Below are 55,763 nucleotides of genomic sequence, written 5' to 3' on the forward strand. Positions count from 1 at the left end.
TTGCCTAAATACATAAACGACTGGTTATATCCGAAGATGCGCCCGGTCACCTGATCGCTGGAATATTTGATCAGCAGGGTTTGCACCGCAGGCAGCATCGCGCCATCGGCAAAGCCCAGCAGGAAGCGCAGGACCCCAAGCTGGAACGGGGTGGTGACAAAAGACATGGCAAAGAACAGCACCACCGCCACCACCAGCGTGGCCATCAGGATACGCCCGGTGCCAATCCGATCCCCGAGCTTGCCCAGCCGTGGAGCAGACATCAGAGCAGACACCCCCGGCACGGCGGCAATCATCCCGCTGAGGAAAGCAACATTGCTGCTCTCTGGCGTCATCGACTGGATAAACAGCGCCAGAATCGGCCCCACTGAACCGTTGCACAGCTGGATAACCATCGTCGTGACAAACAGGCTGATCACCAGTCCCGGATAAGGCAACGAGGCAAAAACGGCCTTGCCGCTCAGGCGCTGGGCCTTGCTTACGCTCGGGCGCGCGCCCTCCTTAATTAAAAAGAAGGTCACCAGGAAACTTACCATCAGCAGGAAGGCGGTAATAAAGAACACCGCGCGCAGGCCAACGTGATCGGCCAGGAAGCCACCCATCAGCGGGCCGCCAATCACGCCGCTGATCTGCGCGGTCGACAGGGTGCTGATTGCCCAGCCGCTGCGCTCCCGGGGAACCTGCGAGGCCACCAGCGCCATTGCATTGGGAATATAGCCGGAGGTCAGCCCCATCAGCGCGCGCAGCAAAAAGAGCTGCCAGACGTTGGTGGCAAACGCCTGCAGCAGGATCGCAACGGCCATCCCGAGCGAAGCGCGCAGCAGCATCAGCTTGCGCCCTTTGCGGTCCGCCAGGCTGCCCCACATCGGTGACACAATGGCCGACACCAGGAAGGTGACGCTAAACGTCAGGCCGGACCACATCGACAGCGCCTCGTGCGACGAGACGCCAAGCTGAGCCACGTACAGCGGCAAAAAGGGTAAAATCTGGCTGATGGCCAGGCCGGTGAAAAAACACCCAAACCAGACCGAGATGAGGTTAACCTTCCAGGATTCCATAAGCTGATACTGTCTTTATTTTGCGTGAATTCGCCACCAGATTAGCAAGTTACGTTATGCCGTATGGCGTCAGAGATGCCACCGGGATGACTTCGGCATTTTATCTCCCCAGTCATCATATCTGTGAAACATGTCACATATTTTTGCCTTTCGGCTGGTGATTTATGCTCTACGGACAGTAGCCAAATCCGCGCATCCCCAGATGAAAATGGTTAGCGTGGGCCGCGTTATAGTCCGGGCCAAGAGCGTTACCAAAGTAGCCGCAGCTGGCGCTCAGCAACGCCCGCAGCCACGGCTCTGTTTTGGCATTCTGCCAGCCGCGCAGAACGCTCACCCGCTGGCCGTTATCCAGCGTAAAGCCGCTGATATCCAGCGCCTGCGCGCTGGCATGCTCGCTGCGTCGGGCATCGGGGCGGTGATAGATATTGCGGCAGGCAAAGCTGCCAAGATGGTCAATGCGCGTCAGGCTGCTGCCCATCAGGGTGCGGGTCAGCGGCTGGGCCTGCTGGCTGACGAACAGCGCCGAACTGAGCGCCAGCGGGCAGCTGGCGAGAAAACTGCTGCTGAGGCTGACGGGGCCAAAATTGCGCACCCGCACCACGTTACTCAGCGGGCACTCTCCCCCGGTCTCCGCAACCGACTGGGTGCGGATCAACTGGCGCGCGTTGGCCTGCGCCAGCAGCGTTTCGCAATGTTCAGGGGTCAGGCGCCTGAGCTTAAACTGGGTCAGCGTGCCGGGGGGATCGTCCAACTGGAGCGGCGCAAAGGGGTTGTAGTGCGACGGCAGCCAGCGGTAGCCCGCCGTCATCGCAGCGATAATCACAAGACAGATAATCAGACCTTTTCCCTTCACTCTCCCCCCTCGATGATGTGCCACAACATTATGGCAGAAGGCGGCGAATCCCGCCGGGCATCGTGATATGGTAAGGACTTTGAGTCAGACAGGATGAGTGGACGTGATGGCGAAGTTGCGGGTAGGTATTGTCTTTGGGGGTAAATCAGCGGAGCACGAAGTGTCTCTCCAGTCGGCCAAAAATATCGTTAACGCGATTGATAAGAGCCGATTTGAGGTCGTGCTGCTGGGGATTGATAAACAGGGCCAGTGGCATGTTAACGACGAAACCGGCTATTTGCTCAATGCCGACGACCCGGCGCACATCGCCCTGAACCCGTCAGAAATCAGCGTGGCCGCCGTGCCAGGCGTGATGCAGGGCCAACTAATCGATGCCCGTAGTGGGCAGGCGCTTGCGCAAATCGACGTTATTTTCCCGATTGTTCACGGAACGCTGGGCGAAGACGGCTCCCTACAGGGGATGCTGCGGATGGCGAATCTGCCGTTCGTCGGCTCCGACGTGCTCGGTTCCGCCGCCTGCATGGATAAAGACGTCACCAAGCGCCTGCTGCGCGATGCCGGGCTGAATGTGGCGCCGTTTGTCACCCTGACCCGTGCCAACCGCGAGCAGCACACATTTGCCGATCTCAGCGCCCGCTTCGGCCTGCCGCTGTTCGTCAAACCGGCGAACCAGGGCTCCTCCGTCGGCGTCAGCAAAGTGAACAGCGAAGCGCAGTTCAACGATGCGGTGCGACTGGCGTTTACCTTCGATCATAAAGTGGTAGTCGAGCAGGGCATTAAAGGACGTGAGATTGAGTGCGCGGTGCTGGGCAATGACTTCCCGCAGGCCAGTACCTGTGGCGAAGTGGTGCTGAACAGCGATTTCTACTCTTACGATACCAAGTACATCGATGACCAGGGCGCGCAGGTGGTGGTTCCCGCCGCGCTGGACGCCGAGGTTAACGACCGGATCCGCGCCATCGCCATTGAGGCGTATCAGGCGCTGGGCTGTCGCGGCATGGCCCGCGTCGACGTCTTCTTAACGGAAGATAACCGGGTAGTAATCAATGAAATCAACACCCTGCCCGGCTTTACCAACATCAGCATGTACCCGAAACTGTGGCAGGCCAGCGGTATCAGCTACCCTGAACTGATCACCCGCCTGATTGAACTGGCGCTGGAACGCTACGCCGCCGACAGCGCGCTGCAGCTCTCGGTCAACGGTTAATCGGCTTCGTTCGCCGTCGGCTCTTCCGGGCGACGGCGAATGATAAACCCTGCCAGCCAGAAGCTCACTACCCACGTCACCAGCCCGACCGCATAGGTTTGCCAGCCCTTCGCTTCAAAGCCCAGCAGCCCCACTACCCCATTCAGAATAAAGATCAGCCCAATAGCAAAGGCGTAGTAATGCCAGTCACGGCGGATTTTGGCAGGCAGTTTCATGGTCGCTCCAGAAGAAAAAATCTATCCTCGCACAGTTTTGCCATCAGGTCTGTGGCGGATGCGGAAAATCTGAAATGAGAATGAATTTTACTTAAGGTGACGATTTTGTGATGACAAGCGGAAATCACTCATCCAGGAGAATTCACCAGGCCAATTTACCACGATTCTGATATTGACATCCGCGATGTGGTGTCAAACTCAGCAGGAACAACAGGCACCAGGCCAGGCAGATAATTCCGGAGGCAGTTATGGCAGACTTCAGCATGTCGAAGCCGATTTTTAGCACTAAGCAACCCAAAACCTCCACGCCAGGTAATATCGCTTATGCCGTGTTTGTCCTGTTCTGTTTCTGGGCAGGCTCACAGCTGCTCAACATCCTCGTCCATGCGCCAGGGGTGTACGAGCACCTGATGCAGGTTGAGGATAGCGTTCGTCCGCGCGTTGAGATTGGACTCGGCGTCGGGACCATTTTTGGTTTGATCCCGTTCCTGCTGGGCTGTGCGGTATTCGGCGTTATCGCCCTGGTGCTGCGCTGGCGTCGTTACCACTAATTCAGCGCCATGCAGCGCGCCCGGCGGTCGTCCACGCGCTGGGCAAACCACGCGGTGGTCAGGTTACGGGTGATTTTCGGACTCTCCAGCTGGATCCCCGGTAACATCTCTCTCGGCAGTTTCTTCCCGGCTTTCTGCTCCGCCAGCTTATACACCTGCAGATACAAATCGGTCTTCTCAAACGCCAGACTGTCGCCTTTTTCAAGCTGACGGCGGATCTCGCTGTCGCTCATCCCCAGCTTGCCGGCGAGCTTACGCACCGTCAGTTCGGTTTTACCGGCATTGCTGCTGCCGTAGGCAATCAAATCCCCGTCCAGCGCCAGCTTCACGCCGCTGGCGCGGCTGACGGCGTTCTGGAATGCGGCGTTGCGGCTGGCGTACCAGCCCGCGTTAAAGTCAGCAAAGCGGTAGAGTGGCGCGGTGTAGCTGGCGGGATAATTCAGCAGATGGTAGGTGCCAAACCACAGGCCGCCGCGCAGGGAGAAGACCTCCTGACGGACCGTATTCTCGATTTTCCACGGGTAGCCGTTGGTGTGTTTCTCGGCAAAGGCGATGCTGACCTGCATCGGCCCGCCGGTATGCACCGGGTTGAGGGAGCCAAACAGCGTCTGCCCCATCGGCACCATGCCGATCATGTCATCGAAAATCGCGCTCAGCTGCTTCTCGGTTTTCACCGTATCCAGCCGCTCGCTGTAGCTCTTGCCGTTCGGCGAATTGATTTTTAACGCCGTATGCACCAGGAACGCCGGGATGTGCAGTTTTTCCGCCCGTCGGTCTATCTCCTTCCAGGCAATCTTGTTCAGGCCAGGCACCGCCGGGTCGGACTGATACATCGACTCCTGCTGCGCCACGGCCAGCACCGAGCAGATATTCTCCTCGGTGGGGGCAATTTTTTGGCTCTCGAAGGTTTTCGCCAGCGCCGAGGCCCACTGGTCACGATCTTTTACCGTGGCGGGCATTTTTTGCCGCACCACGCTTGCCACATCGACGGGCTTTTCGCCCTTTTTCAGCGGGGCAGCGTCCTGCCCGGCACACCCGGCCAGCACCAGCACAGCCAGCAGCGATAACGGTAACGCACGCGGTACGGCAAAAGACATAACAACTCCCTGTATTAACTCAATGTATGGGTGACTTCCTGTACCGGCTGGCCATCCAGCTCACGCTCAAAGCTGCGCAGACGCTTATAGATGGACATCAGCTCGACCAGCGTGGTCCAGGAGCTGATCAGATACTGGAACGATCCGCGTACCTGGCCGAAAACGTTAGTAATTTGGGTCATCAGACCGAGCGTAATCGTACCGGCCACAATCGACGGGAACAGCAGGAATAAGCCGAAAACGTTGTCCACCTGCAGGTATAAAATACGGGCGATGTTGAAATACATGTAGTGGAAATAAAGACGAAAATAGTTGCGACGCACCGCGCCAAACAGTTCGCGTACGGTTGGCGGTGATGCGCGGCTGGCATCGTCTTCGCCGTACACCAGCTCTTTACGGTAGGCGGCCTCAACGCGCTGGTTTTTGAACTCCAGCCCCGGCAGCTTGATTCCCACCACTGCCAGCAGGCCGGTGCCGATCAGCGACCAGACAATCGCGGCGATCACCAGGCCATACGGCAGGTGGCCGACAATCGGCAGCTCCGGCACGTGCGCGGAAAGGGTCACCAGCACCGGCAGGAAGGCGATCAGGGTCATAATGGCGTTAATAAAGCTGACCCCCATATCCTCAAGGGTCGAGGCGAAGCGCATGGTGTCTTCCTGCACACGCTGGGCCGCCCCTTCGATATGACGCAGTTGCTGCCAGTGCGCCATGTAGTATTCGTTCATCGCGGTACGCCAGCGGAACACGTAGTGGCTGACAAAAAAGTTATTCATCACGCCAATGATAACGGCGATGAGCGCAATCCCGAGGAAGATCCCCACCTCGTGATAGAACTGATTAATGGTGACTTTATGCGGCGAGCTAAGCGCCGTCTGGATCAGGTCATAGAACGGGGCATACCAGGCGTTGACCGCCACGCCCACTTCCACCAGAAACCAGGTGACAAAGATGATCAGCGCCGTACCAAGAATCGACCAGTACTGCCAGCGGTGCGGCGAGTAGATCACCCAGAACAGGGTAAACACCCCGACGCACAGGGCGTAGTACGCGTAAAACAGCAGATAGCTCAGGGACCAGAAACGCGCCGCGCTGATGGGCACATCACCGGTCGCGCCCGTCAGGCGCTCAAGCCAGGCACCCCCGCCCGCCTGCCAGAAAATTACGGCGACCAGGGCCCAAATAAAGGCCGAAAGAAAAAAGGGTCCCGGTTTGGGGAAAAACGACTTGAACATAATGCTTCCTTCTTTTTTTGTTATAAACACTGCTGTAGACGACGGATTATCAGACCTGTCAGCCTGGCATTAGTTCGCCCCTGAGGCCTCTCCCGGCGCGAAAAGGCGGACTCAATGCGCGCCTATCATAAGCGCAATGTCACAAAACGGGAGATCGTCTGTCACGAAATTGTTCGTATTTACCCGCGGTTACGTTTTTCTCGCTATGGTTAGCCTGTTCAGGCCTTTGCAAACTGCGGTTTAATAGTATAAATACGCATACTTTTTCATTCACTTCATGGATGCTTTCGTTGAAACGTTGTCTGTTACTTTCTGCCGTGTTGTACGCCGCCAGCCTCACCAGCGTACAAGCTGCCCAGCCTATTGCCGATCCGGCTTTCGCATCCGATGTTGTTGATCGTTACGCGAATCTTATTTTTTATGGCAGCGGCGCAACCGGGATGGCACTGGTGGCAATTGACGGTAACCAGCGTGTATTCCGCAGCTTTGGTGAAACGCGTCCGGGCAATAACATCCACCCGCAGCTTGATTCCGTGGTGCGCATCGCCTCCCTGACCAAATTAATGACCAGCGAGATGCTGGTGAAAATGCTCGACCAGGGCGTAGTGAAACTGAACGATCCGCTCAGCAAATATGCGCCACCGGGGGCCCATGTGCCAACGTACCAGGGCGCACCTATCACGCTGGTCAACCTGGCGACCCACACCAGCGCCCTGCCGCGCGAACAGCCGGGCGGCGCCGCACACCGTCCGGTCTTCGTCTGGCCAACCCGCGATCAGCGCTGGAACTGGCTGTCGACTGCCAGCCTGAAATCGGCCCCGGGCTCGCAGGCCGCCTACTCCAACCTGGCGTTTGATCTGCTGGCCGATGCGCTGGCCACCGCCACCGGTAAACCTTACAGCCAGCTGTTTGACGAGCAAATTGCCCGTCCGCTGGGGATGAAAGACACCACCTTTACCCCCTCCCCCGATCAGTGCAAGCGCCTGATGGTGGCAGAGAAAGGGGCCAGCCCGTGTAACAACACCCTTGCTGCCGTGGGCAGCGGCGGCGTTTACTCCACGCCGGGGGACATGATGCGCTGGATGCAGCAGTTCCTCTCCTCCGATTTCTATTCGCGCAGCAATCAGGCCGACAGAATGCAAACCCTGATCTATCAGCGCAGCCAGCTGACGCGGGTGATTGGCATGGATGTTCCGGGCCGTGCTGACGCGCTGGGCCTGGGCTGGGTCTATCTGGCACCGAAGAACGGGCGTCCGGGGATTATTCAGAAAACCGGCGGCGGCGGCGGATTTATCACCTATATGGCGATGATCCCGCAGTCTAACGTGGGTGTATTTGTGGTGGTAACGCGTTCGCCGCAGACGCGCTTCGTCAATATGAGCGACGGCGTTAATCAGCTGGTAGTCGAAATGAGCGAGAACAAACCGCGGGTGATTCCGGCCTCCTGATAATCATTATTCAGCAAACAAACGCTCCCCCGGACGCTTATTTAACGTGAAAGCGCTCCGGGGTGAGGTATATACGCAGCGGCAATGCTTGAGAAATAAACGACAATTTTCGTAAAACAGACAGATTTTATTTCAGTTACACTAGCCTTCCTTGTTCCACAAACCTCAGGCATCTCATGACCGATTTAATTGCTCGTCCCCGTCGTCTGCGCAAATCCCCCGCCCTGCGCGCCATGTTTGAAGAGACATCCCTGACCTTAAACGATCTGGTGTTGCCGATTTTTGTTGAAGAAGAGATCGATGACTATAAAGCCATCGAGGCCATGCCGGGCGTGATGCGCATTCCCGAGAAGCACCTGGCGCGCGAAATTGAGCGCATTGCCAATGCCGGTATCCGCTCGATCATGACCTTCGGCATTTCGCACCATACCGATGCCACCGGCAGCGATGCGCTGAAGGAAGACGGTCTGGTGGCGCGTATGTCGCGCATTGCCAAACAAACCGTGCCGGAGATGATTGTCATGTCCGACACCTGTTTCTGCGAATACACGTCGCATGGCCACTGCGGCGTGCTGTGCGATCACGGCGTCGATAACGACGCGACCCTGATCAATCTGGGCAAGCAGGCGGTGATTGCCGCCGCCGCTGGCGCTGACTTCATTGCCCCGTCGGCCGCGATGGACGGCCAGGTGCAGGCCATTCGCCAGGCGCTTGACGCGGCGGGCTTTACCGATACGGCGATCATGTCCTACTCCACCAAATTCGCCTCGTCGTTCTACGGCCCGTTCCGTGAAGCAGCCGGTACCGCACTGAAAGGCGATCGCAAAACCTACCAGATGAACCCGCTCAACCGCCGGGAAGCGATTCGTGAATCGCTGCTCGACGAAGCCCAGGGTGCCGATTGCCTGATGGTGAAACCGGCTGGCGCATACCTTGATATCCTGCGCGATATCCGCGAACGCACCGAGCTGCCGCTGGGCGCCTACCAGGTGAGCGGTGAGTACGCGATGATCAAATTCGCCGCTCAGGCGGGGGCGATCGACGAAGAGAAAGTGATCCTCGAAAGCCTGGGCGCGATCAAACGCGCGGGCGCGGATCTGATCTTCAGCTACTTCGCGCTGGATCTGGCCGAGAAGAAAATTCTGCGTTAATCCGCTTTGCCCGGTGGCGTAGCGCTACCGGGCCTTCCACACAATCTTCACCCCTCTGCAATGCAAACGACATCTGGCTATTCTACTGTCCGGGAAAGACAGCAGGAGGAGCTACCATGTTTAGTCTCGACAGCGTTCTCGACGATCTTTGGCCGCAGGCGAGGCCTGCACCCTGGCAAAAAAGGCTGTTAAGCAAGGTATTACACGAAGAGGAGTTCCAGCAGTTCGCCGCCGACCACCCCCACCTGAAAGGACTCGATATGGTGGAACAGGTTCTGGAACATCTTGATATTCTCTGCACTATCTCATCCCGCGATCTCGAACAAATCCCCGAACATGGCCCGCTGGTCATCATCTCAAATCATCCTACGGGCACCCTCGACGGGCTGGCGCTGATGTACGTCGTTTCCCGCGTGCGGCGTGATGTCAAAGTCGTGACTAACCGCCTGCTGACCCATCTTGAACCGCTCAGCTCGCTGTTTATTCCGGTGGATAATCTGGGCGGCAAAACCGCCAAAACATCGCTCGTGCAGATGGAACAGCATCTGCAAAACGCGGGCGTACTGATTTTCTTCCCGGCGGGCGAAGTCTCGCGCCCGACGCGCCACGGTATCCGCGATAAAAAATGGCACTCCGGCTTTATTAAGATGGCGAGCAAGCTGCGCGTCCCGCTGCTGCCGGTGCATATTCATGCGCACAATAGCCTGCTGTTTTATGCCAGCACGCTGATTTCCCCCACGCTGTCGATGCTGCTTCTGATGCAGCAGATGTTCCGCCGTCAGCACAGTCGACTGCCGATTAAAATTGGTCAGCAGATCCCCTGGAGCCACTGGTTCAGCGCCACGCTCTCCCCGCGTGAGATGGCTGAACAGTGCCGTCAGCATGTGATACGTCTTGGCAAGGGACTGCCGGGCAGGTTCAAAACACAATCCGCCATTGCCCGGCCCGAGGACCGAGCCACGCTCAAGCGCGCGCTGGCCCAGACAGAATGTCTGGGGAAAACCGGCGATGGCAAAACCATCTATCTGTGGCAGCGCAACGGTCAGGAAGATGTGCCGATATTGCGTGAGCTGGGGCGTTTGCGTGAAGTGGCGTTTCGCGCGGTGGGTGAAGGCAGCGGCAAACGTCGGGATACCGACAGCTATGACGACGACTATCTGCATCTGATTTTGTGGGATAACGAGGATCTGGAGATCGTCGGGGCGTATCGTTTTATGCCCACCGCTCAACAGGTCGAAAACCGTGGGCTTGGGGGGCTGTACAGCTACAGCCTGTTTCATTACGACGACAAAATGGAAGACGTGCTGGCGCACGGCATTGAGCTTGGGCGCAGCTTTATTCAGCCGCGCTACTGGGGCCGCCGTGGGCTGGACTATTTATGGTCTGGAATTGGCGCTTATCTGGCGCGTTATCCGCACTATCGCTACCTGTTCGGCCCGGTTTCGATCTCGGGTGGATTACCGCCCGCGGCGCGGGATCTGCTGGTGGCATTTTACCGGCTGTGGTTCCCGGCCAGCCATCCTCTGGCCGTATCGCGCCAGCCTTATCCGGCTTCGCTGCCCGACGTGCTGGCGCAGTTTGCGGGTGTCGATTACGTCGAAGATCTGACCCGCCTGAAATCACTGCTCGGCAATCTGGGCTGCGGCATCCCGCCGCTTTATAAACAGTATTCCGAACTCTGCGAGCCCGGCGGGGTACAGTTTATCGAGTTTGGCAGCGACCCGGCGTTCAACAACTGCGTTGATGGGCTGGTGCTGGTGGACTTGTGCTACCTGAAGGCCAGCCGCTATCAGCGCTATATCGAAGCACATTTAGCACCCTCACCTTAACCCTCTCCCTGGAAGGGAGAGGGGACAGTCAGGTGCCGTGTGTGAAGATGAGCACGTATAGCTTTTCTCCCTCGCCCCTTTGGGGAGAGGGCCGGGGTGAGGGGATCAGCCCGCACGGAAGAAAGGTTTATCCCCCAAAATCGTCGCACGCTGCATGATGCGTCGCTGCGGCAGGTAATCCGCATTGGCGTAGTGCTGGGTCACCCGGTTATCCCAGATCGCCAGATCGTTTTCCTGCCAGCGCCAGCGCACCTGGAACTCCGGCCTGGTGATATGGGCAAACAGGAACCCTAACAGCGCCGCGCTCTCTTTCTCACTCACATCAACAATTCGGGTGGTAAAGCCCTCGTTGACGAACAGCGCCTGCTTGCCGCTGACCGGATGGGTACGCACCACCGGATGCAGCAGCGGCGGATGTTTCGCCACCGCCTCCAGCCAGCGCTGATGCTCTTCTTCTGTCTTGCGGTACTTATATTCCTGGAACGATTTCTTAAAATCGTGCTCGGCACGCAGTCCGCTCAACAGCTGTTTAAACGGTTCGGACAGCGCCTCATACGCCGCAATCCCGCTGGTCCACAGCGTGTCACCGCCCGTTTCCGGCAGCAGCTTCGCCGCCAGAATCGCCCCGGCTGGCGGGGTCTCAATAAAGGTCACGTCGGTGTGCCAGTTGTCGTTATCCGGCGGGTTATCGTTATGAGTATCCAGCACGATAATTTCTTCAACGCCTTCCGCATGCGGATAGACCGGGTGAATGTGCAGATCGCCAAAGCGCAGGGCCAGCGCGCGCTGCTGCTGCGGGGTCACCGCCTGCTCGCGCAGGAACACCACCTGATGGCGCAGCACCGCGTGATACAGCTGCTCAAACTGGTTATCGCTTAACGGCCGGGTCACATCCAGACCCGAAATCTGCGCACCAATGTACGGCCCCAGCGGGGTAATGGTCAGACGTTCACTCATTGTATCTCTCCATGCCAGGGCGTCAGACGGCGCTGTAGCGCGCGCAGCCCCAGTTCTAAACCAAAGGCGATCACGGCGATCACCATGATCCCGGCCAGTACCACGTCGGTCGCCAGGAATTCCCCCGCCGACTGCACCATAAACCCTAACCCACGCGTCGCGGCAATAAGCTCCGCCGCCACCAGTGTCGACCAGCCCACGCCTAACCCAATGCGCAGTCCGGTTAAAATCTCCGGCAGCGCGCCGGGTAAAATCACAAACCACAGTACCTGCGCGCGGCTCGCCCCCAGCGACTGTGCCGCCCGGAGCCGCACCTGCTGGGCACTTTTGACCCCCGCGACTGCCGACATCGCCACCGGGGCGAAAATCGCCAGATAGATCAGCAGGATCTTCGAGGTTTCACCGATGCCAAACCAGATCACCATCAGCGGCAGATAGGCCAGCGGCGGCACCGGTCGATAAAGTTCGATCAACGGATCGAGGATCCCGCGCACCGTCGGGCTGAGCCCCATCGCGATCCCCACCGGGATACCAATAATCACCGCCGCCAGCAGCGCCACCAGAATGCGCCCGAGACTCGCCGCCAGGTGTTGCCACAGGGTGGCATCCATAAACCCTTGCGGACCGGCAATCGAGAATAATTTTGTCAGGACCTGCCCTGGCGCGGGCAGGAACAGCGGGCTCACCCACTGCTGGGCCGCCACCGCCCACCACACTGTCAGCAGGACCAGCAGCGTGCTGATGCTCAGCGTCAGCTGGCGCGACAAAGGCCAGCGTAGCGACAGGCGCTTTTGCGCCGTTTTGTCATTCACCACAATGCTCATGAGAAGGCCTCCCGCTGGTCAAACACCCGGCTCAGCACATACTCGCGCTGGGCGATAAAGTCCGGATCGGATTTAATGCTGCGCACCGGTTCGCCGGCGACAAAACGGCGGGCAAAATTGAGCGCCAGGCGCTCCCGCACCCTCCCCGGCCCCGGCGACAGCAGCACCAGTTCGGTCGCCATAAACACCGCTTCCTCGATGTCATGGGTGATCAGCAGTACCTGCTTGCCGGTCTCATGCCACAGGCGCAGCAGCAGGGTTTGCATCTGTTCCCGGGTAAACGCATCCAGCGCCCCGAAGGGTTCATCCAGCAGCAACAGCTGCGGATTGGCCGCCAGCGCCCGGGCGATCCCGACGCGCTGACGTTGACCGCCGGAGAGCTGCCAGATAAAGCGTTTTTCCGCCCCCTCCAGCCCGACCTTTTTCAGCATTTCCCGGGCGATATTCAGCCGTGCTTCCCGCGCGGTGCCTGCCAGTTGCAGGCCAAAGGCGACGTTTTCCTGCACGTTACGCCACGGCAGCAGCCCTTCGTTCTGGAATACCACGCCGCGCTCTGCTCCCGGCCCTTCCACCCGCTTGCCCGCCAGCTGAATACTGCCGCGCTGATAAGGCACAAACCCGGCCACCAGATTGAGCAAGGTGGTCTTGCCGCAGCCCGAAGGTCCCAGCACCACCAGCAGCTCGCCGCTGTCCAGCGTCAGGTTGATATCTTCGAGCGCCGGTTTACCGTGGTAATCGGCGTAAAGGTTGGAAATATGCAGCATCGCGGCCTCCGGTTATTTCACGAAACGATCGGTCACGTACTGGCTGTAATCGGTCGCCACGGCGGGCACTTTGCCCTGCTCTTTCAGGAATCCGGCGGTGTCGATAATCGCTTTATTGACCGGACCTGCCAGCTGCTGCAGCTGCTGGGCAGGGGTCAGGTAGGTATTCCCTTTCACCAGTCCCGGCACGTCGGCCTCGGGCACGCCGCTCAGACGGGCGAGTTTTTCGAGATTGGCAGGCTGTTTCAGCCACTCGTCCGGGTTAGAAATGTAGGGCTGCTGCGCGTCGATGGCACTTTTGGCGAAGGCCTTCACGATCTCCGGGTGCTTCTCAGCGAAGTCTTTGCGCACCACCCACACGTCGAGGGTTGGCGCTCCCCACTGCCCCACCTGGGCGGAGTCGGTCAGCACGCTGCCGTCTTTCTCCAGCTCGTTCACCGCTGGCGACCAGACGTAGGCCCCGTCGATGTCGCCCCGCTGCCAGGCGGCGATGATCGCTGGCGGCTGCAGGTTGATGATCTCGACCTGGCCCGGCTTGATCCCCCAGTGTTTCAGGGCGGCGAGCAGGCTGTAATGGGTGGTAGAGATAAACGGCACCGCGATGCGTTTACCGATCAGGTCTTCGGGTTTGGTGATGTTTTTCTTCACCACCAGCGCTTCGGAATTCCCGAGCTGGGAGGCGAGCAGGAACACTTCGATGGGCACCTGCTGACTGGCAGCGACCGCCAGCGGACTGGAGCCGAGGTTGCCAATCTGCACGTCGCCGGAGGCCAGCGCCCGCACAATGCTGGCACCGCTGTCGAACTTACGCCAGTCCACTTTCGCGCCGCTGGCTTTCTCGAATGTGTTGTCCGCCTGGGCCACTTTGGCGGGCTCAGCCGAGGTTTGATAGGCGACGGTGACATCCACCGCTTGCGCCTGGAATGCCCACAGCGCCAGGGCGCCAAGTAAGGTGATACGCGATGAAATTGCCATAATGTCTGCTCCCCTCTGTTGTTATGGAGGCAGTATTTCTGGCGGCGGAATTTTGATAAAGGAATTAAAAAGCATCGTTAATGCCGAATCGTTTTTAGAAAAAAAGTGGCAATAGATAGTTAATTTTGGGGAGAAGGCTGGCACGAGGAAATATGAACCACCACCGCTGCCAATCCCCACTTCCAGAGCCAAAACGATCCATTTATTGCAATTATGTTACATCCGTTACATAACCACAGGCACAGGATTGCCACCCCTGCCCTGACAGGCATCATAGGCAAACTATTCATCAAAGGTATCGGACATGATCAAAGTGGTGCTGGTGGATGACCATGTAGTGGTTCGCTCCGGGTTCGCCCAGCTGTTAAATCTGGAAGAGGATCTGGTGGTCGAAGGCCAGTACAGCAACGCCGCTGAGGCCTGGCCCGCGCTGACCCGCGACGCCATCGACGTCGCCGTGCTCGACGTCGCCATGCCGGATGAAAACGGTCTTAGCCTGCTCAAACGCCTGCGCCAGCAGCGCCCGACGTTTCGCGCCATTATTCTGAGCATCTATGATACGCCAGCCTTTGTACAAAGTGCGCTGGATGCCGGTGCCAGCGGGTATCTCACCAAACGCTGCGGCCCGGAGGAGCTGGTGCAGGCGGTGCGCTCGGTCGGGATGGGCGGTCATTATCTGTGTGCCGATGCGGTCAAAGCCCTGCGCGGCGGGGAGCCGACGTCCCAGGCGCTGGCCGCCCTGACCCCGCGCGAGAAAGAGGTGTTCGAGCTGCTGGTCAACGGCGACAGCGTGAAGGAGATTGCCTTCAGGCTCGAGCTCAGCCACAAAACCGTGCACGTCCATCGCGCCAACGTGCTGGGCAAACTGCAGTGCAGCAGCACCATTGAACTGGTGCATTTTGCCCTCGATAACCAGCTACTGAACGGCCACTGATGCGGCGCTCCCTGCGGCACATTATCCTCTCGCTGTTCATTATGCTGGCCTGGGGCACCGGCTGGCTGATGCTGTGGACGCTCAGTTTTTACCTGACCCAGAACGGCCAGCAGGCGGTGCTGTTCTTGCCCCAGGGCGTCTATCTGGCGCTGCTGATCCTGCTTTCGCGCCGTTTCTGGCCCGCCTTGATCCTGCCCACGCTGGCCGCCATTCTGTGGCTGCACAGCGAACAGCTAATGACCCAGCCCTTGATGCTGGTCGTACCGCTGCTGGGCACCGCTTCGGCGTGGCTCGCGCAACACTACTGGCACCGATTTACCCTGTACTGGCAACGCCTGTCGCTGCTGATTGCAGTGGTGACGCTCAACGCCCTGATCCAGACCCTGTTACTGGCACCGTTTCTCGACAGCCCGACCACCCTGATTGCGCTGGCCTCCTTTACCGGCGGCGTGCTCCTGACGCCGTTTGTCTACCTGGTGTTTGAGTTTTTGCGCCAGCAGCACCGCTATCATCTGCTGGGGCTTGATACCAGCAACCCACCCCTGCGCAGCTCGCTGATTATCTGGTGCAGCCTGTTTTTTATCATCGGCATCGGCACCCAGATGGTGCTCTCCCCGGCGCTGGAACGGCTGCTGCTGATCGTGGTGTTTTTGCCCAACGTGGTGATGGCGTGGAAGTTCGGCTGGCAGGGCGGCGTGCTCTCCGGGCTGCTGGGCAGCATGATGATCACCATCGCCCGCCAGGTCGGAGTGGGGTTCAGCGATCTGCTGGAGCTGGAGATTTTCCTCGCCACCCAGTCGCTGCTGGGAATTGGGCTGGGGATCGCCATCAGCCGCCAGCAGCATCTGGCGATGAACCTCGATCACTACCGCCGTCGGCTGGAGGACGAACTGCAGGCCCGCCGGGCGCTGGCAGAAAAGCTGATCCACTCCGAAGAAGACACCCGCAAACAGCTGGCCCGCGAGCTGCACGACGAAATAGGCCAGAACATCACCGCCATTCAGATTCAGTCCCAGCTGGTGAAACGCACGGGCGATACGCCGCAGGCATTAGAAGCCGCGGGGCAGATTAACGACCTGGCGCGCCGCATTCATCACTCCACCCGCCAGCTGCTGCGCCAGCTTCGCCCGCCGGTGCTTGACGAACTGTCGTTAAACGAGGCGCTGCACCATCTGGTGAGGGAGTTCGCCTTTGCCGAGCGCGGGATCGCCTGCCGCTTTGATTACCGACTTACCGCCCCGCCGCAGAGTGAAACCCTGGTCTTTACCCTCTATCGCCTGCTACAGGAGCTGCTGAATAACGTCAGCAAACATGCCGATGCCAGCGAAGTCAGCGTCCTGCTCTGTCAGCAGGGTGACCAGCTGCGCCTGGAGGTCAGGGATAACGGCAGCGGCATCAGCCCACAGCAGATCCCCGGTTTTGGTATTCAGGGGATGCGCGAGCGCGTCCACGCCCTGGGCGGGGAATTCACCCTCGAATCGCAGGGCGGCACGCGCGTAATTGTTAACCTGCCCACAATTTTGCAACAAACACACCGCTAACCAGGAAAAAGTCTTAGTCACGCCAGACTTTCTCTCATCCCTTTTTCGTCGCGCTTTCATACAGTCATCTCAAACGGAGAACGCCATGCCCGCACTGTCAGCTGAACAGGTTACTCAACGCTATCGCCGACTGCGCCCGCGACTGCTGATCTGCATGGTGATTGGCTACGCCGCGTTTTACCTGACGCGCAAAAGCCTCAACTACGTACTGCCGGCTCTGCAGATGGATCTGGGGCTGAGTAAAAGCGACATCGGCCTGATCGGGTCGCTGTTTTACCTGAGCTACGGGCTGTCGAAATTTGCCGCCGGACTGTGGCACGACAGCCAGGGTCAGCGGGCTTTTATGGGCGTCGGCCTGATGGCAACCGGGGTGCTGAACGTGCTGTTCGCCTTCGGGGACTCCCTGCCGCTGCTGCTGTTTATCTGGACGCTGAACGGCTTCTTTCAGGGATGGGGATGGCCGCCCTGCGCCAGATTGCTGACCCACTGGTATTCGCGCAACGAGCGCGGCTTCTGGTGGGGATGCTGGAATACCTCTATCAACATTGGCGGGGCCATTATTCCGCTGATTTGTGCCTTTGCCGCCCAGCGTTGGGGCTGGCAGGCAGCGATGCTGACACCGGGGATCATCAGTATCGTGCTCGGCCTGTGGCTGACCACACAACTGCGGGGCACACCGCAGGAAGAGGGTCTGCCCACGGTCGGGGAGTGGCGCAACGATCCGCTGGAGTTGCGCCAGCAGCAGCAAAGCCCACGGATGGGGCTGTGGCAGATGTTACGCACCACCATGCTGCAAAACCCGATGATCTGGCTGCTCGGGGCGTCGTACGTGCTGGTGTATCTGATTCGTATCGCCCTCAACGACTGGGGCAACCTCTGGCTTTCAGAGAGCCACGGCGTCAATCTGCTGAGTGCCAATGCCACGGTGATGCTGTTTGAAGTGGGTGGTTTGCTGGGGGCGCTGTTTGCCGGATGGGGATCGGATCTGCTGTTCAGCGGCCAGCGTGCGCCAATGATTTTGCTGTTTACGCTGGGGCTGATGGTGTCGGTGGCCGCCCTGTGGCTGGCACCGGTTCATCACTACGCCCTGCTGGCAATGTGCTTTTTTACGGTGGGATTTTTTGTCTTTGGTCCGCAGATGCTGATCGGCCTTGCCGCCGTGGAGTACGGACACAAGCAGGCCGCAGGCTCGATTACCGGTTTTCTCGGCGTGTTTGCCTATCTGGGGGCGGCACTGGCCGGATGGCCGCTATCACTGGTTATTGAACGCTACGGCTGGTCGGGGATGTTCAGTTTGCTCTCGATTGCCGCCGTGCTGATGGGTTTGTTACTGATGCCGCTGCTGATGGCGGGCATCACCGCGTCTCGCAGTCACATAACGTCACAAAAGGCTGAATAATGAAAACAACACTTCTCTCTACCCTTATTGTCTCTGGGATCGCAATGGCGACTTTCTCTGGTGCCGCGCAGGCCAAAGGCCGTCTGGTGGTCTATTGCAGCGCCACCAATGAAATGTGTGAAGCCGAAACCAAAGCGTTTGGCGACAAGTACGACGTCAAAACCTCGTTTATTCGCAACGGCTCCGGCAGCACGCTGGCAAAAGTCGATGCTGAGAAGAAAAACCCGCAGGCTGACGTCTGGTACGGCGGCACCCTGGATCCCCAGTCTCAGGCCGGTGAAATGGGCCTGCTGCAGCCGTATAAATCCGCCAATCTGGCGCAGATCATGGAGAAATTCCGCGATCCGGCCAAAGTAAAAGGCAACCTCTCTTCTGCGGTGTATGTGGGCATTCTGGGCTTTGGCGTGAATACCCAGCGCCTGAAAGAGAAAAACCTGCCGATCCCGCAGTGCTGGAAAGATCTGACCAAGCCGGAATACAAAGGCGAGATCCAGATTGCCGATCCGCAAAGCTCCGGCACCGCCTACACTGCGCTGGCGACCTTCGTGCAGCTGTGGGGTGAAGATCAGGCCTTTGATTACCTGAAGCAGCTGAACAGCAACGTCTCTCAGTACACCAAATCCGGCATCGCCCCGGCGCGTAACGCCGCCCGCGGTGAAACCGCCATCGGCATCGGCTTCCTGCACGACTATTCGCTGGAAAAAGAGCAAGGCGCACCGCTGGAGCTGATTTCGCCGTGCGAAGGCACCGGATATGAAATCGGCGGCGTCAGCATTCTGAAAGGCGCACGTAACGAAGAAAACGCGAAGCTGTTCGTGGACTGGGTACTGTCGAAAGAGGCGCAGGAGCTGGCGTGGAAACAGGGCAAGTCCTACCAGATCCTGACCAACACCACTGCCGAAACCTCACCGAACTCGCTGAAGCTGGATGACCTGAAGCTGATCAGCTACGACATGGACAAATACGGCTCAACGGACGTGCGTAAAGCGCTGATTAACAAGTGGGTCAGCGACGTGAAGATGGGTAAATAACCCCCTTCTTACGACCCTTTGCCGGGGGCGGCCTGAACGCCGTACCCGGCCTACAACACCGGAAAACCTATGTCACAGACACTCGCTCTCCATCCCGTGAAAAAACGGGATGCGGTATTCCTTTGGGTTTTCGTTAGCTGGCTGGCTTTTGCCCTGCTGCCAAGCTGGAGCCTGGATTACGGCCTGCTGGAATCCACCCGCGACGAGATCCTCGACGCCTATAGCTGGTCGCACTTCAACATCAGCTGGCTGTGGTATCTGCTGCCGAGCCTGCTGCTGCTGCGTCCGTTTAACTCCGCCCGCCGCGAACAGCGCAGCCGTCACTATTTCGACGCTGGCTGGGCGCTGCTGTGCATGGCGTTTATCGTTATCAGTGCCACCGTCGAAGAACGCGGTTTAGGCTACGCCGCCATCGTACTGTTTGTGGCGCTGGGGGCGATTATGTCGCTGGCGCTCACCCGGCTGGAGTGGCTGGGCGGCGACCGCTTTGTGATCGGCTCGCTGATTGCCATCGTCGCGCTGATCGGCATCTTTATCGTCTGGCCGAGCATCGCCATCTTTATTCCGATGTTCACCAACGATGCGGGCGAGTTTGCGCCGCTGGCATTTATGAATGTGCTTTCGCAGTCGCACATCATTCAGGTGATCATCAACTCGATCCTGCTCTGCGTGGCGGTCGGGATCGGCTGTACCTTCTTTGGCCTGGTGTTGGCGATCTACACCACCCGCATTGCGAAACGCAGCGCCATTATTGGCCGCATCTTCTCGATCCTGCCGATCGTCACCCCACCGTTCGTTGTGGGTTTAGGCGTGACGCTGATGATGGGTCGCTCCGGCTACATCACTGAGCTGATGGTCGACTGGTTTGGGCTGACCAACACCAACTGGCTGTACGGGTTTACCGGCATCTGGCTGGCGCAGGTGCTGGCCTTCACCCCGATGGCATTCATGATCCTCGATGGGGCGATCAAAACCATTCACCCGTCGCTGGAAGAGGCCTCGTACACCCTGCGCGCCAGCCGCTGGCAGACCTTTAACGGCGTGTTTGTCCCGCTGCTGAAACCGGCGCTGGCAAACGCCTTCCTGATCGTCATCGTCCAGTCGCTGGCCGACTTCAGTAACCCGCTGGTGCTGGGGGGTAACTTCGACGTGCTGGCGACGCAGATCTACTTCTACATCACCGGCTCCCAGCTGGACTACCAGGCGGCGAGCACCCTCGGCGCATTCCTGCTGCTGTTCTCGCTGCTGGTGTTCTGCATTCAGTACATGTGGATCGGCAAACGCTCGTACGTGACCGTCTCGGGTAAATCGTATCGTGGCGACGTTCAGCCACTGCCGGTGACCCTGGTGTGGAGCGTGGTCGCCCTGCTGACGGTGTGGATCGCCTTTAACGCCCTGCTCTACGGCAGCATTTTCTACGGCAGCTTTACCGTCAACTGGGGGGTGGATTACACCCTGACGCTGGATAACTTTATCAAGCTGTTCGGCCAGGGCATGAGCGACGGTGCGTGGCCTTCCCTGCTCGACACCCTGCTGTACGCCGGGATCGCCGCCCCGATCACCGCCGGTTTTGGCCTGCTGATCGCCTGGGTGGTGGTGCGCCAGCAGTTCCGTGGCAAAAAGACCATCGAGTTCACCACCATGCTGTGCTTCGCGGTACCGGGCACCGTGGCGGGCGTGTCGTACATCCTCGCCTTTAACAGCGCCCCGGTGTACCTGACCGGCACGGCAGCGATTGTGATTATTTCGATGGTGATGCGTAACGTGCCGGTGGGGATTCGCGCCGGGATTGCGGGCTTAGGGCAGATTGATAAGTCGCTGGACGAGGCCTCGCTCAGCCTGCGCGCCGGAAGCTTACGCACCATTACGCACATCCTGCTGCCGCTGCTGCGTCCGGCTATTTTGTCGGCGTTGATCTACAGCTTTGTACGCGCCATTACCACCGTCAGCGCCATTGTGTTCCTCGTCACGCCGGATACCCGCGTGGCCACGGCCTACATTCTGAACCGTGTGGAAGACGGCGAATACGGCGTAGCGATTGCCTACGGCTCGATCCTGATTGTGGTCATGCTGGCGATCATTTTCCTCTTTGACTGGCTGATCGGTGAGGCTCGTACCTCCCGTTCAAAAGCCAAAAACCAGGCGTAACACTATGACTCAGAAACATTTCGTTGAACTGCGCAACGTGACCAAGCGCTTTGGCAATAATACGGTCATCGACAACATCAACCTCGCCATCCCACAGGGGCAGATGGTGACCCTGCTCGGCCCGTCCGGTTGCGGCAAAACCACGGTGCTGCGCCTGGTGGCGGGGCTCGAAAAACCGACCGAAGGGCAGATCCTGATCGACGGCGAGGACGTGACCCACCGCTCCATTCAGCAGCGTGATATCTGCATGGTGTTCCAGTCTTACGCCCTGTTCCCGCACATGTCGCTGGGCGAGAACGTCGGCTACGGCCTGAAGATGCTCGGCATATCCCGCGCAGAGACCAAAGCCCGGGTGAAGGAAGCGCTGGCAATGGTGGATCTGGAGGGCTTTGAAGACCGCTTTGTCGACCAGATCTCCGGCGGCCAGCAGCAGCGCGTGGCGCTGGCCCGCGCGCTGATCCTCAAACCGAAAGTGCTGCTGTTTGATGAGCCGCTGAGTAACCTCGACGCCAACCTTAGGCGCAGCATGCGCGATAAAATCCGCGAGCTGCAAAAGCAGTTCAACATCACCTCGCTGTACGTGACCCACGATCAGAGCGAGGCCTTTGCGGTCTCCGACACGGTGCTGGTGATGAACAAAGGCAACATCATGCAGATTGGCTCTCCGCAGGATCTGTATCGCCAGCCGGCATCGCGCTTTATGGCGAGCTTTATGGGCGATGCCAACCTGTTCCCGGCGCGCTTTAGCAGTGAGTTTGTGGAGATCCACGGCTATCGTCTGCCGCGCCCGCTGCACTTTGAAAGCCAGGGTACCGGCTCGGTGGGCGTGCGCCCGGAAGCGATCACCCTGAGTGAACGTGGTGAAGAGAGCCAGCGCTGCGTGATCCGCCACGTCGCCTATATGGGGCCGCAGTACGAAGTGATTGTGGACTGGCACGGACAGGAGATTTTGCTGCAGGTGAATGCCACGCGGCTGCAGCCCGACGTGGGGGAAAATTATTACCTGGAGATCCACCCGTACGGGATGTTTGTGTTGGCGGAAGTGGCCTGATTTGTGCCGGGTGGCGCTACGCTTGCCGGGCCTACAAATTGAACGAAACATAGGCCGGTTAAGGCGCAGCCGCCACACGGCAAAACCCTCCACCTTAATTTCCTGTTTTGCGAGGCCGCTTCCGGGAATGCCCCTTGTTGCAGAAGGGATATCACAGTATCGTTTTGCCACGCCTGCAAAATCAGGCGTCGGGATTAGCCTCCTGGACTTCATACTGGCGACATGTGTTTAATATGTCGTGCGTACAGTTACACCTCAATGGTGGGTCGGACGGGGCATCGTAAGATGCGCCGGTGTCCAGTATGGCCGGTAAGGCTAACTCCGTTCGGCACCACCACCCGCGAGATTAGCCTCTCCGGTGGTGGTTTAAACACTACATACTGTAGGATGCCTTTATGGCGACAATCCTAACCCACACCCATTCGTTATTAACCCTGCCCTTCAATCACAGCACCGCCTTTACTGAGCTGGCGGACAACTGCGAGCACTTTATGGATGCGCTACTGGAGTGCGATGCGCCCGCCGAAAAAATCACCCTTTATGGACGGCTTGCGGCCTGCCTGGCGATTCTGCAACCCACGCTGCTCGAACCCGTCCCGGAGGCGTTAAAAGAAAGCCTGACGGTAGAGCATTTCCCGACCCGTCTTCCTGTATTTGAGCCCGAGGCAGATCAGCTGGGGCGCTATTGCCAGGTACTGACCCAGCAGTTGATCAGCGGCTCGCTCACCCCGGATGATGAAAGAGTGATACAAGATCTACTCGGCGAACTGGTCAGCTTCTACGCCGATACGCTCAAGATGCCGCGCTGGCTCAGAATCGATGAGGGGGTTATTGAACTTCTCGCGTAAGTAGAGGTGCGGTGATGGATGCCCGGCGGCGTTGCGTTTGCCGGGCCTACGACCCCCACCAGTTTCACTTAAAGACTTTTAATTTTAAGTACTTTTCTGTAAAACACGCTTCCTCTCTCCAGCCACAACCAGTACGATTAACAGACAAAGCCAACAGCAATTAGAGGGATACTGAATGCCAGTTGAGGAAAGTATAAAACCCACATCAGGAACACCCATTGTACCCGGTGGAGTCAGACAACTAACGATAGGTGAAATTGCATTAGCCAGGACTTTGTTTGGTGGAAGTCTGATCTATAGCCGCATTTGGGTACATCGTGAAGGTTATTTACCATTCAACCTGCAACCTGTAGATGTTGCAATGACTCCCGACGGCGAATTATGGTTTAGAGAAGGAACCTATTCACCGGATTTTTCTTTAGAAAGAGATCTACAGAAGAAACATAGATTTATGCATGAAATGGTTCATGCATGGCAAGCACAAAAGGGAATGTTTGTCAGAACCAGAGGGTTATTCTCTCGCTTTGCTGATTATAGTTACAGCTTAGATAAAGCTGATTTCCTCCATTATGGGCTAGAACAACAAGCATCAATTGCCAGCGATTATTGGCTACTTCTTACATATGGGTTTAATAGTGATACGTCATACTTAACAGAATATAGAGATTATCATCCGAATGTATCCACTCATGAACTCATTAGAAAATACAAATCAGTTTTGAAAGGATTCCCAGGTTGAAGAAATTACTCATAGTATCTTTCATTCTTATCCTTACCGGTTGCCCTGGTGGAGGAAAACCAGCATCTATACATCGTAGTGTGTTTATGCAAGGAAATATCATCTGCTTTACTATAAACAAGAATGATATCTTAGAACGTTATAGTATTTACTATTGGCCTAATAAAAAATACACAGTTTTAAAAGCAAGTGATAACGTCGCATTATCATATCCTGACACATGCGTGAACATTAAATTGCTAAAAGGATATAACTATAATATTGCGTATAGTTTAAATGGAATCAGTTATTCTGATTCGTTCTTTATAGACAACGATGGAAACCGCTAATTATGTCACTGCCAGCTTATTTGTTTTTGTATGATGAAAATGGAATGCAAATTCCAGGAGACTGCATGGCTTTAGGCCGTGAGGGTGCAATAGAAGTTATGAATAGTAGTTACGGTGTAAGGCAGCCCGTAGACAGCAATACAGGAAGCATGACAGGCTGTAGACAACATAGCCCTGTCGTCATTCATAAGCAACTTGATAAAACCAGCCCTTTCTTTGCTATCGCGGTGTGTGAGCAAAAGAGATTTCAAAAAGCGGTTCTTAAATATTATGAAATCGTAGAAGCAGGAATAGAGGTGGAGATTTATAATATAAAGCTAGATGGCGTTGTAGTTTCTTCTGTGGATTTTACTCATGTTTATTACCCTGGTAGTTCTACCCCAAACATGCACGAAGTAGTGGGTCTTAGATTTCGAGGTATTGAATGGAATTATGTAAGAGGAAATATTAAATATGATGACGCGTGGATGAAGCCAGCAAAACAGAATGAGACGCAAAAATAAAGTAAATGGGGGTAATCGTAGAGCCAGTCAGTTGCTTAAATGACTGGCATTACAACTTTGGTTGCCGTTTTCGTATTTGCTACCTCTCCCCAGTGAAGAGAGGGAGTCTTCCGAGCAATGAATTTTTAGCGGAAGCCCCCCAACCGAAACCGTTCGTGTGGCACTATCCTCAGCGCTGGGCCGTAATCTCGGCAATGTCCTTCGGCGTGGTGCGACAGCACCCGCCAATCAGCTTCGCGCCCGCCGCCAGCCACTGCGGCAAATACCCCGCTAATGTCTCGCACGCTTCGCCGTGGTGATGCCAGGTTTTGGTCACCGCATCGTAGTGCTCACCGGAGTTCGGATACACCACCAGCGGCAGAGTGGTCAGGCCGTGCAGGTGCGCCAGCGCCGCGGTGGTGTTTTCCAGCGCGATACAGTTGATGCCCAGCGCCACAATTTGCGGATAATCGGCCAGCGCGGCCACCACCTCACGCAGCGGCGTGCCATCGCTGAGATGCTCGCTGTCGCGCAGGGTTAACGAGAACCACGCCCGGGCGCGGGGATACGCCGTCAGCAGTTCCGCCAGGGCTTTGATCTCTGTAAACGACGGCAGGGTTTCGCAGGCCAGCAGGTCGGCGCCCGCATCCAGCAGCGCTTCGACGCGCGGACGATGAAACGCGCTAAACGCTTCGGCGCTGCGCACGTAATCACCCCGGTATTCCGACCCGTCGGCAAGATAAGCACCGTACGGACCCACCGAGCCCGCCACCAGCAGCGCGCCCGCCTGTGGGTTTTCGGCCAGATACGCCTCGCGCGCTTTACGCGCCAGCTCGACGCTTTTACCAATTAGCGCCCGGGACTGGGCTTCGTCCAGCCCACGAGCGGCAAAGCCGTCCGGCGTGGCCTGATAGCTGGCGGTGATCGCCACCTGCGCCCCGGCGCGGAAGTAGTCCAGATGTACGGCGCGGATCAGCTCCGGGTTCTCCATCAGCACTTTTGCGGACCACAGGCTGTCGGCGAGATTGCAGCCGCGCGCTTCCAGTTCCGTCGCCATCGCCCCGTCCAGCACCACAAACGGCTGGCTGTCGAGGAGGGCGGTAAGCGGATTATTCTGCGACATGTTCAGGCTCCTGCGTTTTCAAATTTTGGGTGAGGTAGTACGCACCATAGCACAGGGCGACAAACGGCAAGCCGCAGTAGAGGGCGATACGCTGGGTCGGATCGAAGGCCAGGCCAATGCAGGCCACCAGGCACAGGACAAAGCCCAGCACCGGCACCAGTGGATACCACGGCGCGCGGTAGTGCAGCGCCTCCAGCGGCTGGCCGGATTGCAGATGACGACGGCGGAACACAAAATGCGATGCGCAGATGCTGATCCACACCGCTACCACCGCAAAGCCCGAAATCGCCGACAGGGCCACAAACACCGTGTCCGGGGCGATGACGCTGGAGAACAGCGCCAGCACGCCGCCGAGCATTGAAACCGAAAGTGCCGTCAGCGGCACGCCGTTTTTGTTGACCTTCGCAAAGCAGCGCGGCAGCGTTTTCTCGTTCGACAGCGACCACAGCATCCGCCCGGAGGCGTACAGCCCGGAGTTAGCGGCCGAAAGAATCGCCGTCAGAATCACAAAGTTAACGATATCCGCCGCATACGGAATGCCGACTTTTTCAAACACCAGCACGAACGGGCTTTTTTCGACGCCCGCCTGCTGCATCGGGATCAGCGCCGCCAGCACAAAAACGGTGCCAATAAAGAAGATAATCAGGCGGGCGATAGTGGTGCGGATCGCCACCGGAATGACCTTGCGCGGATTTTCGGTTTCACCGGCGGCAATACCGATAAGCTCGGTGCCCGAGAAGGCAAAGTTGACTGCCACCATGGTCATCAGGATCGGCAGGCCGCCGTGCGGGAACCAGCCTTCAGCGGTGATATTGCTAAGACCCGGTGCCGGGGAGCCGTCCTGCATCGGGATAAAGCCAAAGATCGCCGCCCCGCCGAGGATAATAAAGGCGATGATGGTAATGACCTTAACCAGCGAGAACCAGAACTCCCCTTCGGCAAAGAAGCGGGTCGAAATCACGTTGAGGACGAAAATGGCCGCGCAGAACACCACGCACCAGGCCCAGACCGGCACCTGCGGGAACCAGTACTGCATGCAGAATCCGGCGGCGGTAAAGCTCGACCCCAGCGCCACGGTCCAGGTGAGCCAGTAGAGCCACGCCACGGTATAGCCGGTCGCCGGCCCCAGATAGCGGGTAGCATAGACATGAAAGGCCCCGGTTTCCGGCATTGCGACCGAGAGTTCACCGAGACACTGCATCACCAGCCACACCACCAGCGCGCCAATCAGGTAGGCCAGCAGCGTACCTGCCGCCCCGGTGGTGGAAATGATGTAACCCGTATTAAAAAATAACCCTGTGCCAATGACGCCACCCAGCGACAGCATAATCAGGTGACGCGTTTTCATGGTGCGCTGCAGCTGCCCATTCTCGTTATGTTGTGTTTGCATATTACCTTCTAAACGTATGGACATCTAAACATCCAAAGAAGGTATTTATACCGTGAATGATCCTGAATTACTAGCCATGCACCAGCCGCAGGCGAGCGCGACGGGCGCTCAGTCGGGGATGGGCGTTAAGGATCACGAATAATATGGGTCGCCATGCCATCACACACCTCCTTAGAGAAGATGGGTAAAGCATGCACCGTTTCGCTGACATCTTCGGTCAGTCGAAAGTTGTATCTGTGTTCTACCCGCTAAACTGGCGGCAGGCGTCGCGCTGGTCAGCCCGCTGATTGACGAGATTTAACGTCGCTGCGCCAGTCGCCAGCTGGCAACGGTGAACAGCGCGATGATCCACGCCATCGTCCACGGCGTGCCGTCGCTCATCGTTGCCAGCAGCAGCGAAGAGATGATTCCGCTGCCGTATTGCAGAGAACCAATCAGCGCCGAGGCGGCGCCCGCGTGGCCCGGCACCGCATCCAGCGCGGCGGCGGTTGACGTGGCGGCGAGAATACCGTTCATCGAGAAGAAGACAAAAATCAGCGCCACCATCGCCACAATTCCCCCAAGACTGAACCAGACGCAGATCGCCATCACCACGGCGGCCAGGGCCGCCACGGCAGACGCATACCTGAGCAGGGTTTCCAGCGCGTAGTGAGTCACCAGCCGACGATTCACCACGCTCATACCCATCAGCCCGACAATGTTCAGCGCAAACAGCCAGCCGTAGTGCGCCGGGTCGACGCCGAAGTAGCGGATATAGACAAACGGCGAGCCGGTGATAAAAGCATACGCCGCCACGTAGTAGCAGGTCAGGCTAAGGGTGAACTGCATGAACTTACGGTTACGCAGCAGCGCAACATAGTTCCTGAACGCGCCCACTACCGACGCTTTGACCCGTTTCTCTTTGGCCAGGGTTTCCGGCAGCCACCACAGGGAGATAAACATCAGCCCGCCAATCACCGCCAGCAGCCAGAAGATGCTGTGCCAGGTGCTGAATCTGATCAGCTGCCCGCCGATCAGCGGCCCGGCAATGGGAGCAATCGCCATCACGATCACCAGCGTCGACAGCATTTGCGCGGCGCGGGTGCGGCTGAACAGATCGCGGATCATCGCCCGCGCCAGCATCGGCCCGGTGCAGGCTCCCAGCGCCTGGAACACCCGCCAGAAGACGATATGAGTAATATCGGTCGCCAGCGCACAGCCTGCGGACCCGACAATAAACAGCGCCATCCCGATAAACAGCGGAATACGCCGCCCGAGCTGGTCGCTGATCGGCCCCCAGACTAGCTGCGCAATGGCAAAACCGACCAGGAAGCCGGTGATGGTCAGCTCGACATTGCCATGCAGCTCGGCCGCCATCATCGGCATGGCGGGGAGATAGATATCGGTGGATAACGAGGTGAACGCCATTAAGGCGCTCAGGATCAGCACAAACGGCAGACCCGTGGTGCTGGTTTTGGCAGGGGGGGCAATCATAACAATCCGCTTCAGATTAACTGGACGCTAACGATACATGAATTGATGTCATCAATAATCGGGACAAAACGGGATGGGGTTATGAGTGGGGGTCATGAGTGTGGTTTATTGCCGGGCAACAGACCGCACCCACGTCAGCAACGCAATGATAAATCATGTAAATCGTTCTATAGTTAAAGCGATTATTTAATTAAGGACGGACGCATGCGCTTTAACGGACTGACCAAAGGCTTTTTCATCCTCATTCTCTTTCTTGTTACCTGGGCGTTTTTTGATGTGCTGGCGCCCTACTTCTCGGCCATTCTGTGGGCCACGGTGCTGACGGTCATTTTTTATCCGGTTAAAAATCGGCTGCGTATTGCGATGGGCGATCGCAACGGGCTGGCGTCGTTGCTGAGTATCGGGCTTATCTGCCTGATTGTGTTTATTCCGCTGATGGTGATCCTCTCGTCATTGGCCGTTGAAATTAATGTGGTTTATACCCGCCTGCAGCAAAGCGATACCCAATTCTCCGGGGTGGTAGCAGACCTGTTTACCTGGCTGCCTGACTGGTTACGGTCCCTGCTGGTGGAGCACAACCTCGACTCTGCCACTCAGATCCAAAAGAAACTGTCTGACGCCGCGCTACAGGGCGGGCAGTACCTTGCCGGCAGCGCATTCCTGATCGGCAAAGGCACTTTCGGATTTGCCATTAGCTTCGGCATCATGCTCTACCTGCTGTTCTTCCTGCTGAAGGACGGCCCGTGGCTGGTGCGCCAAATTCTCGATACCCTGCCCTTGTCCAACTATGTGAAACATCATCTGTTCGCCAAGTTCGCCGCCGTCGCGCGCGCCACGGTCAAAGGCACCGCCGTGGTCGCGGTAGTGCAAGGGGCGCTGGGCGGGATTGCGTTCTGGTTTGTCGGGATTAACGGCAGCATTCTTTGGGGCGCGCTGATGGCGTTCTTATCCCTGATCCCGGCGGTCGGGTCGGCCATTATCTGGGTACCGGCGGCCATTTACCTGTTCGCCACCCAGCAGCTGTGGCAGGGCCTGTTTATCGTCGGCTTCTTTGTGATTGTGGTCGGGCTGGTGGATAACATCCTGCGCCCGCTGCTGGTGGGCAAAGACACCAAAATGCCGGACTACCTGATCCTGATCTCCACTCTCGGCGGGATGGAGATTTACGGCATCAACGGCTTTGTGATTGGTCCGCTGATTGCGGCGCTGTTTATTGCCTGCTGGAACCTGCTCTCGGGTCGCGATCACCCCGGTAATGCCGAAGAGATTGACGAAGCGATTATTGAGGAAGGAAAAAATTCGCCTGATGTATAAGTTAACGATATTCTGCTGAAAATTAAAAATCGCCTTGTTTAGAGGGAATTAACCGTGCGCATCGCCACCATCACTAACTGGGCTTACGGCGCCACCGTCTGTCTGACCATTGCCTCCGGCGTGGCCATGTTAATGGCCTCTAACGCTGAAAGCGTTGAACGGCAGGCGGTTGAACAGCGCTACGTCTTTGACCAGTTGACCGAAGAGGTGGAGGTCGATGCCTGGGCGCTCTCTGACCTGGCGCGGCTGTACGTCATCAAGCAGGATCCCGCCGTCCTGCAGTCGCACCGCCAGAAAGCCGCGTCGATGGCCAAGGTTGAACATCGGCTGCAAAAGCTAAAAGACGTGGGCGCCAGCGACGAAGAGCTGGCGCTGCTACAAATAGGCCTGCAGGGTGCCGATGCCCTGCAGGATGAGCAACAGACCGCTATCGCCCACAGTGCGCGTGGAGAGCAGGCGCAGGCTATCGCCCTGATTTATGGCGATCTGTACGAGAACGAGCTGGAGCAGGTGCAGAGCCAGCTCGACCATTTCCGCCAGATGCTGGACCGGCGTGCTCAGGGGGCAATTCAGGATGCGGTAGAAAAATCCCACGCGCTCAGAACCCTCTCTGAAGTGATGGTCGGCCTGACCGCACTGATGTTTTTATTTGTCCTCGGTTTTATTCTCAAACGCCGGGTGCTGCACCCGGTGGTACGCCTGAGCGATGTGGTTAACCGGCTGGCATCGCAGGATTATGCGGTCGAAACGCCGGACTACCGCCAGATCGACGAGATCGGCGATATGGCCCATGCGATCCGCATCTTTCGCGAGAACGGCCTGGTGCGCCAGCAGCTGGAGAAAGAGCGCGATGCCCATTGGGAGACTCGCGCCCTGCTGGCGCGCATGACCCAGCGGCTGCAGGGCTGCGAATCTTTCGAGGATGTGCTGAACGTTGCCCAACTCTTTGCGCCGAACATTGCGCCGGGCGTCGCCGGACGACTCTATATTCTCGACCGGGATCCGTGGCAGATGCGCTGCGCCGCCGAGTGGCTTAACCCCCAGGGCGAGCCCGACCCGTTCCATCCGGATCAGTGCTGGGCGGTTCGCCGCGGCCAAAGCCATCCACCGGTAAACGGCGAGCCGGATATCACCTGCTATCACCTGCCGGATGCCTGCGCCAATCAGACGCTGTGCGTGCCGCTGATCGCCCAGGGCGAAGCAATCGGCCTGCTCTCTTTCCAGAACATCACCCCGGAAATGGCCCCTTCCCGCGCCTATCTGGAGCTGATGGCCGAAGCGCTGGGACTGGCGCTGGCGAACCAGCGCCTGCGCGACGCCCTGCTGGCGAAAGCCCTGTTCGATCCGCTCACCGGCCTGCGCAACCGCCACCATCTGGAAGACGCCCTGCATACCCAGATGAGCCAGGCGATGCGCAGCGGCAACCCGATGAGCTGTCTGATGATCGATATCGATCACTTCAAGCGGATTAACGACCGGCTGGGTCACGATGCGGGCGATCAGGTGCTGAAAAGCGTGGCGGCCATTATTCAACGCTGCGTAAGCGATAAGGGGATGGCGTTTCGCTACGGCGGCGAGGAGTTTCTGGCCCTGCTGCCCGACATGGATGAAGCCGCCGCTTTTGCCTGCGCCACCGCGATCCACACGGCGGTACGCAGCCTGACGCTGCACTATGAGCTAACGGAGATCGGCCCGGTGGATGTGTCGATTGGTATTGCCAGCTACCCGCAGCACGCCCAAAGCGACAACCTGCTGCGCGCCGCCGATGTGGCACTGTACCGGGCCAAAGAGCTGGGCCGCTCGCGGATTGTCAGCTTTGGGATGTTGGAGGCGGGGTAATCACTCGCCCGTGCCTGCCATCTGACATAACCAGATGCTATGCCCGCCGCAGGCCGGATCCTCAAACACCACGTCAATAACGTTGAAGCCATTATCTGCCAGCAGTTGCCGGTACTCTTCTGGCGCCAGGCTAGCGTGATACAGCGGCTCACCTTCAAACTCCCCCATTGCAACGCCATTGTGGGTGCCACTGGTAAACATCAGCACGCTACCGGGATGCGTATGTCGGGCGAATATCGGCAGCATCCGCCGCTGATCGTCCGGGGTCAGATGGAAAAAGCTGTCCCAGGCAATCAGTCCGTCGAAGGTTTCTTTTAACGCTAGCTGGCGCATATCTGCCTGCAGCCAACGCTGCTGCGGAAAATGCATCCGGGCACGTTCCAGCATCGCCGCAGCACCATCCACCCCGGTCAGCTGATAGCCCTGCTGAATGAGGTATTCCGCCATTGGACGGCCGTTACCGCAGCCGATATCCAGCACCGTGCCGCTGCTGCCGATAAGTCCGATGAATTTATCCAGCCAGGATTTTTCCATCAAATTACGAGAGCGCAGGCGCGCAAAGGCCTCAGCGTGGTTGTGATAAATGTTGAGGATGTTTTTGGCGGCGGGGTGGGTCATTTCGGATCGGGCTCACGCGTTTTAGGGGATACTTCTGAAAACAAAACGCCTGATACCTTTCATCAGACGTTTTATAAGCTATTACCTTTTACAGGTGCAAGTCAGTTCATCGCCACCAAAAGAGACAATGCCTGGGGACTTTTTTGTACAAGGCGGATCAGCAAAGCTGCCTGACGATTCGGTTTAGCCAGGCCTTGCTCCCAGTTCTGATAAGTCTTTGTTGCTGTTTGCAAATATCGCGCAAATAACGCCTGGGATAAGTTCAGTTCGCGACGAATCCCCTTGATCTCATCAGGTGTTAAATCTGATTCATTACGGAGCGTTACGGGGTGCGATCGAAGCGTCCGCTTACCTTCCTTGTGCTCCTGTAAGGCATCCATACCTTCCATTAATTCTGCAAAAATATCTCTGCTCATCATTCCCCCTTGATACGCTCTAAAGCGTGTCTCAAAGTCTGGCGCTGCTCTTTTGTTAAATCACTTGCCTGGTCTTTGCTTACCCTTTCCTCTGCGCTCATCGACAAACCGAATTTTTCTTAATCCGCCGGAGTCTCTAATAACATCTCCGGCAGTCGGGTTTGCGAGTAGCACGTTCTGAAATTCTCGGTAAGCCCCATCGGAAAGGTACTCGGCGCGATATCGTTCAAATGCGGGTAATTCAATAAAAATCGCTTCCATTGCGTCACCTCATCCTGTTCCCAGCTAATTATATACCCAAGTTGGGTATATTTGTACACAGATGCATAGACTGGGATGAATGATCTCCCTCCTTCCCTGGCATAAGGGTCTGAGCATAATTTTGGTTGGCAGGCCCAGATTTCACTCAGCCTGTCCCCTCAGGTATCATTGCCCTCCCACATTCCTTACTCATGCCGTTGCTGCCTTATGCGCCTTACTCACTTCTGTTATTTTCTGCTGATCCTTGCCGCCGCAGGCAGCGCTTTCCTGCCCTACCCTTTTGTCAGTTGGTGCCTGCTCGCCAGCGTGCTGACGCTGCTCATCTACGGGGCCGACAAAATGGCGGCCCGCAAAGCCTGGCGCAGAGTCCCGGAATCCACGCTGTTGGTTTTTGGCCTGCTGGGCGGGTGGCCCGGGGCGATAATCGGCCAGCAGCTGTTTCGCCATAAAACCCAAAAACAGCCGTTTAAGACCCGGTTTATGCTCAGCGTGATACTCAATGTCGTGATACTGCTGGCAGCCTGGCGATACGGCGTTTACTGAAGCGGGGAGTTGTCTTTCAGTGCTGACGTTCTATGATGGAATCACTGAACCGGAGGCTAAATGACTGAACCCCTTAATGATAATGAACTGACAGACATTTCCCAACGCCTGCAGGCACTCGCGCAGACCGGGCTAACCTACGCCAGAGATGTCTATGACCGGGAGCGGTACGAGAGCCTGATGCTTATCGCCGAGCGACTGTTATCTGCCCGCTTTGACCTGTCAGAAGATATGCTCAAAACCCTGCATAAAAACGAGACCGGCTACACCACCCCCAAAACCGACGTGCGCGCCATCATTCTTCAGGAAGGTAAGCTCCTGCTGGTTCGTGAGAGCGATGACGGGGGATGGAGCCTGCCCGGTGGCTGGGCCGATGTCGGTGACAGCCCGTCCGTGGCGATTATCCGCGAGGTACAGGAAGAAACGGGGCTTGAGGTTAACGTCAGCAGACTGCTTGGAGTCTGGGACCGGAATCTGCACGGGCATCCCCCTTATCCCTGGCATGTCTATAAGATGATTTTTTTGTGTGAGGTGACGGGCGGCGAGCTCGCCATCAGCCACGAATCGCTGGAAATCGGTTATTTCGATCCTGACTACCTGCCCGAACTGTCCCTGACCCGGATTATGCCCGAGGAGATCCACGCCAGTATCCGTACCGCACGCGAAGGCGGCCCAACATATTGTGACTAAACGCATTCCCGAGGAAATGTCGCCAGCCGCATTTGTCAGGGTGCGGCCATCTTCACACAATCTTCTTCAGCTCGATCTCTTCCTGGATCCGCTCGCTGTACGCCTGATGGGTGCGGATCGCTTCGTCGACGCCCGCGTTGTAGATAGCAATCCCCAGCGTTTCGATCACGTAGTCGGTGAAGAACTCCGCATCGAACTGCTCCAGTTCTAAATCAAAGTGCTCTTCGCAGTAGGACACCAGCTTGCTTCTGATTGCCTCCCGCTCGTTTACATCCAGTTTGATATCCGCCATCACGCATCCTTAGTTGATTGTCATCAGCGCGGTATTGCCAGGTACATTTTAATCAGCATTGTTCCCGGCATGCCACAGGCAATTCCAGCGACCACAGGCATTATCGCAGACGAGCTGATTAACATAGCGGCGGGAGAAGGCATCCAGTTCAATCGGCGGCGAGTAGAAGTAACCCTGGCACACCGTCACGTCATGATCCTGCAGCCATTGTTTATGCGCTTCATTCTCAATGCCTTCAGCAATAATGGGGCGCGATGTTTTATGGCATTCAGTGATGATGGCTTCTGCTTCAGGGAAATTACTGTCGTTCATCAGGCTGTAATCCAACTTAATCACATCGGCACAAAACTCTGCCTCTCTGGCGAAGAAGTCCTGCAGGCTTTTAATATCATCCCTGGCGACGACAACCCCCAGGCGCTGTAGCCGGTTGATATTCGCCAGCCCCTGCTCGGTTAACTCTATTGTTGTTTCAGTGACTTCGATAATGATTTTGCCCACCGGATAATTCAGGCGCGAAATGATCGCACTGATTTCTGTCACGATTGCGGCATTGTTAAGCTCAACGGGAGAGAAATTAAAACTCATGTAAAACGTGGGACGCAGGTGCAGGTTATTGTCCAGCGCATACTGCAAGCCACGTTCAAGGACAAAGACCCCCACCTTACAGATATCGCCATTTTGCTCCATCAGTTCGATAAACTGATTGGGAAACAGCGTCTTCCCGCTCACCCGGCCACGCACCAGCGCTTCTGCACCTACACAATGAGTGTGATGAACGTCCATAAACGGCTGCAGGAGGATATAGAGCACTTCCTCCGCGGCATTTTCACTGACTTTCTTCAACAATGTTTTTACGTCATCCGGGACTGTTATCATTTATTTTACCTGCAGGGTTTTAAACGCCGTCTCTTATTTGAAAAAGGAAAATAAGAAAATCAGGGATCACTAATTAAGGAGGCGTGCCCATTACCACGTTTTTTCCGGAGCGTTTGGCTGCATAAAGGAGGTCATCGGCCCGTTTTAAAATATCACTCATGCCGTCGCCCTCTTTCCATGCGGCCATCCCGCCACTGAATGACACATTTAATTCCATTTCGCGCCAGTTCCGCTGATGCACGGTATCCCGCCACGTTTCCATTAACTCGTAGTAACTGTCATAGTCGACGCCCGGGAATATCACGACCAGCTCTTCGCCGCCAAACCGGTAGAGTTTATAATCCGGCTCCATGATGGCCTTCCCGGTCTTACTGGTATACTTCAGCACCCTATCCCCGACGCTGTGCCCGAAGGTATCATTAATACTTTTAAAATTATCGAGATCGATGATAGCGAAATAGAAGGGCGTATTATTATTGATAAGCGCCTCCATTTCCTCATCCAGCTTGCGGCGGGTGCCAATACCTGTCAGCGGGTCTTCGCAAGAGATACGCTTAACTTCATTCAGCTCTTCATGGCTGTGTTTCAGCTCATCACGGCTATTTTTAATACTGTAATAGATTCGTTCGAGGCTGCTCTGGCCGTCCTCGCACGCAATCCCGTTCACGCTTATATACAGACGATTGATAATTTCTCGAATATAGATACGGCACAGGCAGATTGCGATGGCATAAATCACCAGGCTCACGAGTATGACCCAGCCCAGCATATTTTGTGCTTTCGTAGCAAACATGGCGTGGCTGGCTTTATCGACAACTGTAAATGCCACCCAATCCGGATTATTGTAGATGCGGTAAAAAACAAAACTTTCCGTTTGAGGATCGTAAAAATTCCCTTGCTGCTCAATAGCACGTTCTATCCAGGAGGTGGGTACTTTTTTATTAAACAGATCCCTGGCCACCTGGCTCATCACGATATCGCCCTCTCGCGATACCACCAGGAAGCGTCCATTATTAGGGACAACTACATCCTGTAAGATTGTTGACATGGACTCCAGATTTAAATCAAAGGCAATATTGCCAAATTTATGCAGATCGTCATCATACAGATTCATGCTTACCGTAATGATGGTCTTGGTTTTATTATCAGAGTTCCACTGGGTCTGATAGGCGGTGGAATATTCAATGTCAGTTTTATACAGCGCGTCTTTATACCACTCACGCTCATGAAGAATGAAATCCGTCAGATCCATTTCAGGGTAAACTTTCACATTGCCGTTGGCATCAGCAAGCAGGGCATTATCAAAGAATTTGAATGAATTCACCATCGACGCGACGGTGGCATTCAGAAAACTCACCTGGGGCGCAATATAATCGTCCAGATCTTTCGGCGTAATACGGCTGGCAACAATCTCGAAAATAAGGCCTATCTCTTCCAGCGGCCTGCTGACGCTTTCGAGTGCGGTATTATGAGTAAAACGCATTAAGTTATTGTTAAACGCGGTCTCTGCGTCGTGACGAATATATTGATATGACCAAATCGACACCAATAAGAATGGGAAGATCATGATCAGGAAAAACACCACCATTATGCCCTGGGTTTTAAATTTATTTTTTACAAGCGCTTCCATGTAACAACGTCTCCCCTCTCTTCTTTCTCTTCCTGGCGTGCCAGGCGGTGCTATCCAAAAGAGTCAGGCGACCATGAGGGGGCATTTCTTAAATTGTTTGAGAATCTTTACAAAACCGGATCCGGCGCCAGGTGATGCTTGCGATACTGCAACGGGGTCTGCCCGATCAGCTTTTTAAAACAAGTAATAAAGTAGGTCATCTCGCTAAAACCGACCTTTTCCGCAATCGCCTGAATGCTTAACGGCGTCATCCGTAATAAATCACAGCTTTTCTTGATGCGGCGGGTGAGCAGGTATTCGTGGATGCTGCCACCGGTTTGCTGACGAAAGATACGTGATGTATAGCTGCGCGACAGGCCAATCGCGCTGGCCAGCTCATCGAGGGAAAACTTCTCCTGATAATGACTTTCGACCCACTGCATGATCTGCGCCGCCACGGTGTGCTGCTGCGAAAGCGCTGCCTGCGGCTGGTCAGGAAGAAAGGCCATAATCTGCATCACCAGAAACGCCACTTCGCGGGCGTCTGTCTGGCTGCCCTCCCGTTCACAAAACTGATCGAGGATGCAGGCCATCACCTCCGCGCGTTCGCTGAGATCGTAAACCTGGGCGGGAACGTTACTGGCGGCCAGCGCCGCAAACTGCGCCTGCTGGCGCGGAAAATCCCGCAGAGCGGCCGTCACCGACGATTGCTCGATATGCATGGTGGTCCGGTAGTACTGATTACGTGCACTGGCATCGACATGCACTTTATGCAGCCGGAAAGGAGGAAAGATAAACAGCCGTCCGGGACGGGCGGTGTAGTGGCGATTATCGACCACCACTATGCCATAGCCCTCTGAAACATAAAGAAATTCAACGCACTGGTGCCAGTGGTAATACAGGGCACTGGAGCCTCGGGGGCGGTATAGCGCGATAACGTCATCATTCAGCGCAATGCGCTCCATCTGCTGTCGTGGATGCATGTTTCCCTCAGGGCAATAGATTTAAGTTTTTACGCCATCATTTATAAAATATTGCCCTCTACGGGATTTTATCCACCATTATTTAAATAACGGCTAGTTTTTGTGAGATGGCTCACTCGGAGATTATCAACGGGCGCACTAGTCTTCACCCATCGTGTGCTTTTACACGTAATGAAGCTATATATGAGTAATCAGGAGAAATAATGATGACTCTGTCCTCGCCCGTTCGTACCGCTCAAATAAAAATGAGCGTGTTTATTTTTCTCTACTTTTTTACCTGGTCATCAAGCTTTGGTTTATATGCTTTATGGCTCAGTCAGAAAGTCGGATTAGACAGCATAACGATTGGCAGCGTGTTTGCGATCAACGGCTTATTTGCGGTGATTTTAAAACCGGTCTACGGCTACATCATGGATAAAATAGGCATGAGCAAATGGCTGCTCTATTTTGTCTGCGCCACTTCGGCGCTGATGGCACCGTTTTTTGTCACGGTTTATCAGCCTCTGCTGTTAACCCACACTACAATTGGCATCGTGGTCGGCGCGTTCTGGCTGAGCCTCGGCTGGTATGCCGGCGTCGCGGCGGCGGAATCCTATGCCGATCGCTTTAGCCGGCTGTATAACCTGGAGTTTGGCCGGATCCGCATGTGGGGATCTCTCGGCTGGGCGTTGGCCGCCTCGGTGTCGGGAGTGCTGTTTAACATCACCCCGCTGGCTAACTTTCTGCTCAGCAGCGGGACCTCGGTACTGATGCTGCTGGTGTTGATGAGCCTGAAAATTGGCGACGAGCAGTTGCGCCATAACAACGTCATTGCCGACAGCCGCATTGTCTTTGCCGACGTGATTGCGTTGCTGAAAACGCAGAAGTTCTGGATGTTCAGCCTGTATGTAGCCGGTGTGGCGTGGATGATGTTTGTCGCCGAGCAGCAGTTCCCCCGCTACTTCGTCTCCTTTTTCGAGACCAAACAGCAGGGCAACGCGTGGTACGGCTATCTGGGTACCCTGCAGGCGGGCATTGAGTTTCTGATGATGATGTTTATCCCGGCGGTGGTGAATCACTTCGGGGCCAAAAAAGGCCTGCTGTTGTGTGGCCTGGTGGTGGGGATACGCCTGATCGCTTCGGGGCTGACCTCGGACCCGCTGATCATCTCAATTATCAAGCCGCTGTACGGCGTTGAGATCGCGCTGCTGCTGATTTCGGTTTTCAAATACATCGCCGAGCATTTCCATAAAAAAGTGAATGCCACCATGTACCTGCTGGGTTATCAGGCGATGGTTTACGTCGGCTCCGTGGTGGTGGCGCCGCCTGCAGGTTATCTGTACGAGAAAATTGGCTTCGAACAGACCTACCTGATAATGGGCGGCTGCGCCCTGCTGTTTACCCTTATCTCCGCTTTCTCCCTCTCACCGTGTCGGTCTGTACGCGGCGCGACCGGCAGCTTTTCCCCGGAACTGAAACCCTCACCGGTCGAACCGGTAAAACACTAATTTAAGGACACTTTATGACCCGTTCATTAGTCACTGCCCATGCCGTGACCGAGTCACTGCGCCCCATTGAACTGCACCAGGTCGATCGCCTGCTGCTGCGCCGCAAGGTGGATAAGGCGATAGAACGCATCACCCGCAGGCTGGATAAGACAATCGTTGCGATGGGCGATCGCTTCCCGAATGAAGCCTGCGAAGGCGGCAAATGGACGCCGTCCGAAAATACTCAGTGGACCACCAGCTTCTGGACCGGGCAGCTGTGGCTGGCCTGGGAGCTCACCGGTGATGACAAATACCGTCAGGCGGCGGAGCGCTATCTGCCCTCTTTTGCCGAGCGACTGGTGCAGCGCGTTGAAACGGCGACCCACGATCTGGGCTTTCTCTATTCGCTCTCCTGCGTTAACGCCTGGCGTTTAACGGGCAATGAACGCGCCCGCCAGACCGCGCTGCAGGCGGCCGACATCCTGATGGAGCGCTATCACCCGGTGGCCGGCATTATTCAGGCGTGGGGAGACTTAAGCGACCCGGCGCAGCAGGGGCGGATGATCATTGATTGCAATATGAATCTGCCACTTCTGTACTGGGCCAGCCAGCAGACCGGGGATGCCCGCTATGCTCAGGCCGCAGCGGCGCATGCGCAGCAGGCGGCAAAGTATATCGTGCGTCCGGATGCCTCGACCTTTCACACCTTCTACATGGACGTGGTGACCGGCGAGCCGCGCTTTGGCGATACGCATCAGGGGTTCAGCGATACGTCGTGCTGGTCGCGCGGCCAGGCGTGGGCCATCTATGGCTTTGTGCTCAGCTATCTCTACACCGGAGATAAACAGCTGGTCGAACTGACCCGCAGCCTGAGCCACTATTTTATCAATCGCCTGCCGGAAGATGACGTGTGCCACTGGGATTTAGCCCTGCTGGGCACCGACGCGGTACGCGACAGCTCGGCAGCCGCCATCGCCGCCTGCGGCCTGTTCGAGCTGGTCAACGTACTGCCTGCACTGGATGAGCATCGTGCCCATTACGAGGAGATGGCGCTGCGGATGGTGCAGTCGCTGACGGACCATTATCTGGCGGGAGACGATGACGCGTGCGAAGGATTGCTGAAGCATTCGGTTTATCACCTGCCCGCGGGCATTGGGGTGGATGAGTGCTGCAGTTGGGGGGATTACTTCTACCTTGAAGCACTGACGCGGGTACGCCAGGTGTGGGAGCGCTACTGGTAAGGAGGTAATGCGCCAGATGCGGGAGCGTCTGGCGCGTTTAACAGGCAATGACGTAAATAGAAAATGCTTAATACCAAATGAAAACTGAAAATTTGTAATGGCTTATGCAGAAACTATGTTACAGGAATGAATTAACTCTTCCTGTAAAGGTTACCGGCATAATCTATATACTTACCTCACATCTAACCCAAAAATAAGCAACCTGATAAAAACTTCCCCTGTAAGTAAGGGTGCTATAGCCTTTAAATTACCAATGGTGATCTAATAATATTTATTCAGACTATGACATCATCAATCATATAACTCTCATTTATAAACACGCCCTCTGACATCCATTTATTGCCAATCAGCCATTAATCATTATACTGTCTCAATGGTATCTTATAGGGAGATGAGAAAATGGCTATTCCGGGTAATTTGTGGATCTATGATGACGGTGGCGCACTGATTAAAGGCGGCTGCGATATTTCAGGAAGAGAAAACAGCATAGAATTTAAAGGATTTCACCATAACCTATCTATCCCGACTGATAGCCTCACAGGTAAACCAACAGGCCCGCGTCAGCACTCACCGATGATCATTGTCAAAGAGTTCGATTACTCAAGCCCCTATCTGTACAAAGCTGTTTCAACCGGTCAGAATCTGAAATCTGCCGAGATTAAATGGTACAAAATAAACGACGGCGGTCAGGAGGTAGAGTATTTCAATATGCTGCTTGAAGGCGTTCGAATTGTCTCTATATCCCCCACCATGGCAGCGCCTGAGGATAAAAACAATAACCATCTGGAGACGGTTGAATTGCGCTATGAGAAAATCACCTGGAAGCATTGTGATGGAAATATAATATTTAAAGATGCATGGAACGAGCGCCAGACTGCATAGGTGAGTCAATGGACACTATTGAAGAAATTAATGGAACTTATTTCTATCACGGACAATATCAATTATCTCCGGGTGAATTATTTGACGTGATTTTTCTCGAACAATTTTGTGATGAGCTGGGGCTCGGAATTGAATCCGGTGCTGCGATTCTCGCAGGGCAACCCTGGCTAAATACCAGAACGAAACCGGGTGAAGCCCTCAAGGGCACAAGTGTTATTTCCAAATACGGAAGAATGCTATTACGAGATGCACGCGTGCCTTTCGGTATTAGAGTTCTGACCCCTGTTGGCATGAGAATGCAAAAGACCACCAAACTCGCTGCTGTCATTGCCCGTTACGTTCCCTGGTTGGGATGGATAGGTCTGGTAAACTCCATTTATCAAATTTCCAGGAAAACTCAGGCAAAATATAATCTGATTGCCCGTCCCAACGACCGGATACCGTGGACATACTTCTGATGAGTACCCTTCATGACAAGGTATTAGCGCTCTTCCGGGAAGAAATCCCCGGCTACCTTAGCGGAAATGGGGAAGAGGTCCCTCTGGAACTCGATTCAGATCTATTCGATGCACCTGGTGACGATCTGCATGATGCCCTGAACGCGTTTGAGCAAACCTTTAATGTAGACCTGTCGGTTGTCAGGTGGTCTTGTTATTTTCCGTGGCAAAATACCCCTTTGCTGACACGTTGGTTTAAAGCAAAGCGGGAAGATATAGACGCTAAACGCCTACCTTTAACCGTCAGGATGTTTGCTGAATCAGCCGCCGCTGGGAGATGGCTTTTTAACTGATACTGTTTATCCAGGCCCCGGTCATCCCCCCTTCACCATCATTCATTAATCAGTCCTGCTCATCACCGCATTCAGGTTTTAAGAATAATCCCACCCACTTCGCCGACTATGCTTAACGTTTAAAAAAACAGACAGCATCGTTGCACCCCTTCTCGTTCTTTTCCCCTTTTGAATACCGGAGGCCTGGTATGAGCAACCAAGGCGAACATCCTGAAGACCATCGGGGTGATTTCAGTCTGACCCGTCGGACCCTACTCAAAGTGAGTGCGGCCACGGCAGCAACGGTTGCGGTTTATCCGCATTCAGCGCTGGCCGAAGGCGAACCCGCCGTCACGCCTCCGCCGGAAATCCTACCGTTGACCCTGCGCGTAAACGGCAAAAGCCAGCAGCTGGAGGTGGATACCCGTACCACGCTGCTGGATGCACTGCGTGAAAATTTGCATCTGACCGGCACGAAAAAAGGCTGCGACCACGGGCAGTGCGGGGCCTGTACCGTGCTGGTGAATGGCCGCAGGATCAACGCCTGCCTGACGCTGGCGGTAATGCATCAGGATGCCGACATCACCACCATCGAAGGGCTGGGTTCACCTGACAATCTCCATCCGATGCAGGCGGCGTTTATCAAACATGATGGTTTCCAGTGCGGCTACTGTACCTCAGGACAGATCTGCTCTTCGATGGCGGTACTGCAAGAGATCAAGGAGGGCATTCCCAGCCACGTCACGCTCGATCTGGTTTCCCCTCCGGACATGACCGCGGACGAGATCCGCGAGCGCATGAGCGGCAATATCTGCCGCTGTGGCGCATACGCCAATATTCTTGCCGCCATTGAAGACGCCGCCGGGGGGCTAAAATCATGAAAGCCTTTACCTATGAGCGCGTAAAAACCCCGGCCGAGGCCGCCGCCAGCGCCCGGCGCACGCGCGGGGCCAAATTTATCGCCGGGGGCACCAATCTGCTCGACCTGATGAAGCTGGAGATTGAGACCCCGACCCACCTGATCGACGTCAACGGACTGGGCCTGGATAATATTGCCGCCACTGATGGGGGCGGTTTGCGTATCGGGGCGCTGGTGCGTAACACCGATCTGGCGGCTGACGATCGCGTCCGGCGTGACTACGCCGTACTGTCCCGCGCGCTGCTTGCCGGGGCGTCCGGTCAGCTGCGCAACCAGGCCACCACGGCGGGTAATCTTCTGCAGCGTACGCGCTGCCCCTATTTTTACGACACCAACCAGCCCTGCAATAAACGCCTGCCCGGCAGCGGCTGCGCGGCGCTGGAAGGCTTTAGCCGTCAGCATGCGGTCGTTGGGGTGAGCGAAGCCTGCATTGCCACCCATCCGAGCGACATGGCCGTCGCCATGCGGCTGCTGGATGCAGTGGTAGAAACCATCACCCCGGACGGAAAAGAACGCACCCTCCCGGTGGCGGACTTTTATCGCGCCCCGGGGAAAACGCCCCATCTCGAAACCACGCTCACACCGGGCGAACTTATCGTCGCCGTCACCCTGCCGCCACCCGCGGGCGGGAAACATATTTACCGCAAGGTGCGCGATCGCGCCTCCTACGCCTTTGCCCTGGTATCGGTCGCCGCGATTGTCCAGCCGGACGGTAGCGGACGGGTGGCGCTCGGCGGCGTGGCGCATAAGCCGTGGCGAATGACTGAAGCCGATGCACAGCTCCCGCATGGCGCGCAGGCGGTGTATGACGCGCTGTTCGCCAGCGCACACCCGACGCCTGCAAACGCCTTCAAATTAACCCTGGCGAAGCGAACGCTTGCCTCCGTGCTGACAGAAGCGAGGGCTCAGGCATGAAATTTGATAAACCGGCAGGGGAAAACCCCATTGACCAGCTAAAGGTGGTCAGCCAGCCGCACGATCGTATTGACGGTCCGCAAAAAACCACCGGCACGGCGCACTACGCCTACGAGTGGCATGAACAGGCACCCAATGCCGCCTATGGCTATGTCGTCGGTTCGGCAATCGCCAAAGGGCGGATCGCCGCCATCGAAACAGATGCCGCGAAAAACGCGCCGGGTGTATTAACGGTGATCACCGCCAGCAACGTGGGCGCGCTCGGTAAAGGGGATAAAAACACCGCCACGCTGCTGGGCGGCCCAACCATCGAACATTACCATCAGGCCGTGGCGCTGGTGGTTGCCGAGACGTTCGAGCAGGCCCGCGCGGCGGCGTCGCTGGTGCAGGTGACCTATCGCCGCGACACTGGCGCTTACTCACTCTCCGATGCAAAACCGACCGTCAAGGCGCCGCCAGAGGACACGCCCGACAAAAACACCGGGGATTTTGAGGCCGCGTTTTCGGCGGCATCGGTGACGCTAGATGCTACCTATACCACGCCCGATCAAAGCCATATGGCGATGGAACCGCATGCGTCGATGGCCGTCTGGGAAGGTGATAAGGTGACCGTCTGGACCTCGAACCAGATGATCGACTGGTGTCGCTCCGATCTGGCTAAAACCCTGAAGATCGCCCCGGAGAACGTTCGCATTCTGTCGCCCTACATCGGCGGCGGGTTTGGCGGCAAGCTGTTCCTGCGCAGCGACGCTCTGCTGGCGGCGCTGGCGGCCCGCGCGGTCAAGCGCCCGGTGAAAGTGATGCTCCCGCGACCGGCTATCCCCAATAACACCACCCACCGTCCAGCCACCATTCAGCATATCCGCATCGGGACCGACGCGGCGGGGAAAATTACCGCCATCTCCCACGATAGCTGGTCCGGTAATCTGCCTGGCGGCACGCCGGAGACGGCAGTACAACAGACCGAACTGCTTTACGCCGGAGCCAATCGCCATACCGGTCTGCGGCTGGCAACACTCGATCTCCCCGAGGGCAACGCCATGCGCGCCCCCGGTGAAGCGCCGGGCCTGATGGCGCTTGAGATCGCCATTGATGAGCTGGCGGAAAAAGCGGGTATCGATCCGGTTGAGTTTCGCATCCTCAACGATACCCAGGTGGATCCCGCCAACCCGGAGCGTTTTTTCTCCCGCCGTCAGCTTGTTGAGTGTCTGCGAACGGGAGCAGAACAGTTTGGCTGGAAGGATCGTAATCCCACGCCCGGCCAGGTGCAGGATGGGCGCTGGCGAGTGGGGATCGGCGTAGCGGCCGGTTTTCGCAACAACCTGTTAGAAAAATCCGCCGCGCGGGTGCATCTGGATGCCGACGGCAAAGTGACGGTGGAGACGGACATGACCGACATCGGCACCGGGAGCTACACCATCCTCGCCCAGACGGCGGCTGAAATGATGGGCGTACCGCTGGAAAAAGTGGCAGTACATCTGGGGGATTCCAGCTTCCCGGTGTCGGCCGGTTCCGGCGGGCAATGGGGCGCAAACACCTCCACCGCCGGGGTGTACGCCGCCTGCGTCAAGCTGCGTGAAGCGGTTGCCGCGAAGCTGGGTTTTGATCCGAACCAGGCGCAATTCAGTGACGGGAAGATAATCAGCGGTTCACGCAGCGCGAACATTGCCGAGGCTGCCGCCAGCGGCCCGCTGACCGCCGAAGACAGTATCGAGTTTGGCGATCTGGCGAAGCAGTATCAGCAGTCGACGTTTGCCGGACATTTTGTCGAGGTGGGCGTGGACAGCGCGACCGGGGAGGTGCGGGTACGCCGGATGCTGGCGGTGTGCGCCGCCGGGCGCATTTTGAATCCAAAAACCGCCCGCAGCCAGGTGATTGGGGCGATGACCATGGGGCTGGGCGCCGCGCTGATGGAAGAGCTGGCCGTCGATACCCGGCTGGGCTATTTCGTTAATCACGATATGGCAGGGTATGAAGTCCCGGTTCATGCCGACGTTCCCGAGCAGAAGGTGATTTTCCTCGAGGATACCGACCCCATCTCCTCCCCGATGAAAGCCAAAGGGGTGGGTGAACTCGGCTTATGCGGGGTGGGTGCCGCCATCGCCAATGCAGTCTATAACGCAACGGGGGTGAGAGTCCGGGACTATCCCATTACCCTGGATAAGCTACTCAGCGCCCTGCCGGACGTGGTGTAAGGAGGAACGATGCCCCACTCTCTTACTGGCCTGGCGGACGAGCGCCTGTGTACCCCGCAACCGGCGTTTCTGACGGACGACAGCAGCGAAATACTGCGCTTCGCGGTCGAGGCGTTGATGTCCGGCAAAGACGCTGCGCTGGTGACGCTGGTTGCCATTCGCGGCGGCGCGGCGCGATCGCTGGGTGCGCAGATGGTGGTGCGCGACGACGGTCAGTATTGCGGCTTCGTCTCCGGGGGCTGCGTTGAAGCGGCAGCGGCGTTTGAAGCGCTGGAGGCGATCGCCTCCGGGCGGGATCGCGAGGTGCGATACGGGCAGGGATCGCCGTGGTTCGACATTGTCCTTCCCTGCGGGGGCGGGATTACGCTGACCATTCATAAGCTGCGCTCGGCGCAGCCGCTGCTGGCGGTCCTTAATCGTCTGGAGCAGCGCCAGCCGGCTGGCCTGCGCTACGTCCCGCGTACGCAACGGCTCTCCTGTCTGCCTGCGTTAACCCGCACCGGCTGGCATGACGGCGGGATCGAGATTGGCTATCACCCGGGCGTGCAGCTGATGATCCACGGACGATCGCTTGAAGCCCAGGCCACGGCTGAGCTGGCTGCAGCGGCAGGCTATGACATTGTGGCCCCCGACCCTTTTTCTGCGCACAGCGCTGTCGCGATTGATGCGGACACGGCGGTGATCCTGCTGTGGCACGATCTGGATCGCGAGCTGCCCGTTCTGCAGGCCGTGCGCGACGCTCGTCCGTTTTACATCGGGGCGCTGGGCAGCCAGCGGACGCATGGCCTGCGCAGGCAAAAACTGCGCGATCTCGGCTGGCATGAGGAAGAGATAGACCGCATCAGAGCGCCAATCGGCATCTTCCCTAAAGCCCGGGATGCGCGCAGCCTGGCGCTGTCGATTCTGGCGGATGTGGCGGCGGCACGGCTGCGTCAGGGAGAGGGATAATGGCCTCGCCGGTGGTGATTATTCTTGCTGCCGGACGCGGAGAACGGTTTCTTGCGTCCGGCGGCATGAGCCATAAACTTGATGCGCTGCTGGGCAATAAGTCCATCGTCGCCCACGTTATTCAGGCGGTAACCGACGCCGGACTGACGTGGCATCTCGTGCGACCAGCAGGGGGAACCGCCGGAATGGGAACCTCCATTGCCCTTGGCGTGAGCGCCACGGAGCAGGCGTCAGGATGGCTGATTCTGCCCGCCGATCTGCCTTTTGTGCAGCCGACATCATTGCAGCAGGTTGCTGCAAAGTTGCAGGACAACGCGATTGTAGTTCCCCACTACCATCAGCAACACGGCCATCCGGTGGGATTTCGCCGCGACTGTCTGCCTGAGCTGCTGTCGCTTAACGGGGATAGCGGCGCAAAAGCCCTGGTGCAGCACGCACGTCAGCACAATCGCGTGTACGATCTTATGCTCAACGATGAGGGCATCCTGTATGACATTGATACCCTGAGCGATCTCCACGCGGCACAACGACGAAAGAAAAGGACGAATAATCCCTGATTGCCATCTGAATCTGCCGCTCAAGCACGGTCGGGATTTTTGCAGTATTCCGCGCGTTAAATGCGCTGCTACATAAACAGAAAATACCCGCCAGCAAGAATTAACCATGGGCCAAAAGCGATCGGCTGATTCAGCGCCTTGCGGTGAAACAGGCGCAGCCCTGTCGCCCCGAGCAGCCCACCACAGGCGGCCATCGTCACCAGCTGCGGCAGGATCGCCCAACCGAACCAGGCACCAAATGCTGCCAGCAGCTTAGCATCGCCGCCCCCCAGCGCCTCTTTTCCCGTCAGCAATTTAAACGTCGCTGCCAGCAGCGTAAATGACAGATAGCCCGTGGCGGCGCCCATCACTGCATCCGGTAATGCGACATAGACGTTGCCGATATTCACCCCCAGACCAATCCAGATTAACGGTAGCGTCAGGACATCAGGTAATAACAGGGTCTGGGCATCGATCACCGCGAGCGTCAACAGCAGACACAGAAACACTAAACCTGCTGCGAGCGTGAGGCCCGGCGGCCAGATCGTGGCGGCGATAACAAAGAGTAAACCGCAGGCCAGCTCCACCAGCGGGTACTGCAGCGGGATCGGCTGCTGGCAGCAGCGGCTGTTTCCCCGCAGCCAGCACCAGCTGAGTACCGGTACAAGATCGCGGCGCAGCAGAGGCTGCTGGCATGATGCGCATGCCGAGCGCGGCCAACATAAATTGTAGGTGATCCGCGCGGGCGGCGGCCTGTTCAGGGTCTGATATGCCTCGTCCTGCCATTGGGCGATCAGGATCTGTGGCAAACGATAAATAACGACATTGAGAAAGCTGCCGATCAGTAACCCCAACGTGCCTAGCATGACTATCCAGAGCGTGGGAACGTTATACGCGATATCGGTTAAGGACATGATGCTCACCAGTCCGACAGCGCAGTCACGCGAAAAGTCTGTCCCTCAAAGGAAAAAATAGCGCTGTCGGGCTCAATGGTGACCAGCGAAATCCCGCCACCAATAGCGGCACCTTCCGCGTAGTCATTGCCGTTGAGATTAATGACGCTTTTTCCCGGTTCACTCGAGTAAATATGTGCTTCGTATTTGACGCCAGGCATGCGGCGGCGCACCTCGTCGGGAAGCTGTTGCGGATCAGGATACGCGTCATCCGGGACGCCAGGGGCGGCCTCGGGCTCATCCACGGCAATACTCTCTTCCTCCTCGACGGGTAATGGCTGCACGCTAAACGACAGCTGCGGGCGGAGATTGCGCCACGGCTGTTGGGTCGAGTGCGGAACGTCCACCTTTTTAACGATCGGGGCGTTATGCAGGCTATGCCAGCCATAGCAGACGGCGGCACCTGCCATCGTCGCCATAACTAATGCGCTGCCGCCGCTCAACGCCAGCAGCATTCTGGCTGAGAGTCGTGAGCGTGGCCTTAAGGGAAGTGACAGAGAGAGACTCATTGTTTTACCTGCTGGCTTTCGTGGGTGGCTGGATATTCCCGGGCAGGAATGATGCCATCCAGGGTCGGGAGATTCTGGTCAGGCTGATTACTCAGACGCATCAGCGTTTGTTCACCGGCGATGCCATCGGTCGGTAGGTGCTGCTGGGCCTGAAACGCCGCAATAGCCCCCTGCACCTTCGCCGCCTTTTCCGGCACCGGCATTTTTAACGCCGAGCTCAGGCGCTGGGCTATCCACTGTATGTCCTGCGATGGGCTGCGAGAGGTGATGCGTAACGCGCCGCTGTCAGGCAGGCGCCAGATCAAGGTGGCATCTTTTTGCAGGCGCGGCGTCAGCCAGTCGAGCGAGACTTCCCACTCCTGATGAGCAAAAAACAGTGACGCCTTGCCGTTCGCCACATGGCTGAGTACCGCAAACCAACTCCCGGCAGTTTTGTCCTTTAACTGCACGACGGCAGGATAATTAAGGGCAACAATCTGGTTGAGATCGCCAAATGAGCGATAGCATTTCAACCCGGCGGATAAGACCGCCTCGCAGAGCGGCGCTTCCCCGGCGTTCTCATAGCCCCAGACGCTCAGCAGCAGCGAGAAGGCATCCTGCTGGTTACGCGCATTGTTCACCGCAGCGTCAAACTGCTGCTGCAGGCGTTTGTCGGGCGCAATCCAGACCGGGATGTTGACGGTTTTTATTTCCGGCTGCGGTAGCCATCCCCACTGCTGCCAGCCAAAGCCACCGCCGATAGCCAGCATGACGCAGGCCAGGGCAAAGATGATGATGGCCGACAATCCGCCGGTATCGACTCGCCCACACACTTTATGTGCAGCCATCCCTGCATGGGAGGCGCTGATCTTCCAGCGCCGATCCCGCGCGGCCTCCACCAGCATAGATTCACAAAGCTGGTTGACGATCCGCGGGATCCCGCGACTGACCCGGGCGATCACCTCAATGGCCTTGCGGCTAAAGAGGGGATGCAGGCAGCCTGCCTGTTGCAGCCTGAAACGCACCGCCGCGTCAATGTCCTCGGCAGATAAGGGATTAAGAAAATAGCCTGCGGTGATGCGCTGCCTGAGCTGGAGAAGACCCGGAGCACGCAGTCTGTCTTCGAGCTCGGGTTGGCCCAGCAGGATAATCGATAGCAGTTTCCGCTTATCCGTTTCGATATTGGTCAATGCGCACAGGGCCTCAAGCTGAGAGACCGTCAGATGCTGTGCTTCATCAATAAGCAGCACCGCCTGTTTCTGCTCGCAGGCTGTCTGGCGTAAAAAGGGCTCCAGCAGCGTATTATCCGGCAGATGAAAGGCCCGACATACCTGCTCCAGCAACGAGGGATGGTCGGTTAAAGGGGCAATCATATACGCCGTTTCTGTCTCTACGCCCGCATGCAGGCAGATATGACGGCCAAGGGTTGTTTTACCGGTGCCCGGCGCTCCCACCAGCGTCATCACGCCACCTGAGGCAATCGTCCGGTGCATCTGCTGTAAGGCTTCACGATGCACCGGACTCAGATACAGGTAGTGGGGATCGGGCGAAAGCGTAAACGGAGCGGCGTTAAGGGCGAAAAAGTCTTGATACATAGTCAGTGTTCCTGTTGCTGGCGATTACCAACGCCCGGAGGTGTCGAGTGTGAACGTGCCGTTTGCCTGCTGGCGGGCGCTTTGGGTCAGCAGCAGCATGAGTGCCGGCGGGAAATCAGCGCCGGGTGCGACCTCACTTTTCCCGCGGTATTCCCGGCTTCCTGACAGCGTGAACTGCCCCGTGCTGCTGACCTGCTCTGAGCGCTGGGTGAAATCTGTCCGCCACTGCCGGTTGCGACAGCCGAGCCGCAGCCGGGTATCACCGGTGGTTAACGCCCCGGCGATACTCACCACCCGACCTGCCTTCCAGTAGAGATCACCCTGAGCGGCGATACACCCCTCAGGCGTAAAACGCAGCTGCGCCAGTCGGGCGTCGATATCACCGCTCAGCTCGGCTGTAAGGCCCAGCGGCTCGGGCAACACCCTGGCCGGGAGATGCAGTCGGGCGTGACGAATATTCCACTCGCCGTTCCAGCCAAGCGTTCCGCGTCCGTCCAGACCCTGCGGGTCGGCCAGCTCAACCTGCGCCGCGATTTCGCCTGTCAACAGGGCGCTGCCTTGCCATGCCCAGTGAACGGGGCCGATCTGCAGCGTCTTCCAGCGGATCGTCTGCACCTGCCCCTCCCAGAGCGTACCGCTGATCCCCTGCAGCTGGAGCGAGGCAGGCATAGGCAAGCCGCCGACAGCAACGCGGGCGGGCAGTGCGATCAGCAACGTGAACAGATAACTCAGCAGCACGAGCAGGATCATCTTCCAGGCTTTCATCACGGCTGGCCCCTGCTTAGTGCTAAGCGTGTCACCTCGACATTCCCTTGCCCTTTATCGTTCAGCTCGACCTGCCGGGCGACAATGCCGTAGTGATAGTCCAGGGTCTGTAGCCAGTCGATCAGACTGGCAAAATGCACTGCTGTCCCGAAACGGAGTTCCAGCCCTTTCCCTTGCTTCACCAGCGTCAACGCAGGCAGATGAGCCTCTTTGCGCGTTTGCGTGATGAGGGCGCTGAGATCTGCATCAGGCGCAGAGACAGCCGATTTTTGCGCGGTCTGCCCTTTCATCTGCTGAAGCTGCTGTGCCATTTGCGCCACGCGCGGCAACTGGTCGGGGGTGACTTTCCGCGCGAGAGCCTGGGTATTGTTCGACAGCGTCACGCCACCCGCGCGCGTTTGCAGCGTCAACGTGGGGGGCAGCCGCGCTGCTATTGCATTCATGGCGAGGGGCGTGATACCCGAAAGCTGTGCGTTTAGCGCCTGCGTCGAAGTATCAAACTGCAGCGCCTGCACCACCACGCCAGCCGGAAGGAGCACATCCAACCCCAGTACAAGTGGGAGAAAACCGCTGCGGGCGCGGGCCATTCGGGTGTTAAATTCGCGCCACGGATCGCCCGCAGGCGGGCTACCCGGAAACGCTTTCTGGTACAGCGCCTGCATCTGCGCAGCAAGCTGAGATTCATCCCGGTACTGTTGATACTTTTCCAGCCCCCAGCCTATGAGGACCAGCATCAGCATCAGGGCCAGCAGCGTGCCCGGCACCCGCCATATGCCAGGGATTCGCGGGTATTGTCTCTGCGGCTGCCAGCCACCCTGCAGCAGGCTGACCGCTGGCAGATGTGCCACGCTAAGGGGCAACTCGCCGCCGCAGGTTTGCCAGCCAGCCTCGCGCCCGGGGGGCAATGCCGCCAGCAGCGACGCTTCCAGCACCATTCCTTGCCAGCGGGACTCGCGGATCAGATGCTGGTCGCCCAGCAGCCAGCGACACCCGCCCTCCACCAGCGGCAGGGCAAAGACGTCCGGGAGCATTTTCTCCACGCGCAGCCCCGCCAAATCCAGCCAGGATCGCCACGTCTGCATCAGCGTATTGTCCACAGCCGCCAGATGAACCTTGGGCAATTCGCACGCCAGCACGGCGACATGCAGTTTTTCCGGCTCGTCCACCACTTCGTCTTCCAGTAAAAAAGGCAGGGCTTTTTGCGTTTTGCGATTCAGTCGCCCCGGAAGATACACGGCCCGCAGCACCACATCGCAGGTCGGCACCAGCGCGATCGCCGGGCTATCTTTGGCATGATGTTGCAGGCTCGCAAGGCTTGCCGCATCCGGCACCTGTCCTGATGCCTGCAGTCGGCGATCGGCTGAGAACAGCCACCAGTGCATCGCCTGCTGGGCATGGCTTGCCAGCCGAATAACTAATTGTTCACGCATGGCTATCCTCCAGCCTTAGGGTGACGCACGATAACCTTGCGATCGCTGGTGCGATAAAAATGGCGGGTCATTCGGGCATGGGCCTGATTTTCAACGCTGAAGGTGGCGACAAAATAGTCACTTTTCACCGTCAGCGAACGGGTGATTTCCGTGCTGTCAGGACGCTCATTTTCCCCTGCGACCTGTGCTAAAAACGCCTCCACGCTTGTCCAGCCCTCTGCGGGGCGGTGCTTAATCAGATCCTCAGCGGCCTGCAGCGAAAGCGATCCGGTAAATAACGCAGAGAGCAGCAGAGCCTGAGAGTCCTGAAGCGTATTAATATTCACCGCCAGATCGCGCTCGGGCAGAACGCAAAGATAGGGGCGCAACGCCTGGTACACCCGCGCGTCGACCCCTTTTACGGCGCGTAACTCACTGAGATCCTGCATCGGCTGATTTGCCGGTAAATAGGGTGGGTTGAGCGCCATATACTCGTTATCCTCGGCACCAAGCAGCTGCGGATCCCGGTTACTGTCCAGCCAATCCTCAAGGTTTGCTGCCAGCTGACGCGCACGCAGGTCTTCGACCTCGAGCCCCTGTAAGAGGGCGATAAAGACGCTCTCCCGGTAGCGCGACAGGGTATCCGGCTGGCGTTCATCATGGTTTTGCAGACTGTTGAGATTAAAGCAGGCCTGCTCGTCGCGTATCTCCGCCTGCAGAGCCACCTCATTAATCGGCCAGACGTTACGCTGGGTGGCCCAGTACTGCGCCAGAGAGGTGACGTGCGGGCTGTCCAGAAGATCCTGATACAGCACGCGCGCAACAAAGGCCTCCCCCCCCAGCATGAGCTCTCGCAGTTGAACCTGCTGCAGCAGCGTATGGCTGCGCTGCCACATTTGTCGATAGCGCCCCATCATCTGGGAGGCGAGCAGCGTCATGGCGGCGAGTAACAGCAGGACCACCAGCAACGCCACGCCGCGCTGTTGTTTCATCATCAACGCCCCTCCTCGGCCAGCCAAAAGCGCCGCGTCACCGTGCCGTAGTCTGACAACGCCAGCGTCACTTCAACGGCCTGTGGTATTTGACCAGGCGTCGCCCAGCGCGAGGACCAGCGCCCGTCGCGGTAATAGCGTAAACGGAACTGGCGCACGGCCGTGAGGATCACCCGTTGGCGGGGTTGGGCGCCCGGCAAACTGTCCGGATAAAGCCAGCTAAGCCGCTCCAGCCCGGTGCCCTTCAGACGCCAGCCCAGACGCTGAAACTCGCTGCGGCGCAGGCGAGCATCGGGGTTTATCCAGCCGCTGCGGGTGAAGGTCACGCCATCTTCCCGGCTGGCCAACACACCGTCCGCACCAACAAACAGGGTATTTTTTGCCTCTCCGCTCTCGCGCACGGTGCGGGGTGCCATATGGATAAAATCGTTTTCCAGCTGCTGCATCGCAAAGCTGAGTTCGCTCAGGCGGGCTATTTTCGCCTTCATCACGCTGTTATTGCGCAATACCCCCTGAAAAACGGCCTGCGCCGCCAGACTGAGCAGGGCAAAAATCACCAGCGCCACCAGCACTTCCAGCAGCGTAAAGCCGCGCTGCACCGACTTCATGGTTGATGGAAAAAGTAGCTGCGCAGATGAATACGCGGATCAGCCTGCGGTGCCGTTCTCACCTGGATTTCTGCGGCCCGCAGCAGCGGATCGCGGGTGGCTTCCCCCTGCCGCTGCCAGTACCAGGTGCGCCCGGCGAGTGATTGCTGTCCGGACTGGCGTTCAAGCGACGGCCACCCGCCCGTCAGCCGAAGTTCCACCATCTGATTTTCAGCCACCCAGCTGGCGAACAGGCTCTCCTCCATCGATTGCAGCGCCCTCACCTGGCTGCCCAGACTGTTCATCAGCGCCAGGCTCGCACCGGCAAAAATCACCAGTGCGACCATCACTTCCAGTAACGTCATCCCCCGCTGCTTCATGGCACAATATCCAGCAGGGTGATGTCACCCTCGTCCGTAACACTAAGTGTCGCCGCAGGCTGCTGGTGGACAAACGCGGTGAGGGTAAAGGCGGTCACTTCGCCGCCGGGAAAGAGCAGCAGCTGAGGGGGGTCGTCACCCTCGCCCGACGCTGCCTCGTCCAGCAGCAGATCCTTCTGCGTCAGCTTGAGGGTGATGGCATCGGTGAAGGCCGTCTCAGCGGCAGGCGGCGTCTGCCAGCCTGACGCCGCCTGCCGCCTGAACTGATAGCCGTGAGTCTGGATAAACAGGCCGATCAATGTTCCCTGGGCCATCGCCTCACTCCGCTGTAGTGCAAAGGTATCCGCCAGCCGGGCTAACTGCTCCCGACCCTGCTGCAGGGATGAAGCGCCGGGTAACGCCATCACCACGACGCTTGCAGTGATGCCGACGAGCGCCACCGACACCATCACCTCGATGAGGGTGAAACCTGCGTTAAGCCTGAGTGCCTTCATGATCCCTGGTGCCCTTCCAGATCCCAGTTGCCAATGTCGTCATCGTTTCCGCCCTGCCCGTCCGGTCCAGGGGAGAAAATATCCACGGAACCGTGTTCACCGGGGGAGACCAGTTGATAGGCGTTTTGCCACGGAT

58 protein-coding genes (1 of these 58 running past the window's edge) are annotated in these 55,763 nt (G+C 57.3%); 29 read left to right on the forward strand and 29 right to left on the reverse strand.

Going from position 1 to position 55,763, the window contains the following annotated elements:
* Together ACRDD5_RS08300 and ACRDD5_RS08305 are read right to left on the reverse strand one after the other, a co-directional pair.
* On the reverse strand, positions 1-1,058 hold a 1,058-nt coding region (locus ACRDD5_RS08300), incomplete at its 3' end, for a multidrug efflux MFS transporter (protein WP_438676452.1).
* Positions 1,059-1,227: 169 nt separating this feature from the next.
* Complete coding sequence (locus ACRDD5_RS08305; RefSeq protein ID WP_438676453.1) at positions 1,228-1,911, reverse strand: extensin-like domain-containing protein; 684 nt, start codon at positions 1,909-1,911, stop codon at positions 1,228-1,230.
* A gap of 106 nt (positions 1,912-2,017) precedes the next feature.
* On the opposite strand from ACRDD5_RS08305, the gene ddlA reads away from it, so the two are divergent.
* The gene (gene ddlA, locus ACRDD5_RS08310; protein WP_438676544.1) at positions 2,018-3,118 is read left to right on the forward strand and encodes a D-alanine--D-alanine ligase; all 1,101 of its coding nucleotides are present in this window, start codon (positions 2,018-2,020) and stop codon (positions 3,116-3,118) included.
* Here ddlA and ACRDD5_RS08315 read toward each other — a convergent pair.
* Entirely contained in the window at positions 3,115-3,333 is a 219-nt protein-coding gene (locus tag ACRDD5_RS08315; protein WP_271280850.1) for a DUF2754 domain-containing protein, read from the reverse strand. The genes ddlA and ACRDD5_RS08315 overlap by 4 nt on opposite strands.
* Before the next feature lie 248 nt (positions 3,334-3,581).
* Here ACRDD5_RS08315 and ACRDD5_RS08320 point away from each other — a divergent pair, with 248 nt between their 5' ends.
* Positions 3,582-3,884, forward strand: coding sequence for a DUF2755 family protein (locus ACRDD5_RS08320; RefSeq protein ID WP_271280849.1), 303 nt, complete (start codon positions 3,582-3,584; stop codon positions 3,882-3,884).
* Here the strand turns inward: ACRDD5_RS08320 and ACRDD5_RS08325 are convergent.
* Together ACRDD5_RS08325 and sbmA are read right to left on the reverse strand one after the other, a co-directional pair.
* On the reverse strand, positions 3,881-4,981 hold the full coding sequence (locus ACRDD5_RS08325) for a DUF1615 domain-containing protein (protein ID WP_271280848.1): 1,101 nt from the start codon (positions 4,979-4,981) through the stop codon (positions 3,881-3,883). The two genes, ACRDD5_RS08320 and ACRDD5_RS08325, sit on opposite strands and share 4 nt — an antisense overlap.
* 14 nt (positions 4,982-4,995) lie before the next feature.
* Positions 4,996-6,216, reverse strand: a complete 1,221-nt coding sequence (gene sbmA / locus ACRDD5_RS08330; protein WP_271280847.1) for a peptide antibiotic transporter SbmA — start codon at positions 6,214-6,216, stop codon at positions 4,996-4,998.
* Between the two features lie 290 nt (positions 6,217-6,506).
* Here sbmA and ampH point away from each other — a divergent pair, with 290 nt between their 5' ends.
* From ampH to ACRDD5_RS08345, 3 genes are all read left to right on the forward strand, one after another.
* A complete protein-coding gene (gene ampH / locus ACRDD5_RS08335; RefSeq protein WP_271280846.1) occupies positions 6,507-7,664 on the forward strand; it encodes a D-alanyl-D-alanine-carboxypeptidase/endopeptidase AmpH in 1,158 nt (385 codons plus the stop codon).
* Between the two features lie 176 nt (positions 7,665-7,840).
* Entirely contained in the window at positions 7,841-8,815 is a 975-nt protein-coding gene (gene hemB / locus ACRDD5_RS08340; RefSeq protein WP_271280845.1) for a porphobilinogen synthase, read from the forward strand.
* 116 nt (positions 8,816-8,931) lie between these two features.
* Complete coding sequence (locus ACRDD5_RS08345; RefSeq protein ID WP_438676454.1) at positions 8,932-10,644, forward strand: lysophospholipid acyltransferase family protein; 1,713 nt, start codon at positions 8,932-8,934, stop codon at positions 10,642-10,644.
* 105 nt (positions 10,645-10,749) lie between these two features.
* Here ACRDD5_RS08345 and tauD read toward each other — a convergent pair whose 3' ends face one another.
* Genes tauD through tauA form a run of 4 tightly spaced genes read right to left on the reverse strand, consistent with a single transcriptional unit; the run spans position 10,750 to position 14,164 of the window.
* The gene (tauD, locus tag ACRDD5_RS08350) at positions 10,750-11,601 is read right to left on the reverse strand and encodes a taurine dioxygenase (protein ID WP_438676455.1); all 852 of its coding nucleotides are present in this window, start codon (positions 11,599-11,601) and stop codon (positions 10,750-10,752) included.
* Positions 11,598-12,425 (reverse strand): taurine ABC transporter permease TauC, encoded by an 828-nt coding sequence (tauC, locus tag ACRDD5_RS08355; RefSeq protein WP_438676456.1) that lies wholly within the window; start codon positions 12,423-12,425, stop codon positions 11,598-11,600. The genes tauD and tauC overlap by 4 nt, the downstream gene beginning before the upstream one ends.
* Positions 12,422-13,189 carry a taurine ABC transporter ATP-binding subunit gene (gene tauB / locus ACRDD5_RS08360; RefSeq protein ID WP_438676457.1) on the reverse strand — a complete coding sequence of 256 codons (768 nt, stop codon included), beginning with the start codon at positions 13,187-13,189 and terminating at the stop codon, positions 12,422-12,424. The genes tauC and tauB overlap by 4 nt, the downstream gene beginning before the upstream one ends.
* A 12-nt stretch (positions 13,190-13,201) precedes the next feature.
* A complete protein-coding gene (tauA, locus tag ACRDD5_RS08365; protein ID WP_271280840.1) occupies positions 13,202-14,164 on the reverse strand; it encodes a taurine ABC transporter substrate-binding protein in 963 nt (320 codons plus the stop codon).
* A gap of 304 nt (positions 14,165-14,468) precedes the next feature.
* Here tauA and ACRDD5_RS08370 point away from each other — a divergent pair, with 304 nt between their 5' ends.
* The 10 genes from ACRDD5_RS08370 (at position 14,469) to ACRDD5_RS08415 (ending at position 24,687) form a co-directional block, all read left to right on the forward strand.
* Positions 14,469-15,098, forward strand: a complete 630-nt coding sequence (locus ACRDD5_RS08370) for a response regulator transcription factor (protein WP_271280839.1) — start codon at positions 14,469-14,471, stop codon at positions 15,096-15,098.
* Positions 15,098-16,639: an MASE1 domain-containing sensor histidine kinase gene (locus ACRDD5_RS08375; RefSeq protein ID WP_271280838.1), complete on the forward strand. Its 1,542-nt coding sequence runs from the start codon at positions 15,098-15,100 to the stop codon at positions 16,637-16,639. The genes ACRDD5_RS08370 and ACRDD5_RS08375 overlap by 1 nt, the downstream gene beginning before the upstream one ends.
* Positions 16,640-16,724: 85 nt before the next feature.
* Complete coding sequence (uhpC, locus tag ACRDD5_RS08380; protein WP_438676458.1) at positions 16,725-18,038, forward strand: MFS transporter family glucose-6-phosphate receptor UhpC; 1,314 nt, start codon at positions 16,725-16,727, stop codon at positions 18,036-18,038.
* Positions 18,038-19,069, forward strand: coding sequence for an ABC transporter substrate-binding protein (locus tag ACRDD5_RS08385; RefSeq protein ID WP_271280836.1), 1,032 nt, complete (start codon positions 18,038-18,040; stop codon positions 19,067-19,069). The genes uhpC and ACRDD5_RS08385 overlap by 1 nt, the downstream gene beginning before the upstream one ends.
* Positions 19,070-19,138: 69 nt before the next feature.
* Positions 19,139-21,217 carry an ABC transporter permease gene (locus ACRDD5_RS08390; protein ID WP_438676459.1) on the forward strand — a complete coding sequence of 693 codons (2,079 nt, stop codon included), beginning with the start codon at positions 19,139-19,141 and terminating at the stop codon, positions 21,215-21,217.
* Between the two features lie 4 nt (positions 21,218-21,221).
* Entirely contained in the window at positions 21,222-22,268 is a 1,047-nt protein-coding gene (gene fbpC, locus ACRDD5_RS08395; protein ID WP_438676460.1) for a ferric ABC transporter ATP-binding protein, read from the forward strand.
* A gap of 395 nt (positions 22,269-22,663) precedes the next feature.
* Positions 22,664-23,116, forward strand: coding sequence for a hypothetical protein (locus ACRDD5_RS08400; protein ID WP_438676461.1), 453 nt, complete (start codon positions 22,664-22,666; stop codon positions 23,114-23,116).
* Positions 23,117-23,291: 175 nt separating this feature from the next.
* Entirely contained in the window at positions 23,292-23,855 is a 564-nt protein-coding gene (locus ACRDD5_RS08405) for a type IV secretion protein Rhs (RefSeq protein WP_438676462.1), read from the forward strand.
* A complete protein-coding gene (locus tag ACRDD5_RS08410; protein ID WP_438676463.1) occupies positions 23,852-24,184 on the forward strand; it encodes a putative T6SS immunity periplasmic lipoprotein in 333 nt (110 codons plus the stop codon). The genes ACRDD5_RS08405 and ACRDD5_RS08410 overlap by 4 nt, the downstream gene beginning before the upstream one ends.
* 2 nt (positions 24,185-24,186) lie before the next feature.
* Positions 24,187-24,687, forward strand: a complete 501-nt coding sequence (locus ACRDD5_RS08415) for an Hcp family type VI secretion system effector (protein WP_438676464.1) — start codon at positions 24,187-24,189, stop codon at positions 24,685-24,687.
* A gap of 169 nt (positions 24,688-24,856) precedes the next feature.
* Here the strand turns inward: ACRDD5_RS08415 and mmuM are convergent, their stop codons facing one another.
* From mmuM to ACRDD5_RS08430, 3 genes are all read right to left on the reverse strand, one after another.
* Positions 24,857-25,789 carry a homocysteine S-methyltransferase gene (mmuM, locus tag ACRDD5_RS08420; RefSeq protein WP_438676465.1) on the reverse strand — a complete coding sequence of 311 codons (933 nt, stop codon included), beginning with the start codon at positions 25,787-25,789 and terminating at the stop codon, positions 24,857-24,859.
* Positions 25,776-27,179 (reverse strand): S-methylmethionine permease, encoded by a 1,404-nt coding sequence (gene mmuP, locus ACRDD5_RS08425; RefSeq protein WP_271280832.1) that lies wholly within the window; start codon positions 27,177-27,179, stop codon positions 25,776-25,778. Before mmuP ends, mmuM begins: the two co-directional genes overlap by 14 nt.
* A 297-nt stretch (positions 27,180-27,476) precedes the next feature.
* Positions 27,477-28,652, reverse strand: coding sequence for a multidrug effflux MFS transporter (locus tag ACRDD5_RS08430; protein WP_438676466.1), 1,176 nt, complete (start codon positions 28,650-28,652; stop codon positions 27,477-27,479).
* 204 nt (positions 28,653-28,856) lie between these two features.
* On the opposite strand from ACRDD5_RS08430, the gene ACRDD5_RS08435 reads away from it, so the two are divergent.
* Entirely contained in the window at positions 28,857-29,966 is a 1,110-nt protein-coding gene (locus tag ACRDD5_RS08435; protein WP_271280830.1) for an AI-2E family transporter, read from the forward strand.
* A 54-nt stretch (positions 29,967-30,020) separates the two neighbouring features.
* The gene (locus ACRDD5_RS08440) at positions 30,021-31,805 is read left to right on the forward strand and encodes a diguanylate cyclase (RefSeq protein WP_438676467.1); all 1,785 of its coding nucleotides are present in this window, start codon (positions 30,021-30,023) and stop codon (positions 31,803-31,805) included.
* Here ACRDD5_RS08440 and ACRDD5_RS08445 read toward each other — a convergent pair whose 3' ends face one another.
* The 3 genes from ACRDD5_RS08445 to ACRDD5_RS08455 form a co-directional block, all read right to left on the reverse strand.
* A complete protein-coding gene (locus tag ACRDD5_RS08445) occupies positions 31,806-32,423 on the reverse strand; it encodes a class I SAM-dependent DNA methyltransferase (RefSeq protein WP_438676468.1) in 618 nt (205 codons plus the stop codon). It lies immediately after the preceding gene.
* Between the two features lie 101 nt (positions 32,424-32,524).
* Complete coding sequence (locus ACRDD5_RS08450) at positions 32,525-32,839, reverse strand: helix-turn-helix domain-containing protein (RefSeq protein WP_438676469.1); 315 nt, start codon at positions 32,837-32,839, stop codon at positions 32,525-32,527.
* Between the two features lie 60 nt (positions 32,840-32,899).
* Entirely contained in the window at positions 32,900-33,100 is a 201-nt protein-coding gene (locus ACRDD5_RS08455; protein WP_438676470.1) for an addiction module toxin RelE, read from the reverse strand.
* A gap of 207 nt (positions 33,101-33,307) precedes the next feature.
* On the opposite strand from ACRDD5_RS08455, the gene ACRDD5_RS08460 reads away from it, so the two are divergent.
* Together ACRDD5_RS08460 and ACRDD5_RS08465 are read left to right on the forward strand one after the other, a co-directional pair.
* Positions 33,308-33,643 carry a DUF1294 domain-containing protein gene (locus ACRDD5_RS08460; protein ID WP_438676471.1) on the forward strand — a complete coding sequence of 112 codons (336 nt, stop codon included), beginning with the start codon at positions 33,308-33,310 and terminating at the stop codon, positions 33,641-33,643.
* A 60-nt stretch (positions 33,644-33,703) separates the two neighbouring features.
* Positions 33,704-34,333 carry an NUDIX hydrolase gene (locus tag ACRDD5_RS08465; RefSeq protein WP_438676472.1) on the forward strand — a complete coding sequence of 210 codons (630 nt, stop codon included), beginning with the start codon at positions 33,704-33,706 and terminating at the stop codon, positions 34,331-34,333.
* A 52-nt stretch (positions 34,334-34,385) separates the two neighbouring features.
* Here ACRDD5_RS08465 and ACRDD5_RS08470 read toward each other — a convergent pair whose 3' ends face one another.
* The 4 genes from ACRDD5_RS08470 to ACRDD5_RS08485 form a co-directional block, all read right to left on the reverse strand.
* Positions 34,386-34,625: a DUF2164 domain-containing protein gene (locus ACRDD5_RS08470; RefSeq protein WP_271280825.1), complete on the reverse strand. Its 240-nt coding sequence runs from the start codon at positions 34,623-34,625 to the stop codon at positions 34,386-34,388.
* Positions 34,626-34,673: 48 nt separating this feature from the next.
* The gene (locus ACRDD5_RS08475) at positions 34,674-35,501 is read right to left on the reverse strand and encodes an EAL domain-containing protein (RefSeq protein WP_438676473.1); all 828 of its coding nucleotides are present in this window, start codon (positions 35,499-35,501) and stop codon (positions 34,674-34,676) included.
* 73 nt (positions 35,502-35,574) lie between these two features.
* On the reverse strand, positions 35,575-37,131 hold the full coding sequence (locus ACRDD5_RS08480) for a sensor domain-containing diguanylate cyclase (RefSeq protein WP_438676474.1): 1,557 nt from the start codon (positions 37,129-37,131) through the stop codon (positions 35,575-35,577).
* 107 nt (positions 37,132-37,238) lie between these two features.
* Entirely contained in the window at positions 37,239-38,093 is an 855-nt protein-coding gene (locus ACRDD5_RS08485; RefSeq protein ID WP_271280822.1) for a helix-turn-helix domain-containing protein, read from the reverse strand.
* A 206-nt stretch (positions 38,094-38,299) separates the two neighbouring features.
* Between ACRDD5_RS08485 and ACRDD5_RS08490 the strand changes: the two genes are divergently transcribed.
* The 10 genes from ACRDD5_RS08490 to ACRDD5_RS08535 all read left to right on the forward strand — a co-directional run bounded on the left by ACRDD5_RS08490 (position 38,300) and on the right by ACRDD5_RS08535 (position 47,985).
* Positions 38,300-39,580: an oligosaccharide MFS transporter gene (locus ACRDD5_RS08490; RefSeq protein ID WP_438676545.1), complete on the forward strand. Its 1,281-nt coding sequence runs from the start codon at positions 38,300-38,302 to the stop codon at positions 39,578-39,580.
* Positions 39,581-39,594: 14 nt separating this feature from the next.
* Positions 39,595-40,800 carry a glycoside hydrolase family 88 protein gene (locus ACRDD5_RS08495; RefSeq protein WP_438676475.1) on the forward strand — a complete coding sequence of 402 codons (1,206 nt, stop codon included), beginning with the start codon at positions 39,595-39,597 and terminating at the stop codon, positions 40,798-40,800.
* A gap of 399 nt (positions 40,801-41,199) precedes the next feature.
* Positions 41,200-41,682 carry an Hcp family type VI secretion system effector gene (locus tag ACRDD5_RS08500; RefSeq protein ID WP_271280820.1) on the forward strand — a complete coding sequence of 161 codons (483 nt, stop codon included), beginning with the start codon at positions 41,200-41,202 and terminating at the stop codon, positions 41,680-41,682.
* Positions 41,683-41,690: 8 nt separating this feature from the next.
* Complete coding sequence (locus tag ACRDD5_RS08505) at positions 41,691-42,140, forward strand: STM2901 family protein (RefSeq protein ID WP_438676476.1); 450 nt, start codon at positions 41,691-41,693, stop codon at positions 42,138-42,140.
* Positions 42,140-42,472: a DUF1493 family protein gene (locus ACRDD5_RS08510; protein WP_438676477.1), complete on the forward strand. Its 333-nt coding sequence runs from the start codon at positions 42,140-42,142 to the stop codon at positions 42,470-42,472. Before ACRDD5_RS08505 ends, ACRDD5_RS08510 begins: the two co-directional genes overlap by 1 nt.
* 188 nt (positions 42,473-42,660) lie before the next feature.
* A complete protein-coding gene (paoA, locus tag ACRDD5_RS08515) occupies positions 42,661-43,332 on the forward strand; it encodes an aldehyde dehydrogenase iron-sulfur subunit PaoA (protein WP_438676478.1) in 672 nt (223 codons plus the stop codon).
* Positions 43,329-44,285 carry an FAD binding domain-containing protein gene (locus ACRDD5_RS08520; RefSeq protein ID WP_438676479.1) on the forward strand — a complete coding sequence of 319 codons (957 nt, stop codon included), beginning with the start codon at positions 43,329-43,331 and terminating at the stop codon, positions 44,283-44,285. The genes paoA and ACRDD5_RS08520 overlap by 4 nt, the downstream gene beginning before the upstream one ends.
* Positions 44,282-46,480 carry an aldehyde oxidoreductase molybdenum-binding subunit PaoC gene (gene paoC, locus ACRDD5_RS08525; protein WP_438676480.1) on the forward strand — a complete coding sequence of 733 codons (2,199 nt, stop codon included), beginning with the start codon at positions 44,282-44,284 and terminating at the stop codon, positions 46,478-46,480. The genes ACRDD5_RS08520 and paoC overlap by 4 nt, the downstream gene beginning before the upstream one ends.
* Positions 46,481-46,489: 9 nt before the next feature.
* Entirely contained in the window at positions 46,490-47,428 is a 939-nt protein-coding gene (locus tag ACRDD5_RS08530) for an XdhC family protein (protein ID WP_438676481.1), read from the forward strand.
* Positions 47,428-47,985, forward strand: a complete 558-nt coding sequence (locus tag ACRDD5_RS08535) for a nucleotidyltransferase family protein (RefSeq protein WP_438676482.1) — start codon at positions 47,428-47,430, stop codon at positions 47,983-47,985. The genes ACRDD5_RS08530 and ACRDD5_RS08535 overlap by 1 nt, the downstream gene beginning before the upstream one ends.
* A 68-nt stretch (positions 47,986-48,053) precedes the next feature.
* Here ACRDD5_RS08535 and ACRDD5_RS08540 read toward each other — a convergent pair whose 3' ends face one another.
* The 10 genes in view from ACRDD5_RS08540 to gspG are tightly spaced (at most 24 nt apart) and all read right to left on the reverse strand, a layout consistent with a single transcriptional unit that may run on beyond the window.
* Positions 48,054-48,881, reverse strand: a complete 828-nt coding sequence (locus ACRDD5_RS08540) for a prepilin peptidase (protein WP_438676546.1) — start codon at positions 48,879-48,881, stop codon at positions 48,054-48,056.
* Positions 48,882-48,883: 2 nt separating this feature from the next.
* Positions 48,884-49,426, reverse strand: coding sequence for a general secretion pathway protein GspB (locus ACRDD5_RS08545; RefSeq protein ID WP_438676483.1), 543 nt, complete (start codon positions 49,424-49,426; stop codon positions 48,884-48,886).
* Positions 49,423-51,000 (reverse strand): ExeA family protein, encoded by a 1,578-nt coding sequence (locus ACRDD5_RS08550; RefSeq protein WP_438676484.1) that lies wholly within the window; start codon positions 50,998-51,000, stop codon positions 49,423-49,425. Before ACRDD5_RS08550 ends, ACRDD5_RS08545 begins: the two co-directional genes overlap by 4 nt.
* A gap of 24 nt (positions 51,001-51,024) precedes the next feature.
* The gene (locus ACRDD5_RS08555) at positions 51,025-51,765 is read right to left on the reverse strand and encodes a type II secretion system protein N (protein WP_438676547.1); all 741 of its coding nucleotides are present in this window, start codon (positions 51,763-51,765) and stop codon (positions 51,025-51,027) included.
* Complete coding sequence (gene gspL / locus ACRDD5_RS08560; RefSeq protein ID WP_438676485.1) at positions 51,765-53,195, reverse strand: type II secretion system protein GspL; 1,431 nt, start codon at positions 53,193-53,195, stop codon at positions 51,765-51,767. The genes ACRDD5_RS08555 and gspL overlap by 1 nt, the downstream gene beginning before the upstream one ends.
* 2 nt (positions 53,196-53,197) lie before the next feature.
* Complete coding sequence (gspK, locus tag ACRDD5_RS08565; protein WP_438676486.1) at positions 53,198-54,169, reverse strand: type II secretion system minor pseudopilin GspK; 972 nt, start codon at positions 54,167-54,169, stop codon at positions 53,198-53,200.
* On the reverse strand, positions 54,169-54,774 hold the full coding sequence (gspJ, locus tag ACRDD5_RS08570) for a type II secretion system minor pseudopilin GspJ (protein ID WP_438676487.1): 606 nt from the start codon (positions 54,772-54,774) through the stop codon (positions 54,169-54,171). Before gspJ ends, gspK begins: the two co-directional genes overlap by 1 nt.
* Entirely contained in the window at positions 54,771-55,133 is a 363-nt protein-coding gene (gspI, locus tag ACRDD5_RS08575) for a type II secretion system minor pseudopilin GspI (RefSeq protein WP_438676488.1), read from the reverse strand. Before gspI ends, gspJ begins: the two co-directional genes overlap by 4 nt.
* Complete coding sequence (gspH, locus tag ACRDD5_RS08580; RefSeq protein ID WP_438676489.1) at positions 55,130-55,627, reverse strand: type II secretion system minor pseudopilin GspH; 498 nt, start codon at positions 55,625-55,627, stop codon at positions 55,130-55,132. The genes gspI and gspH overlap by 4 nt, the downstream gene beginning before the upstream one ends.
* Positions 55,624-55,763, reverse strand: the 3' end of a protein-coding gene (gspG, locus tag ACRDD5_RS08585; RefSeq protein WP_438676490.1) for a type II secretion system major pseudopilin GspG. 298 nt of this gene lie beyond the right edge of the window; only the last 140 of its 438 coding nucleotides appear in the window; the start codon falls outside the window, past its right edge; the stop codon is at positions 55,624-55,626. Before gspG ends, gspH begins: the two co-directional genes overlap by 4 nt.

Origin of the sequence: Silvania sp., from assembly GCF_051656365.1 — a bacterium.
Classification (GTDB): Bacteria; Pseudomonadota; Gammaproteobacteria; order Enterobacterales; family Enterobacteriaceae; genus Enterobacter; species Enterobacter hatchlandensis.

What these genes read in the sequence shown, in the direction of transcription:
- ddlA (WP_438676544.1), top strand. Translation starts at nt 2,018, where the DNA reads ATGGCGAAGTTGCGGGTAGGTATTGTCTTTGGGGGTAAATCAGCGGAG.
- ACRDD5_RS08315 (WP_271280850.1), bottom strand. Translation starts at nt 3,333, where the DNA reads ATGAAACTGCCTGCCAAAATCCGCCGTGACTGGCATTACTACGCCTTT.
- ACRDD5_RS08320 (WP_271280849.1), top strand. Translation starts at nt 3,582, where the DNA reads ATGGCAGACTTCAGCATGTCGAAGCCGATTTTTAGCACTAAGCAACCC.
- ACRDD5_RS08325 (WP_271280848.1), bottom strand. Translation starts at nt 4,981, where the DNA reads ATGTCTTTTGCCGTACCGCGTGCGTTACCGTTATCGCTGCTGGCTGTG.
- sbmA (WP_271280847.1), bottom strand. Translation starts at nt 6,216, where the DNA reads ATGTTCAAGTCGTTTTTCCCCAAACCGGGACCCTTTTTTCTTTCGGCC.
- hemB (WP_271280845.1), top strand. Translation starts at nt 7,841, where the DNA reads ATGACCGATTTAATTGCTCGTCCCCGTCGTCTGCGCAAATCCCCCGCC.
- ACRDD5_RS08345 (WP_438676454.1), top strand. Translation starts at nt 8,932, where the DNA reads ATGTTTAGTCTCGACAGCGTTCTCGACGATCTTTGGCCGCAGGCGAGG.
- tauD (WP_438676455.1), bottom strand. Translation starts at nt 11,601, where the DNA reads ATGAGTGAACGTCTGACCATTACCCCGCTGGGGCCGTACATTGGTGCG.
- tauC (WP_438676456.1), bottom strand. Translation starts at nt 12,425, where the DNA reads ATGAGCATTGTGGTGAATGACAAAACGGCGCAAAAGCGCCTGTCGCTA.
- tauB (WP_438676457.1), bottom strand. Translation starts at nt 13,189, where the DNA reads ATGCTGCATATTTCCAACCTTTACGCCGATTACCACGGTAAACCGGCG.
- tauA (WP_271280840.1), bottom strand. Translation starts at nt 14,164, where the DNA reads ATGGCAATTTCATCGCGTATCACCTTACTTGGCGCCCTGGCGCTGTGG.
- ACRDD5_RS08370 (WP_271280839.1), top strand. Translation starts at nt 14,469, where the DNA reads ATGATCAAAGTGGTGCTGGTGGATGACCATGTAGTGGTTCGCTCCGGG.
- ACRDD5_RS08375 (WP_271280838.1), top strand. Translation starts at nt 15,098, where the DNA reads ATGCGGCGCTCCCTGCGGCACATTATCCTCTCGCTGTTCATTATGCTG.
- uhpC (WP_438676458.1), top strand. Translation starts at nt 16,725, where the DNA reads ATGCCCGCACTGTCAGCTGAACAGGTTACTCAACGCTATCGCCGACTG.
- ACRDD5_RS08385 (WP_271280836.1), top strand. Translation starts at nt 18,038, where the DNA reads ATGAAAACAACACTTCTCTCTACCCTTATTGTCTCTGGGATCGCAATG.
- ACRDD5_RS08390 (WP_438676459.1), top strand. Translation starts at nt 19,139, where the DNA reads ATGTCACAGACACTCGCTCTCCATCCCGTGAAAAAACGGGATGCGGTA.
- fbpC (WP_438676460.1), top strand. Translation starts at nt 21,222, where the DNA reads ATGACTCAGAAACATTTCGTTGAACTGCGCAACGTGACCAAGCGCTTT.
- ACRDD5_RS08400 (WP_438676461.1), top strand. Translation starts at nt 22,664, where the DNA reads ATGGCGACAATCCTAACCCACACCCATTCGTTATTAACCCTGCCCTTC.
- ACRDD5_RS08405 (WP_438676462.1), top strand. Translation starts at nt 23,292, where the DNA reads ATGCCAGTTGAGGAAAGTATAAAACCCACATCAGGAACACCCATTGTA.
- ACRDD5_RS08415 (WP_438676464.1), top strand. Translation starts at nt 24,187, where the DNA reads ATGTCACTGCCAGCTTATTTGTTTTTGTATGATGAAAATGGAATGCAA.
- mmuM (WP_438676465.1), bottom strand. Translation starts at nt 25,789, where the DNA reads ATGTCGCAGAATAATCCGCTTACCGCCCTCCTCGACAGCCAGCCGTTT.
- mmuP (WP_271280832.1), bottom strand. Translation starts at nt 27,179, where the DNA reads ATGCAAACACAACATAACGAGAATGGGCAGCTGCAGCGCACCATGAAA.
- ACRDD5_RS08430 (WP_438676466.1), bottom strand. Translation starts at nt 28,652, where the DNA reads ATGATTGCCCCCCCTGCCAAAACCAGCACCACGGGTCTGCCGTTTGTG.
- ACRDD5_RS08435 (WP_271280830.1), top strand. Translation starts at nt 28,857, where the DNA reads ATGCGCTTTAACGGACTGACCAAAGGCTTTTTCATCCTCATTCTCTTT.
- ACRDD5_RS08445 (WP_438676468.1), bottom strand. Translation starts at nt 32,423, where the DNA reads ATGACCCACCCCGCCGCCAAAAACATCCTCAACATTTATCACAACCAC.
- ACRDD5_RS08450 (WP_438676469.1), bottom strand. Translation starts at nt 32,839, where the DNA reads ATGAGCAGAGATATTTTTGCAGAATTAATGGAAGGTATGGATGCCTTA.
- ACRDD5_RS08455 (WP_438676470.1), bottom strand. Translation starts at nt 33,100, where the DNA reads ATGGAAGCGATTTTTATTGAATTACCCGCATTTGAACGATATCGCGCC.
- ACRDD5_RS08460 (WP_438676471.1), top strand. Translation starts at nt 33,308, where the DNA reads ATGCGCCTTACTCACTTCTGTTATTTTCTGCTGATCCTTGCCGCCGCA.
- ACRDD5_RS08465 (WP_438676472.1), top strand. Translation starts at nt 33,704, where the DNA reads ATGACTGAACCCCTTAATGATAATGAACTGACAGACATTTCCCAACGC.
- ACRDD5_RS08470 (WP_271280825.1), bottom strand. Translation starts at nt 34,625, where the DNA reads ATGGCGGATATCAAACTGGATGTAAACGAGCGGGAGGCAATCAGAAGC.
- ACRDD5_RS08475 (WP_438676473.1), bottom strand. Translation starts at nt 35,501, where the DNA reads ATGATAACAGTCCCGGATGACGTAAAAACATTGTTGAAGAAAGTCAGT.
- ACRDD5_RS08480 (WP_438676474.1), bottom strand. Translation starts at nt 37,131, where the DNA reads ATGGAAGCGCTTGTAAAAAATAAATTTAAAACCCAGGGCATAATGGTG.
- ACRDD5_RS08485 (WP_271280822.1), bottom strand. Translation starts at nt 38,093, where the DNA reads ATGCATCCACGACAGCAGATGGAGCGCATTGCGCTGAATGATGACGTT.
- ACRDD5_RS08490 (WP_438676545.1), top strand. Translation starts at nt 38,300, where the DNA reads ATGACTCTGTCCTCGCCCGTTCGTACCGCTCAAATAAAAATGAGCGTG.
- ACRDD5_RS08495 (WP_438676475.1), top strand. Translation starts at nt 39,595, where the DNA reads ATGACCCGTTCATTAGTCACTGCCCATGCCGTGACCGAGTCACTGCGC.
- ACRDD5_RS08500 (WP_271280820.1), top strand. Translation starts at nt 41,200, where the DNA reads ATGGCTATTCCGGGTAATTTGTGGATCTATGATGACGGTGGCGCACTG.
- ACRDD5_RS08505 (WP_438676476.1), top strand. Translation starts at nt 41,691, where the DNA reads ATGGACACTATTGAAGAAATTAATGGAACTTATTTCTATCACGGACAA.
- ACRDD5_RS08510 (WP_438676477.1), top strand. Translation starts at nt 42,140, where the DNA reads ATGAGTACCCTTCATGACAAGGTATTAGCGCTCTTCCGGGAAGAAATC.
- paoA (WP_438676478.1), top strand. Translation starts at nt 42,661, where the DNA reads ATGAGCAACCAAGGCGAACATCCTGAAGACCATCGGGGTGATTTCAGT.
- ACRDD5_RS08520 (WP_438676479.1), top strand. Translation starts at nt 43,329, where the DNA reads ATGAAAGCCTTTACCTATGAGCGCGTAAAAACCCCGGCCGAGGCCGCC.
- paoC (WP_438676480.1), top strand. Translation starts at nt 44,282, where the DNA reads ATGAAATTTGATAAACCGGCAGGGGAAAACCCCATTGACCAGCTAAAG.
- ACRDD5_RS08530 (WP_438676481.1), top strand. Translation starts at nt 46,490, where the DNA reads ATGCCCCACTCTCTTACTGGCCTGGCGGACGAGCGCCTGTGTACCCCG.
- ACRDD5_RS08535 (WP_438676482.1), top strand. Translation starts at nt 47,428, where the DNA reads ATGGCCTCGCCGGTGGTGATTATTCTTGCTGCCGGACGCGGAGAACGG.
- ACRDD5_RS08545 (WP_438676483.1), bottom strand. Translation starts at nt 49,426, where the DNA reads ATGAGTCTCTCTCTGTCACTTCCCTTAAGGCCACGCTCACGACTCTCA.
- ACRDD5_RS08550 (WP_438676484.1), bottom strand. Translation starts at nt 51,000, where the DNA reads ATGTATCAAGACTTTTTCGCCCTTAACGCCGCTCCGTTTACGCTTTCG.
- ACRDD5_RS08555 (WP_438676547.1), bottom strand. Translation starts at nt 51,765, where the DNA reads ATGAAAGCCTGGAAGATGATCCTGCTCGTGCTGCTGAGTTATCTGTTC.
- gspL (WP_438676485.1), bottom strand. Translation starts at nt 53,195, where the DNA reads ATGCGTGAACAATTAGTTATTCGGCTGGCAAGCCATGCCCAGCAGGCG.
- gspK (WP_438676486.1), bottom strand. Translation starts at nt 54,169, where the DNA reads ATGATGAAACAACAGCGCGGCGTGGCGTTGCTGGTGGTCCTGCTGTTA.
- gspJ (WP_438676487.1), bottom strand. Translation starts at nt 54,774, where the DNA reads ATGAAGTCGGTGCAGCGCGGCTTTACGCTGCTGGAAGTGCTGGTGGCG.
- gspI (WP_438676488.1), bottom strand. Translation starts at nt 55,133, where the DNA reads ATGAAGCAGCGGGGGATGACGTTACTGGAAGTGATGGTCGCACTGGTG.
- gspH (WP_438676489.1), bottom strand. Translation starts at nt 55,627, where the DNA reads ATGAAGGCACTCAGGCTTAACGCAGGTTTCACCCTCATCGAGGTGATG.